The organism is Rhizobium sp. BK650 (assembly GCF_014195325.1).
In the GTDB taxonomy this organism is placed as follows: domain Bacteria; phylum Pseudomonadota; class Alphaproteobacteria; order Rhizobiales; family Rhizobiaceae; genus Rhizobium.
The window spans coordinates 170,134-226,985 of the sequence record NZ_JACIBK010000008.1 but is presented as its reverse complement, the minus strand read 5'-3'; the positions used below and the strand labels follow the sequence as shown (position 1 = coordinate 226,985).

Annotated in this window: 53 protein-coding genes, 1 tRNA gene and 1 riboswitch (2 of these 55 only partly in view); of the genes, 23 read left to right on the top strand and 31 right to left on the bottom strand. The window is 59.2% G+C overall.

The features are described 5' to 3' along the window. The 3 genes from FHX15_RS20330 to FHX15_RS20320 form a co-directional block, all read left to right on the top strand. On the top strand, nt 1-413 hold the final stretch of the coding sequence (locus FHX15_RS20330) for an acetyl-CoA carboxylase carboxyltransferase subunit alpha (protein WP_184400158.1). It extends 541 nt beyond the left edge of the window; 413 of the gene's 954 nt are visible here — the last part of the coding sequence; the start codon falls outside the window, past its left edge; its stop codon occupies nt 411-413. Nucleotides 414-605: 192 nt separating this feature from the next. After that, complete coding sequence (locus tag FHX15_RS20325) at nt 606-1,832, top strand: murein L,D-transpeptidase family protein (protein WP_184400157.1); 1,227 nt, start codon at nt 606-608, stop codon at nt 1,830-1,832. A 5-nt stretch (nt 1,833-1,837) separates the two neighbouring features. Next, nucleotides 1,838-2,062: a sulfurtransferase TusA family protein gene (locus tag FHX15_RS20320; RefSeq protein ID WP_184400156.1), complete on the top strand. Its 225-nt coding sequence runs from the start codon at nt 1,838-1,840 to the stop codon at nt 2,060-2,062. Nucleotides 2,063-2,098: 36 nt separating this feature from the next. Here FHX15_RS20320 and FHX15_RS20315 read toward each other — a convergent pair whose 3' ends face one another. Continuing rightward, entirely contained in the window at nt 2,099-3,232 is a 1,134-nt protein-coding gene (locus FHX15_RS20315) for a CobW family GTP-binding protein (RefSeq protein ID WP_184400155.1), read from the bottom strand. A 9-nt stretch (nt 3,233-3,241) separates the two neighbouring features. Then, the gene (locus FHX15_RS20310; RefSeq protein WP_184400154.1) at nt 3,242-4,384 is read right to left on the bottom strand and encodes a D-alanyl-D-alanine carboxypeptidase family protein; all 1,143 of its coding nucleotides are present in this window, start codon (nt 4,382-4,384) and stop codon (nt 3,242-3,244) included. A gap of 155 nt (nt 4,385-4,539) precedes the next feature. On the opposite strand from FHX15_RS20310, the gene FHX15_RS20305 reads away from it, so the two are divergent. The 3 genes from FHX15_RS20305 (at nt 4,540) to FHX15_RS20295 (ending at nt 6,254) form a co-directional block, all read left to right on the top strand. Next, nucleotides 4,540-5,703 carry a M20 aminoacylase family protein gene (locus tag FHX15_RS20305; RefSeq protein ID WP_184400153.1) on the top strand — a complete coding sequence of 388 codons (1,164 nt, stop codon included), beginning with the start codon at nt 4,540-4,542 and terminating at the stop codon, nt 5,701-5,703. 73 nt (nt 5,704-5,776) lie between these two features. Next, nucleotides 5,777-5,853: transfer RNA gene (locus FHX15_RS20300), tRNA-Arg, on the top strand. Between the two features lie 239 nt (nt 5,854-6,092). Next, complete coding sequence (locus FHX15_RS20295) at nt 6,093-6,254, top strand: hypothetical protein (protein WP_184400152.1); 162 nt, start codon at nt 6,093-6,095, stop codon at nt 6,252-6,254. Between the two features lie 14 nt (nt 6,255-6,268). On the opposite strand, the gene FHX15_RS20290 is transcribed toward FHX15_RS20295, so the two are convergent. Continuing rightward, on the bottom strand, nt 6,269-6,559 hold the full coding sequence (locus FHX15_RS20290; protein ID WP_184400248.1) for a BON domain-containing protein: 291 nt from the start codon (nt 6,557-6,559) through the stop codon (nt 6,269-6,271). Nucleotides 6,560-6,616: 57 nt separating this feature from the next. Further along, a complete protein-coding gene (locus FHX15_RS20285; protein WP_184400247.1) occupies nt 6,617-7,264 on the bottom strand; it encodes a hypothetical protein in 648 nt (215 codons plus the stop codon). Between the two features lie 377 nt (nt 7,265-7,641). Between FHX15_RS20285 and dxr the strand changes: the two genes are divergently transcribed. Further along, nucleotides 7,642-8,817, top strand: a complete 1,176-nt coding sequence (dxr, locus tag FHX15_RS20280; protein ID WP_184400151.1) for a 1-deoxy-D-xylulose-5-phosphate reductoisomerase — start codon at nt 7,642-7,644, stop codon at nt 8,815-8,817. 33 nt (nt 8,818-8,850) lie between these two features. Here the strand turns inward: dxr and hemA are convergent, their stop codons facing one another. Beyond that, nucleotides 8,851-10,065, bottom strand: a complete 1,215-nt coding sequence (gene hemA / locus FHX15_RS20275; protein ID WP_184400246.1) for a 5-aminolevulinate synthase — start codon at nt 10,063-10,065, stop codon at nt 8,851-8,853. Between the two features lie 339 nt (nt 10,066-10,404). Between hemA and FHX15_RS20270 the strand changes: the two genes are divergently transcribed. From FHX15_RS20270 to FHX15_RS20260, 3 genes are all read left to right on the top strand, one after another. Then, a complete protein-coding gene (locus FHX15_RS20270) occupies nt 10,405-10,659 on the top strand; it encodes a YMGG-like glycine zipper-containing protein (protein WP_184400150.1) in 255 nt (84 codons plus the stop codon). A 173-nt stretch (nt 10,660-10,832) separates the two neighbouring features. Then, a complete protein-coding gene (locus tag FHX15_RS20265; RefSeq protein WP_184400149.1) occupies nt 10,833-12,758 on the top strand; it encodes an autotransporter assembly complex protein TamA in 1,926 nt (641 codons plus the stop codon). Nucleotides 12,759-12,830: 72 nt separating this feature from the next. Continuing rightward, nucleotides 12,831-18,941, top strand: a complete 6,111-nt coding sequence (locus FHX15_RS20260) for a translocation/assembly module TamB domain-containing protein (protein WP_184400148.1) — start codon at nt 12,831-12,833, stop codon at nt 18,939-18,941. Between the two features lie 21 nt (nt 18,942-18,962). Here FHX15_RS20260 and FHX15_RS20255 read toward each other — a convergent pair whose 3' ends face one another. Beyond that, entirely contained in the window at nt 18,963-19,391 is a 429-nt protein-coding gene (locus FHX15_RS20255) for an Lrp/AsnC family transcriptional regulator (RefSeq protein ID WP_184400147.1), read from the bottom strand. Between the two features lie 131 nt (nt 19,392-19,522). On the opposite strand from FHX15_RS20255, the gene rocF reads away from it, so the two are divergent. The 4 genes from rocF to FHX15_RS20235 all read left to right on the top strand — a co-directional run bounded on the left by rocF (nt 19,523) and on the right by FHX15_RS20235 (nt 24,510). Then, on the top strand, nt 19,523-20,458 hold the full coding sequence (gene rocF / locus FHX15_RS20250) for an arginase (RefSeq protein ID WP_184400146.1): 936 nt from the start codon (nt 19,523-19,525) through the stop codon (nt 20,456-20,458). 13 nt (nt 20,459-20,471) lie between these two features. After that, a complete protein-coding gene (gene rocD, locus FHX15_RS20245; RefSeq protein WP_184400145.1) occupies nt 20,472-21,671 on the top strand; it encodes an ornithine--oxo-acid transaminase in 1,200 nt (399 codons plus the stop codon). 309 nt (nt 21,672-21,980) lie between these two features. Beyond that, a complete protein-coding gene (locus tag FHX15_RS20240; RefSeq protein ID WP_184400144.1) occupies nt 21,981-22,457 on the top strand; it encodes a chemotaxis protein CheW in 477 nt (158 codons plus the stop codon). A 301-nt stretch (nt 22,458-22,758) separates the two neighbouring features. After that, nucleotides 22,759-24,510 carry a PAS domain-containing methyl-accepting chemotaxis protein gene (locus FHX15_RS20235; RefSeq protein WP_184400143.1) on the top strand — a complete coding sequence of 584 codons (1,752 nt, stop codon included), beginning with the start codon at nt 22,759-22,761 and terminating at the stop codon, nt 24,508-24,510. A 130-nt stretch (nt 24,511-24,640) separates the two neighbouring features. Here FHX15_RS20235 and FHX15_RS20230 read toward each other — a convergent pair whose 3' ends face one another. From FHX15_RS20230 to soxR, 9 genes are all read right to left on the bottom strand, one after another. Beyond that, entirely contained in the window at nt 24,641-24,886 is a 246-nt protein-coding gene (locus FHX15_RS20230) for a formate dehydrogenase subunit delta (RefSeq protein WP_184400142.1), read from the bottom strand. Beyond that, nucleotides 24,876-25,646 carry a formate dehydrogenase accessory sulfurtransferase FdhD gene (gene fdhD, locus FHX15_RS20225; protein WP_409527023.1) on the bottom strand — a complete coding sequence of 257 codons (771 nt, stop codon included), beginning with the start codon at nt 25,644-25,646 and terminating at the stop codon, nt 24,876-24,878. Before fdhD ends, FHX15_RS20230 begins: the two co-directional genes overlap by 11 nt. 56 nt (nt 25,647-25,702) lie before the next feature. Continuing rightward, nucleotides 25,703-28,582 (bottom strand): formate dehydrogenase subunit alpha, encoded by a 2,880-nt coding sequence (fdhF, locus tag FHX15_RS20220; RefSeq protein ID WP_184400140.1) that lies wholly within the window; start codon nt 28,580-28,582, stop codon nt 25,703-25,705. A 3-nt stretch (nt 28,583-28,585) separates the two neighbouring features. After that, nucleotides 28,586-30,142: an NADH-quinone oxidoreductase subunit NuoF gene (locus FHX15_RS20215; protein WP_184400139.1), complete on the bottom strand. Its 1,557-nt coding sequence runs from the start codon at nt 30,140-30,142 to the stop codon at nt 28,586-28,588. Next, nucleotides 30,139-30,618 carry a formate dehydrogenase subunit gamma gene (locus tag FHX15_RS20210; protein ID WP_184400138.1) on the bottom strand — a complete coding sequence of 160 codons (480 nt, stop codon included), beginning with the start codon at nt 30,616-30,618 and terminating at the stop codon, nt 30,139-30,141. The genes FHX15_RS20215 and FHX15_RS20210 overlap by 4 nt, the downstream gene beginning before the upstream one ends. A 134-nt stretch (nt 30,619-30,752) precedes the next feature. Then, the gene (locus FHX15_RS20205; RefSeq protein WP_184400137.1) at nt 30,753-31,646 is read right to left on the bottom strand and encodes a LysR family transcriptional regulator; all 894 of its coding nucleotides are present in this window, start codon (nt 31,644-31,646) and stop codon (nt 30,753-30,755) included. A 72-nt stretch (nt 31,647-31,718) separates the two neighbouring features. Beyond that, nucleotides 31,719-32,060 (bottom strand): helix-turn-helix transcriptional regulator, encoded by a 342-nt coding sequence (locus FHX15_RS20200; protein ID WP_184400136.1) that lies wholly within the window; start codon nt 32,058-32,060, stop codon nt 31,719-31,721. 101 nt (nt 32,061-32,161) lie between these two features. After that, nucleotides 32,162-32,932: an SDR family NAD(P)-dependent oxidoreductase gene (locus tag FHX15_RS20195; RefSeq protein ID WP_184400135.1), complete on the bottom strand. Its 771-nt coding sequence runs from the start codon at nt 32,930-32,932 to the stop codon at nt 32,162-32,164. Between the two features lie 88 nt (nt 32,933-33,020). After that, the gene (gene soxR, locus FHX15_RS20190; RefSeq protein WP_184400134.1) at nt 33,021-33,485 is read right to left on the bottom strand and encodes a redox-sensitive transcriptional activator SoxR; all 465 of its coding nucleotides are present in this window, start codon (nt 33,483-33,485) and stop codon (nt 33,021-33,023) included. A gap of 81 nt (nt 33,486-33,566) precedes the next feature. On the opposite strand from soxR, the gene FHX15_RS20185 reads away from it, so the two are divergent. The 7 genes from FHX15_RS20185 (at nt 33,567) to FHX15_RS20155 (ending at nt 39,796) form a co-directional block, all read left to right on the top strand. Then, complete coding sequence (locus FHX15_RS20185; protein WP_184400133.1) at nt 33,567-34,142, top strand: NADPH-dependent FMN reductase; 576 nt, start codon at nt 33,567-33,569, stop codon at nt 34,140-34,142. Nucleotides 34,143-34,331: 189 nt separating this feature from the next. Then, nucleotides 34,332-34,446, top strand: a riboswitch (TPP riboswitch). After that, nucleotides 34,437-35,045 (top strand): YkoF family thiamine/hydroxymethylpyrimidine-binding protein, encoded by a 609-nt coding sequence (locus FHX15_RS20180; protein WP_184400132.1) that lies wholly within the window; start codon nt 34,437-34,439, stop codon nt 35,043-35,045. (Overlaps the previous riboswitch by 10 nt.) A gap of 14 nt (nt 35,046-35,059) precedes the next feature. Continuing rightward, nucleotides 35,060-35,851 carry an ABC transporter permease gene (locus FHX15_RS20175; RefSeq protein ID WP_184400131.1) on the top strand — a complete coding sequence of 264 codons (792 nt, stop codon included), beginning with the start codon at nt 35,060-35,062 and terminating at the stop codon, nt 35,849-35,851. Further along, nucleotides 35,848-36,603, top strand: a complete 756-nt coding sequence (locus tag FHX15_RS20170; RefSeq protein ID WP_246779007.1) for an ABC transporter ATP-binding protein — start codon at nt 35,848-35,850, stop codon at nt 36,601-36,603. Before FHX15_RS20175 ends, FHX15_RS20170 begins: the two co-directional genes overlap by 4 nt. Before the next feature lie 10 nt (nt 36,604-36,613). Beyond that, nucleotides 36,614-37,618: an ABC transporter substrate-binding protein gene (locus FHX15_RS20165; RefSeq protein WP_184400130.1), complete on the top strand. Its 1,005-nt coding sequence runs from the start codon at nt 36,614-36,616 to the stop codon at nt 37,616-37,618. A 65-nt stretch (nt 37,619-37,683) separates the two neighbouring features. Then, nucleotides 37,684-38,895 (top strand): acyltransferase, encoded by a 1,212-nt coding sequence (locus tag FHX15_RS20160; protein ID WP_184400129.1) that lies wholly within the window; start codon nt 37,684-37,686, stop codon nt 38,893-38,895. A gap of 163 nt (nt 38,896-39,058) precedes the next feature. Then, nucleotides 39,059-39,796 carry a sugar transferase gene (locus FHX15_RS20155; RefSeq protein WP_184400128.1) on the top strand — a complete coding sequence of 246 codons (738 nt, stop codon included), beginning with the start codon at nt 39,059-39,061 and terminating at the stop codon, nt 39,794-39,796. A 155-nt stretch (nt 39,797-39,951) separates the two neighbouring features. On the opposite strand, the gene FHX15_RS20150 is transcribed toward FHX15_RS20155, so the two are convergent. From FHX15_RS20150 to FHX15_RS20105, 10 genes are all read right to left on the bottom strand, one after another. Continuing rightward, nucleotides 39,952-40,359 (bottom strand): F0F1 ATP synthase subunit epsilon, encoded by a 408-nt coding sequence (locus tag FHX15_RS20150; protein ID WP_184400127.1) that lies wholly within the window; start codon nt 40,357-40,359, stop codon nt 39,952-39,954. Further along, the gene (locus tag FHX15_RS20145) at nt 40,359-40,598 is read right to left on the bottom strand and encodes a hypothetical protein (RefSeq protein WP_184400126.1); all 240 of its coding nucleotides are present in this window, start codon (nt 40,596-40,598) and stop codon (nt 40,359-40,361) included. The genes FHX15_RS20150 and FHX15_RS20145 overlap by 1 nt, the downstream gene beginning before the upstream one ends. After that, nucleotides 40,598-42,025, bottom strand: coding sequence for a F0F1 ATP synthase subunit beta (gene atpD, locus FHX15_RS20140; protein WP_184400125.1), 1,428 nt, complete (start codon nt 42,023-42,025; stop codon nt 40,598-40,600). Before atpD ends, FHX15_RS20145 begins: the two co-directional genes overlap by 1 nt. A gap of 22 nt (nt 42,026-42,047) precedes the next feature. Continuing rightward, complete coding sequence (locus FHX15_RS20135; RefSeq protein WP_184400124.1) at nt 42,048-42,932, bottom strand: F0F1 ATP synthase subunit gamma; 885 nt, start codon at nt 42,930-42,932, stop codon at nt 42,048-42,050. Nucleotides 42,933-42,960: 28 nt separating this feature from the next. Continuing rightward, a complete protein-coding gene (gene atpA, locus FHX15_RS20130; protein ID WP_184400123.1) occupies nt 42,961-44,490 on the bottom strand; it encodes a F0F1 ATP synthase subunit alpha in 1,530 nt (509 codons plus the stop codon). Then, entirely contained in the window at nt 44,490-45,056 is a 567-nt protein-coding gene (locus FHX15_RS20125) for a F0F1 ATP synthase subunit delta (RefSeq protein WP_184400244.1), read from the bottom strand. The genes atpA and FHX15_RS20125 overlap by 1 nt, the downstream gene beginning before the upstream one ends. Before the next feature lie 254 nt (nt 45,057-45,310). Continuing rightward, nucleotides 45,311-45,700: a DUF4345 domain-containing protein gene (locus FHX15_RS20120; RefSeq protein WP_184400122.1), complete on the bottom strand. Its 390-nt coding sequence runs from the start codon at nt 45,698-45,700 to the stop codon at nt 45,311-45,313. A 78-nt stretch (nt 45,701-45,778) separates the two neighbouring features. After that, nucleotides 45,779-47,995, bottom strand: a complete 2,217-nt coding sequence (locus FHX15_RS20115) for a primosomal protein N' (protein WP_184400121.1) — start codon at nt 47,993-47,995, stop codon at nt 45,779-45,781. A 54-nt stretch (nt 47,996-48,049) separates the two neighbouring features. Continuing rightward, a complete protein-coding gene (locus tag FHX15_RS20110; protein WP_184400120.1) occupies nt 48,050-49,198 on the bottom strand; it encodes an AAA family ATPase in 1,149 nt (382 codons plus the stop codon). Between the two features lie 25 nt (nt 49,199-49,223). Continuing rightward, nucleotides 49,224-50,168 carry a GNAT family N-acetyltransferase gene (locus FHX15_RS20105; protein WP_184400119.1) on the bottom strand — a complete coding sequence of 315 codons (945 nt, stop codon included), beginning with the start codon at nt 50,166-50,168 and terminating at the stop codon, nt 49,224-49,226. A gap of 143 nt (nt 50,169-50,311) precedes the next feature. Here FHX15_RS20105 and FHX15_RS20100 point away from each other — a divergent pair, with 143 nt between their 5' ends. Together FHX15_RS20100 and FHX15_RS20095 are read left to right on the top strand one after the other, a co-directional pair. Continuing rightward, nucleotides 50,312-51,247, top strand: a complete 936-nt coding sequence (locus FHX15_RS20100; protein WP_184400118.1) for a tyrosine recombinase XerC — start codon at nt 50,312-50,314, stop codon at nt 51,245-51,247. Between the two features lie 87 nt (nt 51,248-51,334). Continuing rightward, nucleotides 51,335-52,411, top strand: coding sequence for a TraB/GumN family protein (locus FHX15_RS20095; RefSeq protein ID WP_184400117.1), 1,077 nt, complete (start codon nt 51,335-51,337; stop codon nt 52,409-52,411). A gap of 5 nt (nt 52,412-52,416) precedes the next feature. Here the strand turns inward: FHX15_RS20095 and FHX15_RS20090 are convergent, their stop codons facing one another. The 6 genes from FHX15_RS20090 to odhB all read right to left on the bottom strand — a co-directional run. Continuing rightward, nucleotides 52,417-52,917, bottom strand: coding sequence for a cytochrome b (locus FHX15_RS20090; protein ID WP_184400116.1), 501 nt, complete (start codon nt 52,915-52,917; stop codon nt 52,417-52,419). A gap of 101 nt (nt 52,918-53,018) precedes the next feature. After that, the gene (lpdA, locus tag FHX15_RS20085; protein WP_184400115.1) at nt 53,019-54,422 is read right to left on the bottom strand and encodes a dihydrolipoyl dehydrogenase; all 1,404 of its coding nucleotides are present in this window, start codon (nt 54,420-54,422) and stop codon (nt 53,019-53,021) included. A gap of 24 nt (nt 54,423-54,446) precedes the next feature. Further along, complete coding sequence (locus tag FHX15_RS20080) at nt 54,447-55,199, bottom strand: SDR family oxidoreductase (RefSeq protein WP_184400114.1); 753 nt, start codon at nt 55,197-55,199, stop codon at nt 54,447-54,449. Continuing rightward, on the bottom strand, nt 55,196-55,708 hold the full coding sequence (locus tag FHX15_RS20075; protein WP_246779006.1) for a hypothetical protein: 513 nt from the start codon (nt 55,706-55,708) through the stop codon (nt 55,196-55,198). Before FHX15_RS20075 ends, FHX15_RS20080 begins: the two co-directional genes overlap by 4 nt. 14 nt (nt 55,709-55,722) lie before the next feature. Next, nucleotides 55,723-56,463 carry a DUF4241 domain-containing protein gene (locus FHX15_RS20070; protein WP_184400112.1) on the bottom strand — a complete coding sequence of 247 codons (741 nt, stop codon included), beginning with the start codon at nt 56,461-56,463 and terminating at the stop codon, nt 55,723-55,725. A 15-nt stretch (nt 56,464-56,478) separates the two neighbouring features. Beyond that, nucleotides 56,479-56,852: the end of a 2-oxoglutarate dehydrogenase complex dihydrolipoyllysine-residue succinyltransferase gene (gene odhB / locus FHX15_RS20065; protein ID WP_184400111.1), read on the bottom strand. Its footprint extends 883 nt past the window's final position; only the last 374 of its 1,257 coding nucleotides appear in the window; its start codon lies beyond the right edge, outside the window; the stop codon is at nt 56,479-56,481.

The window sequence follows — 56,852 nt, the reverse complement described above, 5'->3', positions numbered from 1 at the left end:
CGACGGAAATGTGCCTTGGCGTTAAGGTGCCGTTGATCTCGATCGTCATCGGCGAAGGCGGCTCCGGTGGTGCCATTGCGATTGCCACCGGCAACCGCGTCTACATGCTCGAGCATTCGATCTATAGCGTTATCTCGCCGGAAGGTGCCGCCTCGATCCTCTGGCGCGATTCCACCCGCGCCAAGGAAGCCGCGACCAACATGAAAATTACTGCTGAAGACCTGAAAGGGCTCGGCGTCATCGACGGCATCATCCCCGAACCACTCGGCGGCGCGCATCGCGATCCCGACAGCGTCATCGCCGCAACGGGCGACGTCATCGCCAATGCGCTTGCGGAAATGGCCTCGCGCTCTGGCGAGCAGTTGCGCAACGATCGTCGCCAGAAGTTCCTCGCCATGGGCCGTAATCTATAAAATCCACAGGTCGGCTCACCCGATTGAGGCCAAATCTTGGCCACAATATTGTTATCTGTAACATTGCGCTTGCAGGACACGTCCGCGCAAGTCATAGGCTGGTAAGGATTTATCAAGTATAAGCCGCCTATGATTCCGCGCTATGCCCGGTTCCGTAAGCGGGTTGGGTCGCATTGTTGATGGGCTGATTGAATGCGCATACGTCATTTTGCCTATGTTTCGCTCATGGCGCTGGCGCTGACCGGCTGCAATGACGCATTGGAATCGGCTCAAGGCGTCGACCTTTCGACCGTCAAGAACAAGGTGGAGCAGCCGCTTCCCGCCCATATCCTTGCCGACATGTCGGCCAAAGGCATGGACCGCAACTCGCCGATCATGATCCGCATCTTTAAGGAAGAAGGTGCGCTGGAAGTCTGGAAAGCGAAAACGGACAACCGGTTTGAAAAAATCGCCGGCTACAAGATCTGCGCTTGGTCCGGCAAGCTCGGCCCTAAGGTCAAGACCGGGGACCGGCAGGCGCCGGAAGGTTTCTACAACCTGAGCCGCGCCAACCTGAACCCGAATTCCAAATATTATCTGGCGATCAACACCGGTTTTCCGAACCGGTATGATGCCGTCAACGGTCGCACGGGCAGCGACCTGATGATTCACGGCGCCTGCTCGTCATCGGGTTGCTATTCCATGACCGATCAGCAGGTCCTGGAAATCTATGCCTTCGCGCGCGACGCGTTCAAGGGCGGCCAGGAAACGGTACAGCTTCAAGCCTTCCCCTTTCGCATGACGGCCGAGAACATGGTCAAGCACCGCCTCGACCCGAACTATGATTTCTGGAAGATGCTGAAGGTTGGCTACGACAATTTCGAAGTCACCAAACGCCCGCCGGAAGTGAATGTGTGTGAGAAGAAGTATGTCTTCAACCAGCAGGTCAGCGATGGCGGCAGCTTCAATCCGGCTGGCAAGTGCCCGGCCATGTCGACTCCGCCGGCGTTGACGGCAGCGCTTGCCGCCTACGGCAAGACCTATGATGCCGATTACCAGACGGCGCTGAAGAAGTACGATGGCCTTGCCTGGTACGATCCGACGGAAGCCGAGCGCAAGGCCGTCGTCGCCAAGCTCCGCAAGGGCCGTGAACTCGCCTATGCCCCGACAGGCACTTCGCTCGAAGCCGGGCGGATGGTCAAGGTCGCCGAACTCGAAGACATGATGGCAAAGCAGTCCGCCCAAAGCGTTGCCGCAAAGACTGCAAATGGCGCAACGCCTGCGACGCAGGCTCAAGTGACTGCCGTTGCCGCAGCGTTGCCGGCAAATATTCCGGTCCCGATGCAGAACCCTCTTGCCTATGCCGCGCCCGAGCCCGCCCCACAGGAAACTGCTGACGCCACCAAGAAGCCGTTCTGGAAGTTCTGGGCCAGGAACTGATCGGCTTGGATGCCGTTCTCTACGATCTGCGGGGACTGAAATGCCCGCTACCCGTCATCAGGACGCGTAAGAAGCTGATAGCCATGCCGAGCGGCGCGCTGATCCTCGTCGATACGACCGATCCGCTCGCCATCATCGATATCCCGCATTTCTGCAATGAAGATGGCCACGAACTGGTCAGCACGGAAAAGACCGAACGCGGCCACCGTTTTCTGATCCGCAAGGGGTAGAGTCTTCTGCGTCCGAACGGACGCACGGCACTGGGGTCAGATCCGTATGCCTGGAATGGCGAGCGGATTGTCGCTGAGGGCTGCCCGATCAGGCGTATCGATTCGTGGTTTGCCGAGGAAGGCATCGAAGAGATCCTTCACGAAAGCCTCCGGCAGATCCTTGGTGATCAGCACCATGCGCGTGCGCCGGTCCTCGGGATCCGGCCAGGCAGCAAGCCGCACTGGCGGGTGGAAAATGCTCTGGACGCCGTGCAGGACCAGCGGTCGCTCGGGCCGGTCTGATGTGGCGACGATCGCCTTCATGCGCAAAAGCTTTTCGCCATGTGCCGAGCGCAGGAGATCGATGAACATTTCAAGCGCCATCGGATCGATCGCCTTATCCTCGATGATCGAGAAGGAGCGGATCGAGGCATCGTGACGATTGACGTCGTGCGGATCCTGATGATCATGGCCATGATGATGGTGCCCGTGATCATGGTCATGATGATGCGCCTCGTGCTCATCCTCATTATGCAGCCAGCGGCTGACATCGGCGATCTTCGTGCCCGGGTCATAAAGCCCGTTGACGAAAATACGCGCCGAGCCCGCCTCTTCGCTATCCGCATCCACGAGAGGCGCGCGCGGATTAAGGTCACGCAGACGTGTCGTCAGCGCCCCCGTGTCGCTTGTTATGCTCTGCTTTGAAACGATCAAACGATCAGCAACCGCTGCCTGCTTGCGTGCTTCCTCATGATTGTCGAGCGTCTGCAGGCCATTGACGGCATCGACGACAGTGACGACGCCATCAAGCTCAAAATTTTGGGCAATGACCGGATTGCCCATGATCGCCTGCATGACGGGCGCCGGATCGGCAAGACCGGTCGTTTCGATGACTACGCGCCTGACCGGCTTCACGCGTCCCGTCTGTACCGCATCCATCAGGTTGGCCAGCGTATCGACCAGTTCTCCGCGCACGGTGCAGCAGAGGCAGCCATCGGAGAGTTCGATGATGGAATCACCGGAACTTTCAACCAATAGATGATCGATGCCGACATCGCCGAATTCGTTGATGATCACGGCCGCATCCTTCATGTCAGGATCTTTCAGGATGCGGTTCAGAAGCGTCGATTTACCGGCACCGAGAAAGCCGGTCAGGATGGTGACCGGAATCTTGTCGCTAAGCGTGCTCATGATTTTTCCTTAGAAGGATGCCGGCCGCGGAAGCGGTACCGGCACATTTGCGAGCGCTTCAACAGCATCGCCCTTGGCCGACTTGTCGGACTTGTCATTCTGAGCGACTGGCTGCGGATCCTGACCCGGAATGAGGCCGGCGAACACGAATTGCGGCTCGTGATCCATCTCGTGGATATAGGGAGACTGAACTTTCATGCGGCCAACCTCGTCGCGCGTTTCGCTGCGCACCTTGGCACCTTTAGCGCTGCAGATATCGGCCGTTATGTCGCTCACCTGGTCCTGACCTGGGCCGTAAGGCTTCAGCGAGCCGAGCGTATCATTTGCCGCAAATTGTGTCGTAAAACCTTTCTGCAGAAGGTTGGCGGTGGCGTCAGCGCGGGCGGCAAGGCTGTCGGTACCGAGGACGACGGAGACAAGTGTGCGGCCGCTGCGGGTCGCTGAACCGATCTGGTTGAAACCGGAAGCGCAGATGAAGCCGGTTTTCATGCCATCAGCGCCTGCAAAGCGACCGATCAGCATATTGATATTCGGGACGTTCTGCTTGCCGTTCGTAAAACCTTCCAGCGCGAAATAGCCGGCATATTGCGGAAAATCACGACGCAGAGCGACCGTCAGGATCGCAAGGTCACGCGCCGTCGTGTATTGGCCCTTGCCGGGCAGGCCGTTCGGATTGATGAAATGCGAATCCGTCATGCCAAGCTTCGCCGCCTCGGCGTTCATACGCACGACAAAGCCTTCCTGCGTGCCTCCAACTGCCTCGGCAACGGCAACCGCAATATCATTGGCGGACTTCACCATTAGGATCTTGAGCGCACTGTCGAGCGTGAATTTCTGGCCCGGCTTGAAGCCCATCTTCGCCGGGGGTTCGGCCGCCGCCCGCTTGCTCATCACGATAGGCGTATCGAGGCTGATCTGGCCGGAGCGGATCGCATCGAACACGGTATATACAGTCATCAGCTTGGTCAGCGAAGCCGGATACCATTTACGAAAGGCTTCCTCATGCTCGAGCACCCGGCCCGTCTGTACGTCAACGAGTATATGCGGATTGGCGTGAGCAAGTGTAACGGACGAGACAAGAACCGCCATTGCTGTCGCTGCAAAAGAAAAGGGCCGCAAAGCGGCGAACAAACGATCGTGGCGCGTCGACAAGTGCTCGTCCTTCAGGGAATATCTCGAAACCTTCCCCTATTTACCTTATATGGCTATGACATGGCAAAGGTCATTGACTAAGTTATTTCCGGGGCATCACGCCCTTGTGATGCTTTCAGACAGGCCCAACGCATTTCATTCACAGGAAGCCAAGAATGCCGATTCTGAATAGAGCCGCCGAACTTCAGGATGAAGTTGCAGAGTGGCGCCGCCACATCCATGCCCGGCCGGAGCTTCTCTTCGCGGTCGAAAATACGGCTGCCTTCGTTGCCGAAAAGCTCAAAGAATTCGGCGTCGACGAAATTGTCACCGGCATCGGCCGCACCGGCGTCGTCGGCCTCATCAAGGGTAAGGGTGAAGGCAGCCGCACGGTCGGCCTACGCGCCGATATGGACGCTCTGCCGCTCACCGAAATCACGGGCAAACCTTGGGCATCGAAAATACCTGGCAAAATGCACGCCTGCGGTCATGATGGCCACACCGCCATGCTGCTCGGCGCCGCAAAATATCTGGCGGAAACCCGCAACTTCAACGGCAATGTCGCCGTAATCTTCCAGCCGGCCGAAGAAGGCGGCGGCGGCGGCAACCTGATGGTCAAGGACGGCATGATGGAGCGCTTCGGGATCGAAGAAGTCTACGGCATGCACAATCTGCCGGGCCTGCCCGTTGGGCAGTTCGCCACCCGCAAAGGCCCAATTATGGCCGCAACCGACGAGTTCACGGTTACCATCAAGGGCCGCGGTGGCCATGCGGCACAACCGCACCGCACGATCGACCCGATCGCGATCGGCGCGCAGATCGTCACGAACCTGCAGATGATCGCCTCGCGCAATGTCGATCCGCTGCGCTCGGTTGTGGTTTCCGTCACCAAATTCAATGCCGGCTTTGCCCATAACGTCATTCCCAATGACGCGACCTTCGCTGGCACGATCCGCACGCTGGATGATGAGGTGCGCGCCCAGGCTGAGGCGCGCCTTCGCGACGTCGTGGAAGGAATCTGCGCCGCCCATGGTGCGGAAGCCGATATCAATTTCCACCGCAACTATCCCGTCACCTTCAATCATGCGGACGAGACGGAATACGCCGTTGCCATCGCCGGCGATGTTGCCGGTGGAGCCAACGTCAATCCCGAGATCGATCCAATGATGGGCGGCGAGGATTTCTCTTACATGCTGAACGCCCGCCCCGGCGCCTTCATCTTCATCGGCAACGGCGACACCGCCGGCCTGCACAACCCGGCCTACGACTTCAACGACGAAGCGATCGCTCACGGCATTTCTTATTGGGTACGGCTCGCGGAGCAACGCCTCGGCGTCTGAAACGAAACGACATCAGACACACTGAAAAAGGCTTGGCTTCACGCCAAGCCTTTTGTATGCATGGCATCCAAGTGGTCCCGTAGCTCAGCAGGATAGAGCATCAGATTCCTAATCTGAGGGTCACGCGTTCGAATCGCGTCGGGATCACCATTCTCTTCACCGATAACGTCAGTTCCGAGCAGCGCCCCAATATTCACTTTCCGCCGCGCTTCGCAGGACCGCATCATGCGGACATACTTCTGCATAGCCACAGCCATATGCAGATCACGAAGACCTCTGCCGCTGAGATACGAATATCTGGCTGGAGGCCCAGCTTTACGGAGCTGTCCTGAAGCACGAGGAACTTCGAAAGTCTTGCCACGTTTACCGGCAAAACAGGAGTATCCGACATGCGTATTCGAATAACCCTACTTGCAATTGGCTGCGCAATCGCCTGGGGTCTACTGCTGGCCATCAGCTACCAACCCCAAGGCTCTGTCACGACGCCGAAGAGCGATCGGCTTGTCGGCCAAAGGGCCCCTGCCGATTTCCTGACCGCGCGTTTCGGCTGATCAGCTGAGTGATGTTAATGCCGAACGTTAACGGCTGAGTCCGCAAGCAAGATACGGTTTCGCACTGTGTGAACGCCTTCGACTGCTCTTGCGACGACAGTTGCCCGCTCGATTTCATCGACAGTACCGACACTGCCGCTCAGAACGATCTCATCGCCTTCCGCCGTGACCTCGACATCGGCTGCATCGATGCCGCCAGCGATGGCAAGCGCATTGGCAACTGCGGCTTCCAGCGTCGCGCGATTGGTATATTCAGCCTCGGCTTCGGGCTGATGGCCGTGAAATGTAGGTTCCTTGAACACCATCGTTCCGTCCTCCTTGATGCTGGAAAAGAAACGCCGCTGACCAAGCATTGGTTTCGCCTACCAGCGAAGCTGATAGTTCAAATTGACATTTCCCGTCCGCCCCGTTGAAAGCGGATCGGACACGGACGCGCTCAGGCCGAGATTGGGCAGGATATCCTGACTGACGGCAACGGTGCTGGAAAAGTCGCCATTAACATTACCGATGCTGCTGCCCGCGGAAATCGATGTGCCGGTCCACGGATAAATCAGCTTGACCGCCTGCGAAGCTGACACCGTCGCCTGCCGCGCATCTACGGCGTTGTAACCGAGGCTCACCGCGCGTGTCGTCTGCATGTCAAGTGTGTCAGAGAGTATCCAGCTTCGCGAGCGGCTGAGCATAAGCGCGCCGCTGCCGCGCAAAGTATCGACTTGCAGCGTCACATCCTGCTGCGCTCGGCTCGCCGGCGTAACGCTCACCTTCTGCAGCTTGCCCCAAAGCATCGCCTGGCCGGAATCCGGCAGCGGTGCGCCGCTCTTGTCGGAGGCAAGTGCCAGGTCTGCGCCGGCGCTCGTCTCCCATTCCATCGGCAGGCGGAACCCGACCGTTGTTTTGTAGGAACGAGTGGACACCTTCACCGGCGACCAGATCACTAGATCATCCGCAGATACCGGATTGGCCAGCGGAAGAACGGCAAAAACAAAGCATGCAATCTTTATTTTCGTCATAATATCGCATCGTTTTGAACTAGCACGCCGATCGCGCACTCATAGGCGCAAAGCGGACGTGGAGCGCTCGCGTCGAACGCAATGAAGGACGGCGCAGACACGCAATCCCGGTTCAGTCTTCGATTTTGTTTGGCCCGCGGCCAGTGGCATAAATTGCCGGTTGCTCGTCGAACACATCTGTGCCCAGCGGATTTGCCTCTTTGACCGTAACCGGCCGCAGCAAATAATCGTCCCCATGAGGACCGGTATCAGGATCACATCATGGCGGGCCTATGTAAACCCCTGCGGAGTTGAAATTTGCTGCACCGCACACTTGCTGCCTTCCGCGATCCCCTGTAGAGCCGATGCCCAATATGCAAGTTCTTACGAAATCGACGATGATGACGAGCAAAAACGCGCCGCGGCGCCTCAGTATCTTCGGTTCGACGGGCTCGATCGGCCAAAATACGCTCAATGTCGTCGATCATCTGGGCGGCCGGGACAATTTCGAAATTTCCGTCCTGACCGGCAACGATAATGTGGAATTGCTGGCGCAACAGGCGAAATCATCAGGCGCGCGGCTCGCGGTCATCGCCAATGACCAGTACTACGAAACGCTGAAAAGCGAGCTTTCAGGCAGCGGCATCGCGGTCGCCGCCGGCAAATCCGGCCTGATGGAGGCGGCAGATCGCGAGGCGGATTGGGTGATGGCAGCCATCGTCGGCACGGCCGGCCTTGCTCCTACCCTCGCCGCAGCACGCCGCGGCGCCGATATTGCGCTCGCCAACAAGGAATGTCTCGTTTCGGCAGGCGATCTTTTTATTGATTCGGTGAAAAACGGCGGCGGTAAGCTGTTGCCCGTCGACAGTGAACACAATGCGATCTTCCAGGTACTGGAGGAAAACCAGCGCCATGCCGTCGAGCGCATCATCCTGACGGCATCAGGCGGTCCCTTCCGTACATCCTCGCTGGAGGAGATGGCCAACGTGACGGTGGAGACCGCACGCGCCCATCCGAAGTGGTCGATGGGCTTGAAAATTTCCATCGACAGTGCTTCGCTGTTCAACAAGGCATTGGAGATGATCGAGGCGAAGCACCTTTTCGGCCTGCGCCCCGAGCAGGTGGAGGTGATCGTCCATCCGCAATCGGTCATCCACTCCATGGTCGGCTATACGGATGGTTCGGTGCTGGCGCAGCTTGGTGCGCCGGATATGCGCACTGCAATCGGCTACGCCCTTTCCCACCCCCGCCGGGCAAACCTGCCGATCGAGCGGCTGGATTTTGCAAAGCTCGCGCGGCTGGACTTCGAAGCTCCGGATGAAAAACGATTCCCTGCCTTGCGGCTTGCCCGGCTGGCAATGACGCGTGGCGGCGTCCAGGGAGCGGTGCTGAACGGCGCCAAGGAAGTGGCGCTCGAAGCTTTCATCGAGGGCCGCCTACCCTTCCTCGCCATGGCCGAGATCACTGAAAAAGTGATGGACGATCTCATCGATCTGCCGGCGGCAGCAACGATGGACGACGTGTTCGCCGCAGACAAGGAAGCCCGGCAGCGGGCTGCCGGGCTCATCCGATAAGAAAATTTCCCTGAGGAGGCAGGCTCCGTGACGTCAAGCGACGTGGCGGGCGAGCGCGCAGCGCGACCAGAGCGAATGCAAAGCACCGACCAGATGTTCGATGTCGGCATCCGAATGCAGCGGTGTGGGCGTGATGCGCAGGCGCTCGGTCTTCTTCGGCACCGTCGGATAGTTGATCGGCTGCACATAGACGCCGAAATTGTCGAGCAGCAGATCCGAGATCCACTTGCACTTGGCGGCATCGCCGACCATGACCGGCACGATATGGCTCGGGTTCGGCATATGCGGGATACCCTGCTGGTCAAGCAGCATGCGCAGCTTCCGTACGCGATCTTGATGGCGGGCTCGCTCGAACGGGCTCGCCTTCAGATGACGGATAGAAGCAATCGAGCCGGCAGCGAGGGCCGGCGGCAGCGAAGTCGTGAAGATGAACCCCGATGCAAAAGAGCGGATGAAATCGCAGAGCGCCGCAGATGCAGCGATGTAGCCGCCCATGACCCCAAAACCCTTGGCAAGCGTGCCTTCGATGACGGTGACACGATTCATCAGGCCCTCGCGCTCGGCGATGCCGCCGCCGCGCGGACCGTACATACCGACGGCATGAACTTCGTCGAGATAGGTCATCGCGCCATACTTATCGGCGAGATCGCAGATTTCCTTAATCGGAGCGATATCGCCATCCATCGAATAGACGGATTCGAAAGCAATGAGCTTCGGCGCCTTGGGATCGGCAGCGGCCAGCTTGGCCTCAAGATCGGTCACGTCATTATGCTTCCAGATGACCTTCTCGCACTTGGCGTAGCGGATGCCCTCGATCATCGAGGCATGGTTGAAAGCATCCGAAAAAATGACGAGGCCTGGGATCTTGGCGCCGAGCGTGCCGAGCGCCGCCCAGTTGGATACGTAACCTGACGTGAAGGTCAGCGCAGCTTCCTTCCCGTGCAGATCTGCAAGTTCCTGCTCAAGCAGGACGTGGTAGTGGTTGGTGCCAGAGATATTGCGGGTGCCTCCCGCACCCGCGCCACAGTGATCGATGGCTTCTTTCATCGCCTCGATCACCTTGGGGTGCTGGCCCATGCCGAGATAGTCATTGGAGCACCAGACGGTCACTTCCTGTTCGCCATTCGCCGTGTGCCGGGTCGCACGCGGGAAGTCGCCGCGATGGCGCTCCAGATCAGCAAAAACGCGGTAGCGGCCTTCACTATGAAGCCCGTCCAGCTCGCTTTTGAAAAAAGCTTCGAAATCCATCATATGCTCCAGTTCGTACGGCTGTTTCTTGCTGAGACCGCAACCGCACGTCAACCCTTGGTCCCTGCTTTACCATCAACTGCGGCAAAAGGCGCAGATTTTTGAATGATTCCAGATAAAAAATATGCCAGCCGCGGTCAGAGAAATTGATCGACGTCAATTCCAGGAAAGCTTTTCCGAAGCCCCGCTTTTAATCGTGGAAAGGAACCCTCGCCTTACGGAAAAAGGTTCGATGATGGTGGACAAGCCCTTATTGCGACATAGTTTCCGGGCTAGCCTGAGAAAAACAGATTAGTGACGACGTTCGCCCCTGGGCGCCAAAAACCTCGGAGAGAAGAGATGAAAAGAGTTCTCGTATTCGCATTGATCGGCCTTTCGATGGCAAGCTGTACTCCTACACAGCAGGGCGCTGGTATCGGCGCGGCGTCGGGTGCCGTCATCGGCGGTGTCGTCACTGGCGATGTGCGTGGCGCGGCAGTCGGTGCAGCGATCGGCGGTGTTTCGGGCGCGCTTATCGGTAGGGTCGCAGAGCAGCCGGGCCAGTGCTACTACCGGGACCGCTATGGTCGCCGCTACATCGACGATTGCCGCTGAGATCTGCGATCAGCTAGGGAAAAATGGAAATCCCGGATCCCTCGTCCGGGATTTTTTGTACTAAATTAGTGCGCCGTCAATTTAAATTGGTACACGTGGCGCGATTTTGTCGCTAAGCTTCCAGTTGGCTGGGGAACGCAGAGCTTCATATTAATGTAACCAAAAAGCGGCGGATGCGGATTAGAGGGACGGGCCCGAGAACTGGTATCGCGTATCGAGCAGGCGCCATGGTGGTGGTCGCAGCGGCGACGGCATTTTCACCAGTCCTCGTGGCGAACGCTTACGCATTCAAACTTTTCGGCATTACCATATTCGGCAAGGACGAGGACGAGAACCTGCAGGTGCCCGACCCGGTGCACTATGACGTCGACCTCAAGGTCGAAACAGCCGACAGCGACCTCAAGAAGGCGCTGGAGAACAGCTCTCGCCTCGTAGGCGACAAGGGTCGCCCAGTTTCAGGCGATCTGGGTGTCGTCGTCAAAGCCCGCGACGACCGCGACAGGCTGATTGCGACGCTCTACGAAAAGGCCCGCTATGGCGGCGTGGTAACCGTCATCATCGACGGTCGCAACATCAACGACCTGCCGCCAAATCCAACCTTCGATCGCTCCAGGCCGATCCCGGTCAAGGTGGACATCGCGCCCGGCCCGGTCTTCACCGTCAATGAGGTTCAGTTCGGCGGCGATGCCGCTCACCGCAATCCGGCCGACTACGATCTCGCCCCAGGAGAACAGGCAGGTTCGCTCGCCATCATTAAGGCAGGCGATAAGATCGTCGACCAGTTGAAGAGCGAGGGCAGGCCTTTTGCCAAGCTGACCGAGCGCCGCGTGGTGGCCGACCACCGTAGGAATACCGTCGATATCGTTCTCGCTGCAGAAGGCGGACCGGTTGCTCCGATCGGCGACGTCGGCGTCACTGGCGAGGAAAGAGTCAAGCCGACATTCATCCAGCGCTATTCGCGCCTCCAGAAGGGCCAAGCCTATTCGCCCGAAGCCCTGAGGAAAGCAGGCGAGCGCCTGCGTGCGCTTGGAGTCTTCTCAAGTGTGACGATCCACGAGGGCGACGCACTCGCCGCCGACGGCACCTTGCCCATGACCATCGAGGTTTCCGAAGGCAAGCGGCGCTATCTCGGCATCGGCGCGCAATATTCAACGATCGACGGCTTCGGCATCAACGGCTACTGGGGCCATCGCAACCTGTTTGGCGAGGCCGAATCGCTGCGCATCGAAGGCGCCGTCTCGCGCCTCGGCGAAGCATCCGATCTCGGTAATCTCGATTACTCCGCCGGCATCCTCTTTACGAAACCGGGCTTCATCCATCCATCCGCCACTCTGAAGGCCGGCATCGTTGCCAAGACGGAAAATCCCGATGCCTACAACGCTAAGCTCGTGACCGCCTCGCTCGGCCTCTCCTACGAACTGACGGATCGGGACACGATCTCTGCAGCCGGCGAGCTAAGCTTCGAGAATGACGACGACGCCTTCGGCAACAACAACTATCTGACTTTTAGGTTGCCGATCACGTACGATCGCGACGCCCGCGACGATAAATTCAATCCAACCAGCGGCTACCGTGCCACGCTTTCAGCAAAGCCGGGCTACGAATTCTTCAACGGCACGATCTATTCCGCTTTCGAGGGGTCGATATCAGGCTATCTCGGCCTCGGCGCCGAGGACGGTGTCGTCTTGGCCGGAAAGCTTGCAGCCGGCACGCTGATCGGTGGCGGCGGTATCGAAGATATTCCGGCCACCCAGCGTTTCTTTGCCGGCGGCGGCGGTTCGGTGCGCGGTTACGGCTATCAGGAAATCTCGCCTTATAATGAAGACGGTGACGCGACCGGCGGCCGCTCCTACGTGACCGGCTCTTTTGAAGCGCGCATCAAGATCACCGACACGATCGGCGTCGTACCCTTCATCGATGTGGGCACCGTCTCGGATAGCGTTGCGCCCGATTTTTCCGATATCAGGGCCGGCGCGGGCGCCGGTATCCGTTATGCAACGCCTTTCGGGCCCCTTCGGCTTGATTTTGCCGTACCGCTGAACAAGTACGATGGTGGGACGGATTATGGAATTTATGCCGGCATAGGCCAATCGTTCTAGTGGTTTGCAAATGCCGGTTTCACAGTGTTTCTGAGCTGTGAGCTGTCATGAAAACGGGATAGTGTCCGCTCTATGCAAATGTTGGCGAAAATCGTGAACTGGATGGTACGGCTCATCGCCTACGGCCTTGGCGCAGTGATCATTCTTGCCGTTATTGCACTCGCTATCTTCGGCTTCACCTCCTTCGGGGCTCGCATCGTCACCGAAAACGTCGCTTCCGCTCTTTCCAACCGCGATATGACAATATCGGTCCGCGAACCCAAGGGCCTGTTGACCGGCGGGCTGCGCGCAGCCGAAATCACGCTATCAGACACGCGCGGCACATTTGCGGAAATCCGTGGCATTGCCATCGACTGGAATCCCCTGGCGCTACTGACCGGCACCTTTCACGCCAATCAAGTCTCAGTCGCCTCCATCGATGTGCGCCGCAGACCGGTGCGAACCCTGCCTTCCAGGCCGGCAACGCCGGAGGCCGCCAGCACTGGCGGGTTCCGCCTGCCGTTGAAGATCGATGTCGAACATATCGCTTTGCCTGATATTTCTCTCCAGGCACCGCTGACGGGCCGCGCCTTCTCGCTTGCAGCGACAGGCAGGCTCAAGGCCGATGGCGATGGCGGCGAAGCCCTTGTTAACGTCAATCGTCATCAGGTTCCCGATGCAAAACTCTCCGCTGATGTTGCTTTTGTTCCCGCAAACGGTCATTTGCGGCTGAATGCCCAGCTTGCCGAACCGCAGGGCGGCCTGCTCGCAGGCTTTCTCGGCCTGCCTGGCAGCCCAGCGGTCAACATCGCGCTAAGCGGCGAAGGTCCGATTTCGGACTGGAACGGCAAGCTGCAGGCTGCGCTCGACGGCCAACAAAGGGCCTCGCTGGAAGGCAAACACGCGATCACGCCGGACGGGCTGCATCATCTCGATCTCAAGGGCGGCGGCGATGTCAGTTCTCTGCTTCCTATGGCGTTCCGGCCGCTCTTTGCGGGCCAGACGAATATCGATGTATCCGCGACCTTTAATGATCGCGGCAAGATCGATATTCAGACGGGCAATCTCGCAACCGGCAGCGTCGTCATCGCCGCATCCGGTACGCTCGATCCTGCCGGCAACAACAGCCTCAATGCCAATGTGCTCGGCACCTCGGGTCCGGTCGATTTCCGATGGCCGCTAGCGGACGGCGAAGCGCGCTTCATGATTTCGGGCCTCAATCTGGCGATGACCGGGCAGGCGCAAGCCGTGCGCATCAATGCCAGCGGATCGCTGGATTCCGCCACGATGCCGCAAGCCGATGTCGCCAACATCAAGCTGACAGCCAAGAGCGACAATTTCAACCTTGCCAACGGCGCCGGCGATATCCAGTTGCGCGTCGTCGCGGGAGACGCGACATTCACCGAGCCCAACCTCAACCGCGCCGTTCGAGGACCGATTACGCTCGTCGCTCCCCTTCAGATTTCGCGAAACGGCATCGGCTTTAATGGCACGACGATCGAAAGCGCCAATATCGGCGCCGATCTCAATGGCTCTTATGGGTTGGCTGACAATACGCTGACCGGCAATGCGAAATTTACCGCCCAGCCCGCTGCTCTGCCGCCGGCCATCGCTGGAAGATTCGATGCACCGCTCGATCTGGAAACCCAGGTTGCCGGAACAATTCCTTCAAAGGTGACGCTTTCGAATATTACACTCAAATCCCCGGCCATCGAGGCAGCCGGCAATATTGCTCTTAACGAAGGCGTGCTGACGGCCGATCTCGCCGGCAAGCTTCCCGATATCGGCAGATTGCTGACAGGCACCAGCGGCGTAGCCGATTATACCATCAAGGCGAGCGGCACTCTGCCGGCCCTTGCTCTGACCGCAAACGTGAAAGCCGCCAGCCTGCAGATGGCCGATCGCAGGCTTGGCGATCTCAATATCGATCTGACCGGCACCACCGATCCTGCCGCGCCGCAGGGCAAAATTGCCGCGACAGGCACGATCGACGGCCAGCCAGTCGCCGTTAACGGCGACGTGAAGTCTGAAAACGGAACGATTTCGGTCCCGGCACTGACGGCCGATGTCGGCGGCAATCGCCTGCAAGGCAACCTCAAGCTTTCGTCCGGCATGACACCGGCGGGCACACTGACTTTCGACTTCCCGGATATCAGCCCGCTTGCAGCTCTCGGCGGGCAGAAGGCGGAAGGCGACCTCAAGGGTTCCATCGACATTACCGGCAATGACGGCAAGATCGCACTCAAGGTCGTTGCCAATGGCAGCGGTATCCGCAGGGATAGCCTTGATATCGTCAACCCGACCGTGGATCTGACCGTCGGCGACCTGATGGCCTTTGCAGCTAATGGCACCGTCCGTGCCGAAGAGATTAGTGTCGGGACTAACAAGCTCACCGGCATCGGCGTCGATTTCGTACAGGCGCAGACCCGCACAGATTTCAAGCTGGATGCCGGATACGATGGCAACCCTTTGCAGGCCGCCGGCAACGTGCAAACGGCAGGCGGCGTGATCGATCTCAGCCTCGATCACTTCACCGCAAAGCCACGCAACGTCCCGGTCGAACTGGCTTCACCCGCCCAGGTCAATGTTACCAACGGTGTTGCCACTCTGAGCGGACTGACATTAAGGACCGGCGGTGGCTCGGTATCGGTCACAGGTTCGGCTGGTCAAACACTCAAGCTTGATGCCGTCATTACCGATCTCCCGGCAAGTCTTGCTAATAGCTTCGTGCCCAACCTCGCCGCTGACGGCAGGATTTCCGGGACGGTCAATGTCATAGGGACGCCAGCCGCCCCCATCGTCAATTTCAAGCTCGACTGGAAGGATGCGGCCACCAGCCATACAAAAGGCGCCGGCATCGCGCCTCTTGGCATTACGACCACGGGCAGCTTTGCCGACAGCAAGTTAAACTTCGATGGCGGCATTAGCGGCGCTGATGGCCTTTCTCTAAAGGCTGCGGGTGACGTCGGCCTTGCGGATCCGAACGGCCCGACTCTCAATGTTAACGCCGATATCGTCAGTCTGCCGGCAAAGATCGCCAATGGACTTGTCCCGAATCTTGCCGCCGAAGGCGCGGTATCGGGGACAATCAAGGCGACGGGCACGCCCGCTGCCCCTGTGGCTGATTTCAAGCTGAACTGGAAAAATGCTGCAACAAGCCAGACAAGGAGCGCTGGATTAACCGGTCTTTCGCTCAACGCATCCGGGAGGTTTGCGGACAACAAGCTCGATTTCGATACGGCACTCGTCGGCAAGGGCGGAGTATCGCTGAAGGCACTCGGTAGTGTCGCGATCGCCGGAACCACAATCGGCGACATCAAGGTCGATGCCGAACTTGCGAATGTGCCCGCCACTATCGCCAATGGTTTTGTGAAAGATTTCGACGCTGGCGGCACAATTTCTGGCACGGCCTCGGCCTCCGGGACGCCGGCGGCACCGGCCGCGGACTTCAAGCTCATCTGGCAGGATGCCATAACGCGGCATGTCAAAACGGCCGGTCTGATTGGGCTGAATCTCGTGGCAACCGGCCGCTTTGCTGATCAGAAACTCGATTTCAATGCTGACCTCACCGGGCCGAAGGCTTTGTCGCTGAGGGCAACGGGCAATGTCGAACTTGCAGGAACGACGGTTCGCAATCTCAAAGTCGATGCCGATCTTGCCAATCTTCCTGCCGGCCTTGCCAATGGCTTCGTCCCCGATCTCGGCGCCGAGGGCACTATTTCCGGCAAGGCGTCGGCCTCCGGCTCGCTGCCGACGCCGGCAGTCACCTTCGATCTTGCCTGGGCAAATGCGGCAACGCGCCAGACCAAAAGCAACGGCCTCACCGATCTCTCCGCCAAGGCCACGGGTAAATATGAAAACAACCGAGTCGATTTCGACGCCAATCTTGGCAGTGGCAATGGCGCATTGCTGAAGGCAAATGGCGGTGTGACGATCGATGGCACGGCCATTCGGGATCTCGCTGTTAACGCTGATATCGCAGACCTGCCCGCAAACCTCGCCAACGGTTTCGTACCCGACCTCGGCGCTGAAGGCACGATCTCCGGCACCGCCGTCACCTCCGGCACTCCGACGGATCCGGTGATCGATTTCAAGCTCGACTGGACGAAGGCAGCAACACGCCAGACCAAGACCGCCGGCCTTTCCGGCCTGGCACTTGCCGCGTCGGGCAAATATGTCAGCAATCGCCTGGATTTCGATGCCAGTCTCAATGGCAATGGCGGCGTTTCGCTGAAAGCCGCCGGCAATCTCGGGCTGGCCGGCACCACCATCCAGAGCGTTGATGCGAAGGCCGATATCATCAACCTGCCGGCTGCCGTCACCAATGGTTTTGTCCCGGATATCGAAGCCGGAGGCGTCATCACCGCGACCGCAACGGCCTCAGGTTCACTCGCTGCTCCATCAGCCGATTTCAAGATCGACTGGAAAAACGCCGAAACCAAACAAACCAGAATTGCCGGTCTCTCCGGCCTGACGCTTGTCGCCTCCGGCAAGCTCAGCAAAGACCGGCTGGATTTCGATGCCAATCTCAGTGGCAACGGCGGCGTTTCGTTGAAGGCTGCGGGCAATCTCGCAATAGAGGGCACCGCCATCAAGGGCATCAATGCCAAGGCCGACGTCAGCAATCTGCCGGCGGCCGTTGCTAATGGTTTCGTTCCGAACCTTGGTGCCGAAGGCGCCGTTACGGCGACGGCCACTGCCTCGGGATCGCTTCCCCTTCCCTCGGTCGATTTCAAGGTCGACTGGAAGAATGCCGAAACGAGCCACACGAAAAGTGCCGGTCTTGCTCCGCTCACCATCGGGGCGAGCGGAAAACTGGAAGATGACCGGTTGACGGTCGACACTGCCCTTACCGGCGACGGCGGATTGTCGCTGAAGGGTGGAGGCAATCTCGCCATGACGGGAAGCCGCGCCATGTCGATGCGCTTCAACGGCAGCCTTCCCTTCGCCGTTCTCGGCGCGCAGCTCGCCCAGCAGGGTCTCGTCGCCGAAGGTGTCGCCAATGTGAACCTTGAGGTCAGCGGCACCACGGCGGCCCCCGTCATCAACGGCACGGTCACCACGGATGGCGCAAAACTGATCGACGTCCGTCGCAACCTTGCCATCGAGGGTCTCGGCGCGACCATTACCTTCAATGGTCAGCAGGCGGTCATTTCCCGGCTGAACGGTCGGCTGGCAAGCGGCGGCTCCATTTCGGCCAGCGGCTCGGTGGGCATTACCGGCACCTTCCCCGCTGATCTTTCCATCCGTCTCGACCATGCGGTCTACGTCGATGGCACGCTGGTTGTCGCAACGGTTGATGGCACCCTCGGCTTGAGAGGGCCGCTGCTCTCCAATCCTACGCTTGACGGCAGGCTTCATGTCGACAAGGCCTCGATCACCGTGCCGGAAAGGCTGCCGACATCACTTCGTGAAATCGATATTCGCCATATCAACGCGCCGCCTGCCGTGCTCGCACAACTCAAGAACAAAGGGAGACAGGAGCCGCCGCGCGAAAAATCGTCGACCATCATGTTGAATATCCAGCTCGATGCACCCTCGCAGATCTTTGTGCGCGGCCGCGGCATCGATGCGGAGGTCGGCGGTAACATCACGATTCACGGCTCGGCTTCCATGCCCGAAGTTGTCGGCGCGTTCACCATGCGCCGCGGCCGTTTGACGATCCTCAATCGTCGTCTCGATTTCTCCGACCGCAGCCGTATCACCTTTGCCGGTGACCTGACGCCAGCGCTCGACATGGAGGCGACCTCGACCTCGGGCAGCACGACGCTCACGGTAAATGTCGCGGGCCTCGCGACCGATCCTGCCATTACGTTCTCCTCCTCGCCTGCCTTGCCGCAGGACGAGGTGCTGGCGCAGCTCATCTTCGGCCAGTCCATGTCCCGCCTGTCACCGGTGCAGATCGCCCAGCTTGCCGATGCGGTCAGCCAGCTCGCCGGCAATCGTTCCACCTCGCTCTTCGAAGGACTGCGCAACCAGCTCGGTGTTGACGACCTCGACATCAGCACCGACGCGAAGGGCCGGACCAGCGTCAGTGTCGGCCGCTATCTCAACGAACGAACCTATTTTGAGCTGCAGCAGGGTGAAGCATCCGGCGCCAAGGCCATCATCAATCTCGATGTCGGCCGTGGCGTGAAGCTGCGGGGGGCAGCCGGCGCCAATGGCGCAGGCGAAGCCGGCATCGTCTACGAGCATGAATATTGAAACCAACCTGGAAGATTGAGCCTAGAAGCTTGCCTTGCTAGTCTTCAACAGAATGTTGGTCTCGGTCGTGTTGATGCCGTCGATGAGACGTATCCGCCGCAGCGTTTCGTCGAAGGATGCGAGGTCGCGATCTTCGAGTTCGGCAATGAAATCCCATTTGCCGTTGGTGCTGTGCAGCGCGCGCACCTGCGGCAGACCACGAAGCTGGGCGGCAACTTTATCGGCAAGCTTGCCATGTACTTCGATCATGACGATTGCTCGAACGCCGGCCGAACGCGTCTCGTGACCGGTGCGGATGGTGAAGCCGGCGATGGTACCGTTTTCGACCAACCGGTCGATGCGCACGGCAACCGTTGCCCGTGAAGCGCCAGTCATCGCCGCAAGTGAGGAGACGGAGATTCGTGCATTGTGCCGAAGTGCACTCAGAAGCTCATTGTCGAGATCGTCCACAGTTTCACTTTGTCAAATTAGCTTTGTCAATTTGTGCGATCATAATCCATTTCTGACACTTTTCCATCTATTTGCCGCCGCCACTTTATTCCACTATCGGCCCAAACAGGCCTCACAACGGAGCCCTCGGAATGGAAGCACAATCTCAATCTGTCACCCTCATTGGCGTCCCCATTGAGGAAGGTTCAGGCCGTAGAGGCGCAGGCATGGGACCGACAGCATTGCGCATTGCAGGCGTCGACAAGGCGCTGATCGATCTCGGACATGACGTTATTGATGCAGGAGACATCAATGTCGTGCCGGCAAGGGATCTGCCCAACCATTCCAGGGCGCACAATCTTCGCACCGTCGGCGCCTATACCCGCGCGCTCGAAGCAGCCACCTACGATGCTGCGAAATCCGGCCGTTTCCCGCTGATCCTTGGCGGCGACCACAGTCTCTCCATGGGTAGTGTCTCCGGCATGGCGCGTTATGCAGCCGAAGAAGGCCGGCCGCTTTTCGTTCTTTGGCTCGACGCCCACTCGGACTTCAATTCGCCCGAGACCTCGCCGTCGGGCAATATCCACGGCATGCCGGTCGCCTTCTTCTGCGGTCTGGCGGAGCTTGCGGAAATTCTGCCAAAGGACCGGCCGCTGGTCGATCCGAAGAAAGTCTTTCAGCTTGGAATCCGCTCGGTCGATGCTTCGGAGCGGCAGGAAATCCGCAAGCATGGCGTCAACGTCTTCGACATGCGTTGGATCGATGAACAGGGGGTTGCAGGAATCATGCGGCAGATCCTGGAAACGGTCGAGAAGGCCAACGGCCTGCTGCATGTCAGCTTCGATGTCGATTTCCTCGATCCCGATTTTGCGCCCGGCGTCGGCACTACCGTCCCCGGCGGCGCCACCTTCCGCGAAGCACATTTGATCATGGAGATGCTGTCCGACAGCGGCCTCGTCTCCTCGCTCGATCTCGTTGAACTCAATCCTTTCCTTGATGACCGCGGCAAGAGCGCCCGCATCATGGTGGAGATGACGGCAAGCCTCTTCGGCCGCCGCATCTTCGATCGTCCTACACGTGCGGCATAAGGGAGCACCGGCCATGAACACCTCGTCAAACCTCATCGCCACCGAACAGCGTCTTGGAGCCAATAATTACAAGCCGCTTGATGTGGTGCTGACGCGAGGGGAAGGTGTTCATGTCTGGGATACGGACGGCATGCGTTACCTCGATTGCCTCTCGGCCTATTCCGCCGTCAATCAGGGCCACTGCCATCCGAGGATCCTCGCCGCGATGGTAGAACAAGCCGGCCGCCTGACGCTCACCTCCCGTGCCTTCCGCAACGACCAGCTCGCCTACCTTTATGAGGAGCTCGCGGCATTGACCGGCTCCCACAAGATTTTGCCGATGAATTCAGGCGCGGAAGCTGTCGAAACCGCCATCAAGGCAGTTCGCAAATGGGGCTACGAGGTAAAGGGCGTGCCGGAAGGCCAGGCGGAAATCATTGTCTGCGCCAACAATTTCCACGGCCGCACGCTGAGTATCATCAGCTTCTCGACCGACCCCGATGCTCGGGCGGGCTTCGGTCCTTATACACCGGGTTTCCGTACCGTTCCCTTCGGTGATGCCGAAGCCCTCGCAGCAGCCATCAACGCCAATACAGTCGCGGTTTTGATCGAGCCGATCCAGGGTGAAGCCGGCGTCATCATCCCGCCGGCCGGCTACTTCACCCGCGTGCGCGAACTCTGCACCGCAAACAATGTCACGCTTATCCTCGATGAGATCCAGACGGGCCTTGGCCGCACCGGCAGATTGCTTGCCGAGGAGCACGAGGGTATCGAAGCCGACGTTACGCTCATCGGCAAGGCGCTTTCCGGCGGCTTCTATCCGGTCTCCGCAGTGCTTTCGAATTCGGAAGTGCTCGGTGTGCTGAAGCCCGGCCAACACGGCTCGACCTTCGGCGGCAATCCGCTTGCATGTGCGGTCGCCCGCGCGGCGCTGAAAGTACTGGTCGAGGAAGGGATGATCGAGAACGCCGAAAAGATGGGCGACTATTTCCTTGAAGGCCTAAGCTCTATCCGCTCCAACATCGTCAAGGATGTGCGCGGTCGCGGCCTGATGCTGGCCGTCGAACTGGAGCCGGAAGCTGGCGGCGCGCGGCAATATTGCTACGCGCTGAAAGACCTGGGGCTTCTCGCCAAGGACACGCACGACCACACGATTCGCTTCGCGCCGCCGCTCGTCATCACCCGCGACCAGGTGGATTGGGCCGTAGAGCAGATCGAAAAAGCTCTCACTTAAGAATTCTTGGCGCATCAGGAGCGGCGTCCGGCTGCCCCCGGGCACGCCGAGAAGTGGTGAGCCTACACAGCAGTTGGTCGAAGATGCAGAGAGGTACGGCAAACACGGGGTTTTCGCCATAGGCCGAAACCTTTGCAATCTCGTCTCCCAATTTAGATTTGGGCAACACTCTTTCGCTAAGCTCACGAACAACCGTCATAATGCTTTGCTGTATGCGAAACTTACATGACGGCGGGAAGGCAAAGCTCGTCAGCGCCAATGGTGGCGCATCCGCTTCTGCCCTGGCTTACGACAGTTGGGAAGAATTTAATGGCCACGATCAACTCTACTAGCTTCAGCGGCGACACGCTCGAAATCATTGCCTTCCGCCTGCACGATCAGGAATTCTGCGTGAAGACCACGACCATCCGCGAAATCCGCGGCTGGGCGCCGTCGACACCGATCCCGCATTCTCCGGCAGACGTCATCGGTGTCATGAACCTGCGTGGCTCCGTCATTCCGATCATCGACCTCGCCTATAAGCTAGGCATGAAGAGCACTGTCGCCAATGAGCGCAGCGCCATCGTCGTCGCCGAAGTGCACAACATGGTCATCGGCATGCTGGTCGACCGCGTTTCCGACATCCTGACGATCCCTTCCAGCCAGGTGCAGCCGGTTCCCGAAGTGACAGCTTCCTTCGACCGTACCTTCTGCGAAGGCATCATCGCTTCCGAAAACGGCATGATCTGCTTCCTGAACCTCGCAAAAATGTTCAAGGAGAACGAGACGGACGAGTTGGCTGCCTGACGCCCAATAGAGTACATGGATAAAAAGCCGCCCCCCAAGGGCGGCTTTTATTATTCGGCCCACCCAAGGTATGATTTTTCTACCTCGAATTTTTATTTATTAGCATAAGCTTTTATACAAAATATTTACCGTCCCGCACTCATTATCGGTTGCGAAGCATCAGCCGCACACGATTTTTGATATGCGAGAAATTGCAGCCATTGCCCGGCTGGCTTTTTCCGCGCTGCCAGCGCGTGCCCGCTTGATCTTCGGTTTCAAGGGCTGGGCGCATCCATGCGCTCCCCAATCAGAGGGGACGGAAATGTTGGGTCTATCATCCGATTCGAAATACATTCTTGATGCCATTTCCAAATCGCAGGCAATCATCGAGTTCGACCTGACCGGAAATGTGCTGACCGCGAATGAGAATTTCTGCAAAGCGCTTGGTTACAGTCAGAACGAAATTGCCGGCAAGCACCACAGCATGTTCTGCGAACCCGCCTATACATCGACTACAGCCTATCGGGATTTCTGGGCGCGTCTTGGCCGCGGCGAACATGATGCCGGTACTTATAAACGCTTTGCGAAGGGCGGCCACGAAATCTGGATCCAGGCCTCTTACAATCCCGTCTTCAAGCATGGCAAACCTTTCAAGGTGGTGAAATTTGCCTCCGACATTACCGCGGCCAAAAAACGTGCCGTCGAAGATGCCGGCAAACTCGAAGCCATCTCGCGCTCGCAAGCGGTGATCGAGTTCACTCCCACAGGCGAGATCCTTACGGCCAACGAGAATTTCTGCAATGGTCTCGGCTATTCGCTGTCGGAAATCGTCGGCAAGCATCACAGCATGTTCTGCGACCCCGCTTATGCCCGCAGTGACGAATACAAGCAATTTTGGCCACGGTTGGCGAACGGAGAGTTCATCGCCAATGAATTCGTCCGCTACGGAAAAGGCGGCAAGGAAATCTGGATACAAGCCGCCTACAATCCGATTACCGACGCCGACGGCAGGATCTACAAGGTCGTCAAATTCGCCACCGACGTGACGCCGCGCATGAGCGCGATTGCCCTTCTTGGTGCCGCCCTGCGTCAACTTTCCGAAGGCGATCTGAGGCGGACACTCGATACGGGCTTCGTGCCATCGATGGAGCAATTGCGTCACGATTTCAACGCGACGGTCGAGAAGCTTTCCGAGACGCTGAAGACGATCGGCGAGAACGCCATTGCGATCGCCGACAACTCTCGCGAGATCGGCGCTTCGGCCGACTCCTTCTCTAAGCGCACAGAACAACAGGCTGCTTCGATCGAAGAAACCGCAGCAGCGCTCGAGGAGATCACGACCACAGTCAACGATTCCAGTCAGCGCGCAGATGAGGCCGGTCGCCTGGTCGCACAGACAAAGTACAACGCCGAACATTCCGGTACGGTCGTACGCAAGGCGGTTGCGGCGATGGACCAGATCGAGCAGTCCTCCCGCGAAATTACCAATATCATCGGAGTGATCGATGATATTGCCTTCCAGACTAACCTGCTTGCACTGAACGCAGGCGTCGAGGCTGCGCGTGCCGGTGAAGCCGGTAAGGGCTTTGCTGTCGTCGCTCAGGAGGTGCGTGAACTCGCGCAGCGATCGGCAAGCGCTGCGAAGGAGATCAAGGCACTGATCAACACATCGAGCGAACTCGTGAGAAATGGCGTCGAGTTGGTGGGCCAGACTGGTAAGGCGCTGGAAGAGATCGTTGTTCAAGTGGCCAACATCAATTCGAATGTCGCTGCGATCGTCGAAGGCTCGAAAGAACAGGCAACGGGCATCAATGAGATCAATCAGGCAGTCAACTCGATGGATCAGGCGACACAACAGAATGCCGCTATGGTAGAGGAAAGCACGGCAGCCAGTCATAATCTTGCGGCAGAAGCTGATGCGCTCCGGACACTGCTCACGCAATTTCAACTACCTGGTGGAAATGTCGGCGCAAGACGGCACGCAGCAAAATCCGCCGGTTCGCCGAATTTGCACCTCGTTGCTCGCGCCGCGAGGGCAAATGGCACGGCGGCTGAAAGCTGGGAAGAATTCTAAACAGGCCTTTCTAACCGCCCGCGCTTCCCGGAAAGCGTGCGCGGGCTGAACACGATCAAGGCCGCCTGTGGCGGCGGATCATCTCATCACTTGGATTGAGACCCTCTCCCTCTCTCGTGCACCATATTCGTTATCGAAGTGGCAGCTCTGCCGGCTCTGGTTTACGGATCAAGGGCGCGGCCTGCAGCACGAGTGCATCGAGGCCGCTATCTTCCTTGTCCAGAATTTCGAAGAGCTGCCGCCGCATACGCGGTTCCCAGAATTTGTTGATGTGTGTTGCTACTCCCTGTACCGCCTCATCGGCAGGTTGGGACTTGAAGAAGGTCGCAATCTGGTTTGCCATATAGACGAGTTTGGTCTTGGTATCATGCGACATCGGCAATGTTCCCGGGCGACAGACGATGCGGGTGGGTAAAAATCTCGAAATCTTCGTCACGCACGAGGGCAACCAGCGTCATGCCGGCCTCCTCGGCCGTGCGGATGGCGAGTGCCGTCGGCGCAGAAATGGCGATGAGTATCGGCGCGCCAAGGATCGCCGTTTTCTGGACCATTTCGACGGAGAGGCGACTGGTGACCGCCACAGCACCGGAAGCACCTGCCTCTCCCACCCTTATGACGGCACCGCAAAGCTTATCGAGTGCATTGTGCCGGCCGACATCCTCACGCACGGCGATCAATCCTTTGCCGGGAATGTAGAAGCCAGCGCCATGAACGGCCCGTGTCTCGCGATGCAGCGGCTGGGAATCATTCAGCAGCGCGATCGCCTTGATGATATCGACATGCGTCAGCGACAGCTCAATCCCAGAAACATCAGGCACCTTACGGATGGCCTGCTCGATGGACTCGATACCGCAAAGCCCGCAGCCGACAGGCCCCGCCATGCTGCGTCGTCGCGCCCTCAGCGCGTCCTCGACATCGCCGAGAAGCGTCACCTGGACATCGATACCTTTCTCATCCTCAACGATATCGATATTGGCGACTTCGCTGCGGTCGGTAATAATGCCTTCCGTCAAGCTGAAACCGACAGCGAAATCCTGAAGATCGGCTGGCGTGCCCATCATGACCGCATGTGAACTGCCGCCATAGGAGAAGGCGATCGGCACTTCCTCGGGCACGATACGTTCGCCCCGCGTCATGACGCCGCCTTTGCGGACAACCTCCTCCACGGCTGTGCGGCTCGGCCTCTGCGTCATTATTCGGCCGCCTCCATCTTGCCGGCGATGCGGCGGGACTGGCGAGCCTGCTCATCATACTCGATCTGCCAGTCCGAGGGACCGTTAGAAGGCGAGACCTGGACTGCCGTCACCTTGTATTCCGGGCAGTTCGTCGCCCAGTCCGAGAAGTCGGTGGTGATGACGTTTGCCTGCGTATCCGGATGATGGAAAGTCGTATAGACGACGCCGGGTGCCACGCGGTCGGTGATGAGCGCACGAAGCGTCGTATCGCCGGAGCGGCTGCCGAGCTTTACCCAGTCACCATCGCGAATACCGCGCTGCTCGGCATCATGCGGATGAATTTCCAATCTGTCTTCGGCATGCCAGACGACATTATCCGTGCGGCGCGTCTGTGCCCCGACATTGTATTGGCTGAGAATGCGGCCGGTGGTCAGAAGCAGCGGGAAGCGCGGACCTGTACGCTCATCGGTCGCCACATATTCCGTGCGGATGAATTTGCCCTTGCCGCGCACGAACCCATCCACATGCATGATCGGCGAGCCGAGCGGGTGCTGCTCATTGCAGGGCCACTGAACGGAGCCGATCCTTTCGAGATAGTCATAAGAGACCGAGGCGAAACTCGGTGTTGTCGCGGCAATCTCGTCCATGATCTCGGACGGATGCGTATAGTGCCAGTCGAGGCCCATGGCCTGAGCGACCTTCTGTGTCACTTCCCAGTCGGCATAACCGTTGCGCGGCGTCATCACCTTGCGCACGCGGTTGATACGGCGCTCGGCATTGGTGAACGTGCCATCCTTTTCCAGGAAGGTCGAGCCCGGCAGGAAGACATGCGCATAGTTCGCGGTTTCATTGAGGAAGAGATCCTGCACGACGACACATTCCATGGCGGCAAGGCCGGCGGCCACATGCTTAGTGTCCGGATCGGACTGCAGGATGTCTTCGCCCTGGATGTAGATGCCCTTGAACGAGCCGTCGACAGCAGCGTCAAGCATGTTTGGGATGCGCAAGCCCGGCTCGTTGTTGATCTTCACGCCCCAGAGCTTTTCAAAGATGTCGCGCGTCGCATCGTCGGAGATGTGACGATAGCCGGGAAGCTCGTGCGGGAAGGAGCCCATGTCGCAGGAGCCCTGCACGTTGTTCTGGCCACGCAGCGGGTTCACGCCGACCCCAGGACGGCCGATATTGCCGGTCGCCATGGCAAGGTTCGCGATCGCCATGACCGTGGTCGAACCCTGGCTGTGTTCCGTCACGCCGAGACCGTAATAGATGGCCCCGTTGCCGCCGGTCGCAAAGAGACGGGCAGCGCCGCGCACATCGTCCGGCTTGACGCCGGTGAATTTCTCGACGGCTTCCGGACTGTGCTGCGGTTCCGCGACGAAAGCTGCCCAGTCCTCGAATTCCGACCAGTCGCAGCGCTCACGGATGAACTTCTCGTCGAAGAGGCCTTCGGTCACAATCACATGCGCCAGCGCCGTCATAACAGCCACATTTGTTCCGGGCTTCAGCGGCAGATGGAAGGACGCCTCGACATGCGGCGAGCGGACGATATCCGTGCGGCGCGGATCGATGACGATGAGCTTGGCGCCCTGCCGCAGCCGCTTCTTGAGGCGCGAGGCGAAGACCGGGTGGCCATCTGTCGGGTTGGCGCCGATGATGATGACCACATCGGACTGCTCGACGCTGTCGAAATCCTGCGTGCCGGCCGAGGTACCGAAGGCTTGACCGAGACCATAACCGGTCGGTGAATGGCAGACACGGGCGCAGGTGTCGACATTGTTATTGCCGAAGCCGGCACGGACCAGCTTCTGGACAAGATAAGTCTCTTCATTGGTGCAGCGAGACGATGTGATACCGCCGATCGCCTCGCGGCCATACTGATACTGGATGCGGCGAAACTCGGAAGCGATATGCGCATAGGCCTCGTGCCACGTCACCTCACGCCAGGGATCCGTCACCTTCTCGCGGATCATCGGATTGAGGATGCGGTCCTTATGGGTCGAATAGCCATAGGCAAAGCGGCCCTTGACACAGGAATGGCCGCGATTGGCCTGACCGTCCTTCCACGGCACCATGCGCACCAGTTCCTCGCCACGCATTTCCGCCTTGAAGGAGCAGCCGACGCCGCAATAGGCGCAGGTCGTCACGGCCGAATGTTCCGGCTGACCGATGCGGATGACCGATTTCTCCGTCAGCGTCGCGGTCGGGCAGGCCTGCACGCAGGCGCCGCACGAGACGCATTCGGACTCAACGAAATGCTCGTGCATGCCGGGCGAAACGCACGATTCAAAACCGCGTCCTTCGATCGTCAGCGCGAAGGTGCCTTGCACTTCTTCGCAGGCGCGTACACAGCGGGAGCAGACGATGCACTTCGACGGATCGAAGGTGAAGTACGGGTTGGATTCGTCCTTCGGCATCCACTTCAGATTAATCTCGCCATTGTTGCGAGCCTTGACATGATTGTCGCCCTCATAGCCGTAACGCACGTCGCGCAGACCAACTGCGCCGGCCATATCCTGTAGCTCGCAATCGCCATTGGCAGCACAGGTCAGACAGTCGAGCGGATGGTCGGAGATGTAGAGTTCCATGACGCCGCGGCGGATATTCTTCAGGCGCTCAGTCTGCGTATGGACGACGATACCGGAGGCCACCGGCGTGGTGCAGGAGGCGGGCGTTCCGTTGCGGCCATCGATTTCGATGAGACAGAGGCGGCAGGAACCGAAGGCATCGATCATATCGGTCGCGCAGAGTTTCGGCACCTCGATGCCGGCCTCCATCGAGGCGCGCATGATCGAGGTTCCTTCGGGAACAGTCACCTGCCGGCCGTCGATGGTCAGCGTCACCATCGTTTCGGATATCGAGGCCGGTGTTCCATAGTCGATTTCGTGAATGAGAGACATGGTCTATTCCGCCGCTTCAATGAGAGGAGTCGGGGCAAAATCTGCGGGAAAGTGCGTCATGGCGCTCATGACAGGATAGGGCGTGAAACCGCCGAGCGCGCAGAGCGAACCAAATTTCATCGTGTTGCAGAGATCGGCCAGCAACTCGCGGTTCTTTTCCGGCTCGATGCCCTGAGCGATCTTGTCAGCCGTTTCGACGCCGCGTGTCGAGCCGATGCGGCAGGGCGTGCATTTGCCGCAGCTTTCCACCGCGCAGAATTCCATCGCAAAACGCGCCTGCTTCAGCATATCGGCCGTATCATCGAAGATGACGAGACCGGCATGGCCAATCAACCCGTCCTTCGCGGCAAAAGCTTCATAGTCGAACGGCGTATCGAAGAGCGCCTTGGGAAAATAGGCACCGAGCGGCCCGCCCACCTGCACCGCCTTCACCGGCCGGCCGGATGCCGTGCCGCCACCGATCTTCTCGACGATATCGCCGAGCGAAAGGCCGAAGGCGGTTTCATAGAGGCCGCCATATTTCACATTGCCGGCGATCTGCAGCGGAATGGTGCCGCGCGACCGGCCCATGCCGAAATCCCGATAGAAGGCCGCCCCCTTCTCCATGATGACAGGCACGGAAGCGAGCGAGATCACGTTGTTGATGACGGTCGGGCAGTCAAATAGGCCCTTATGCGCCGGCAGCGGCGGCTTGGCGCGGACAACGCCCCGCTTGCCTTCGAGGCTGTTCAGCAGAGCCGTTTCCTCGCCGCAGACATAGGCGCCCGCGCCCGTGCGGATCTCCATGTCGAAAACCTTGCCGGAGCCAAGCACCGAGGCGCCGAGAATGCCAGCCTCACGGGCGATCTCCACCGCCTCCGTCATCGTGGCGATTGCATGAGGATATTCCGAACGTATGTAGACAAAGCCTTTCGTGGCGCCGGTCGCAAGCCCGGCAATCGCCATGCCTTCAATGAGCACGAAAGGATCGCCTTCCATGATCATCCGGTCGGCAAAGGTGCCACTGTCGCCTTCATCCGCATTGCAGACGATATATTTGCGCGCGCCGGCCGTATCGAGCACCGTCTTCCATTTGATGCCGGTTGGAAAACCAGCGCCGCCACGGCCGCGAAGGCCAGAATCGGTGACTTCCTTGACGACATCGACAGGCTGCATTGACACCGTGCGACGAAGACCGGCAAGCCCGCCATGGGCCTCGTAATCATCAAGCGAAAGCGGATCGGTAATGCCGCAGCGGGCAAAGGTGAGGCGCGTCTGGCCTCTCAGGAACGGGAGGTCATCGACCTCCCCAAGACAGAGCGCATGCATGCTGCCCTCTACCAATCCTGCGTCGAAGAGACCGGCCACATCCTTCGCCTTGACCGGCCCATAGCCGACCCGCTTGCCGGCAATCTCCACTTCGACCAGCGGCTCCAGCCAGAACATTCCGCGCGAGCCGTTGCGCACGACAGTCGCATCAAGGCCGCGGGCTGCGATCTCCTGGGTAATCGCCTTTGCCACCTTCTCGGCCCCGAGCGAGAGCGCTGCGGCATCGCGCGGAACATAAATCCTCACGGTCATCGGCGTGCCTCCGCGACAAGTTCGGCCGCCAGTTCGTCATCAATCCGCCCATGCACTTCGCCATCGAACATAGCGGTCGGTGCGCAGGCACAGAGGCCAAGACAGTAAACCGGTTCCAGCGTGACGCTGCCGTCGAGCGTCGTCTGATGGAAATCGATGCCGAGCATCTGCTTGATGCGCTCGGCCAGCGCGTCGCCACCCATCGATTGGCAGGCTTCAGCACGACAGAGTTTCAGCACGTGCCGGCCGGCGGGATGATCCCGATAATCATGATAGAAGGTCACGACGCCATGGACTTCGGCGCGGGAAAGATTGAGCTCGTCGGCGATCACCGGAAGGGCCTCCTTCGGCACATAACCGAAAGTGTCCTGAACCTCATGCAGGATAGGAAGCAACGGACCTTCGAGGGGACGAAGATCTGCAATGATCGAGCGGACACGCTCGGCGATATCGCCCTCGGCGATCCGTATGTTCATCAACAGCCCTCCCTACGGCTTGCACGATCAGGGAACCGCAAGCCTCCCCATGTTATTGCGATTTCAAGGGAACTGTTTCAGGGAAGCAGGCTGCAATCAATAAAGCAGTCTCGTTGCTTAATAGCTTTTTTCTATCAAAGTTCCGCATCTTCGACGAGTGTCCTTGCCTCGTGCAACAAAGCAGAGACGAGCGGTGTGAAGGGCTCGCGATAGGGAGCAACGAGACCGACGAGATGATGCGCCTCGGGCTCCATAATAGGAATCATCCGGATTTCCACAGGAAAGCCAAATGATTTCGCGACGTTGTGTGGCATGATGCTAGCCCATCGGCCGGTTCGCACATGCGAAAAGAGCACGATCATCGAATTCGACTCGAGCGTCGGATGGACCGTCGCGCCGGCTTCGGCCAGATGACGGTTGATAATACGCCGGTTCTGCATATCGGCCGTCAATAGACAAAGCCGAAGATCGCCCACTTCACGCCAGGTCACACTCTCGCGATCCGACAGCGGACTGCCGGCGGCGGTGATGAGATTGTATCGTTCCGCGTAGAGCGGCACCGAAGTGACTCGCCCGAGCGGCTCGTTTTCCAGATAGGTGATGCCGGCATCGATCTCGAGATTTTCGAGCATGCTCAGCACCTGCAGCGAATTGCGTGAGACAATGGAGAAGGTGACGTCGGGATGCCGCTCCTGAAAAGGTGTGGTGATTCGCGACAACATGGCGAGTGCGGTCGGGATCGAGGCCAAACGCAGATGGCCGGAGAGGCCTTTGCGCGCGGCGCGCATTTCTTCACGCATGGTACGCGTATCGCCAACGATGCGCCGTGCCCATTCGAGCACGCGCTGCCCTTCCGGCGTCAATCCCTGAAAGCGGGAGCCACGCTGCACGAGCATGACACCAAGCTGGTCCTCAAGCTGGCGAATGGCGGCCGAAAGCGTGGGTTGGGAAATGCCGCATTCCTCTGCCGCACGACCGAAATGTTTCTCGTTGGCAAGTGCGATGAAGAATTCCAGCTTGTCGATCATCCGGCCTCCCTGCCGAATTCGGGATGAGGCCTATTTTCGCGACTTGCCCGGCGCTTCGCAAGAGCCGCCAGCTCAGCCCGTCTCGGCAACAGGAAAGAGACTGAAAAGTGACTCGAGAATAGCCGTAACGCTTTCGTTGCCCATGCTGTAGTAGACGAGTCGCCCATCGCGCCTCGTATTGACGAGGCCTTCGAGCCTCAGCCGTGCGAGTTGCTGGGAAACCATAGCCTGCTGTATACCAAGTATATCCTCAATCTCACCAACCGTCTTTTCCCCCTCCGACAGGATACACAGAATGAGCAGCCGGGTCTGATGGGCTAACGCCTTCAGCAGATCACTCGCCTCATGGGCTTTGTCAGCAAGCTTCTGCAAGTCCTGGCCGGTCATGCCCAGCTTCGGTTTAGGCAATGGCATTTGCTTCTCGGAAGGAGGTAATAAGGTAGATCAGTACAATATCATATTCGCAGAAGCGAATTGGTCAATTGTCACGAAATGCCAAAAAAAGTCCAAGCAAATCAGCAAATAAGCTGGCCACCGTTGATCTCCAGGACTTGACCTGTGATGTAGCCAGAGAGCGATGGAGCCGCCAGGAACAGATAAGCCGGCGCGCAATCCTCCGCTGTTCCCAGCCGTTGCAACGGGATGGACTTGCGGGTCTGCTCCAGTTTTTCACGAGATGAATAGCGTGCATGGAAATCGGTATCGATGGTTCCGGGCGAGACGCAATTGACCCTTATACCTTCGGGCGCAAGCTCCCGGGCAAGCGCCTTGGAATAGGTCGCAACAAATGCCTTCGATGAGGAATAGATCGCAGAACCCGGGCTTCCGCCTGTCAGCGCAGAAATCGAAACCGTATTGACGATGGCAGCACCTTGCGCTGCCCTCAGCGCCGGAAGCAAAGCCCGCGTCAACTCCACCACCGACGTCTGGTTAAGGCGCACGATGGCCTCGTACTCGGTATCAGTGAGTTCTCCCGCAGGAAAGCGCCCGTGCATGGTACCGGCATTGTTGACCAGCACATGCACTGCATCGAAGAATTCAAGCGCCTTCTCCGCAAACTTTGCCGCCCCGCCCGGTTGAAGGAAATCAGCCGGCAAGAGCAGGGCGCGGCGCTCTGATTCGGCCGTCAGAAGAAAATCCGGCAGTTGGCGGTCTCCGTCGCGACCTGTGTGGACGAGTACGCGCGCCCCGCAATCCAGAAACTGGCGGGCGACTTCCAAGCCGATACCGCGACCGGCCCCCGTGACGACGACATTGCAGTTCTCGAATAGTTTGGGATGAAACACGAAGCCCTCCTCCTTGCGGGACCGGCCCGCCGCTTGCGTCATTCGGCCTTAACATATGAGGAGATCGGCCAAAAGAAAGCCCGGCGACTTACGCGTCCGGATCCAGAAGCCGCGCACCGGCTCCTTCTTTGCCAAGCACGTCGAATGGATTGCGCAACGGACAGGCGTCGATGGAGAGACAGCCGCAACCGATACAGCTCGTCAGATGGTCGCGCAGGAGGCTCAGCCGCTTGATTCGGGCATCGAGATCATCCTTCCAGAGGGCCGATAACCTTTGCCAGTCTTCGGCGGTCGGCGTACGGCTCTGAGGCAGGGTTTCGAACGCTGTCTGGATCTCGGCAAGCGGAATGCCGAGGCGCTGCGCCACCTTGATGATACCGAGGCGTCGCAGCACGTCGCGGCCATAGCGGCGCTGGTTGCCGCGGGTGCGGATGCTGGAGATCAGTCCCTTCGCCTCGTAGAAATGCAGGGCAGAAACCGCAAGTCCGCTGCGCTCTGCCGCCTCGCCCACCGTCAGAAGCTTGCCCAAAGAGAATGCCGGATTCTGTTGCATCGGTTATTGACCTCAATATTAGTTGAGGTTTTATAGACTGCGCTCCCGAGACCGTAAAGCCGACATGAGAAGGAGCGATGCATGCAGAAACCCGTGAGGCTTGCCGTTGTCTACGGCAGTACGCGCGAAGGGCGCATCTGCGACAGAGTGGTCAAATGGCTCGAAGGAGAACTCGTCCGCTTTCCGCAATTCGAAATCGACATCATAGACCCCCTGACATTTTCGTTGCCGCGAGAGCACATTCCGCATCATCCAGAGGCTAGGCGGCTTGCAAATAGGCTTCAAGAGGCCGATGGCTTTGTCCTCGTCACGCCAGAATACAACCACAGCTTCACCGCTTCCCTGAAGTTCCTCATCGATCTCTTCGGCGAGCCCTGGCATGGCAAGCCCGTCGCCTTCGTCTGTTATGGCGGCGTATCCAGCGGCTTGCGGGCAGTCGAGCAGCTTCGCCTCGTCTTCGCCGAGCTTCACGCCGTCACGATCTGCGATGTCGTGAGCTTCAATTCCCCTTGGCGTCGTCTCGACAATGAAGGCCGGCTGCGGGATCCGGAGGATGCGCTGCGCCGGCTCTCACGCATGATGGCCCAGTTGCAATGGTGGACCGAGGCGCTGATCGCCGCCCGCAACCACAGCCCTTATGCCGGTGTTGCCGCCTGAGGCAACGACATCCGGTTCCGTCTCTGGCAGGTACGGAACCGGTTGGACACCCGGACCGGGACCTCCGTCCGGGTGTTTCCCTCTCCGGCACCCTGCGGTGTGTCTGAACTACTCGCGCCTCTTGCCGACCGCATAGCCGGGAAGGAATTTTGCGGTTGCGGTATCGCGGGCCTGGTGCTAGCTTCCGCCACAATTTCACGGGGGAGCTCCGTATTGCCGGGGCTGAGATGTGAGGCGTATGCCTCCGGACCCTTCAAAGCTGATCTGGGTAATGCCAGCGGAGCGAGGTCTAGAATGTTTTCCGGTGCACAAGTGTCCCTATATCCGATGTCCGGCAATTTCGTCGGCATCATCCTTGATGCGATCAAGGCTCTCGATCCCTATCGTGATCGTCTTCGTATTGAAACTGACGATATTTCCACACTGATGGTCGGTCCGCACGACGTCCTGTTTGCGGCTATGCGCGACCTCTTTGTCTCGGCTGCAGCAAGCGGCGAGCACTGCGTCTTGTCCGCCGCCATCTCGCGCGGCTGCCCGGGCGAACCCGACGATACGATCTGCGGCGCCGGACTGTCCTCAAGCCGGGCCGAGCCGCTCGCCGAGCGAGTAGAAGCTGCAATTGCAGCAGTCGGAGATACCGTAGAGACGGGCCAGCCGACAGCCGCCCAGTTTTCTCTCTATGTAATGGGAACGGGCACCCATATGGACGAGATCTACGGCTGCATCGATTTCCTAAAGCGTTCGGGCACGTTCGACCGCTCCAAGAATTTCTGCACCAAGCTGCGCGGCGACGCCGGCGCGATCTTCGCGACCATCCATGAAGCTTTCTATCGCTTTGGCGATCCCGAAGGCCATGTGACCTTGGATATCACGGTCTCCGCGAACAGCCCGAGCAAAGCCTGAGACGCCTGACGGCAATGACCTTATCGAAACCGGATTCGACATTTGCACCACTGAGGCGGGCCTTGCCCGCCATTCTTGCCGTGCTTGCCTTCCTGACTGTCTGGCAGCTCTATGTTGATCTCTCCGGAGTCAAACCCTCGATCCTACCCTCGCCTTCGCGCATCCTTTCACAGGGCTGGCTGAACAGGCAGGCGCTGCTCGACAATACCTGGCCGACGCTTGGCGCGACGCTCGGCGGTTTCGCTTTGTCGCTGGTCTTCGCCTTCGTCTCGTCGGTGCTGATGGATTTCGTGCCTTTCATGCGCCGCGCGCTGCTGCCGCTCTTCATCGTCAGCCAGACGTTGCCACTGGTCGCGATTGCGCCTCTGGTCGTGCTCTGGTTCGGTTTCGGGATATTGCCGAAACTTCTGCTCGTCGCCCTGGTCACCTTCTTTCCTCTGCTGGTCGCCCTGCTGCAGGGCTATGAAGCGACGGACCGGGATATTGCCGAGCTTCTGAACTCCATGAAGGCAAGCCGCTGGCGCAGCTTCCGCCTGGCTAGGCTTCCCTCCGCCATGCCCTTCTTCTTCGCCGGCCTGCGCATTTCGATCACCTATGCGGTGGTCGGCGCGATCTTCGCCGAATATGCAGGCGCTGCACGTGGCCTCGGGATCTATATCCTCAACGCCAAGAACAATTTCCGCCCGGACCTCGTCCTTGCCGCCGTCGTCGTTAGCGCCCTCCTGACGCTCTGCCTCTTCGGCCTCACGCTGGCGGTGCAGCGTCTCGTTATGCCCTGGCAATCTGCCGCGGAGAGCCGCCGATGAATACGATGCTCGAGCTGAAGAATGTCTCGAAGTCCTTCGACGGCATGGAAGTGCTGAAGGACATTTCTCTTCATATCGCAGGAGGTGAATTCGTCTCGATCGTCGGCCCTTCCGGCTCCGGCAAGTCGACGATCCTCCGCTTACTGACACAAGCGCTGCAGGCTGATAGAGGCGAGATTCTCTTTGACGGCACACCGCTTTCGCAGGCAGCACACGCATTCGCCTTTATGCCTCAGCGCGATGCGCTGATGCCGTGGCGAAGCGTCATCGACAATGCGATTCTCGGCCTCGAAGTGCACGGCATGCGCCGCGGCCCGGCGCGCGCCGTGGCCGCCCCTCTCTTTGAACGCTTCGGCCTTGCCGGTTTCGAAAATCATTATCCTGCGGCCCTTTCAGGCGGCATGCGCCAGCGCGCGGCTTTGCTGCGTACGGTGATCCAACGGCAGGACATGCTGCTTCTCGATGAGCCCTTCGGCGCACTCGACGCGCTCACCCGCACCCAAATGCAGGAATGGCTGCAGGACATGTGGACCGATCATCGCTGGACGGCGCTGCTGATCACTCATGATGTCCGGGAAGCCGTTTTCCTGTCCGACCGCATCTATGTGCTTTCCGCCCGCCCGGCAGCCGTGATCAGGGAATTCGAAGTGCCGCTGAAAAGGCCGCGCACGCTTGCCGATCTCGGCTCGCCGGCCGCCCAGGCGATCGAAACCGAAATTCTTCAAACATTACTGCATCCGCAAAGAACCTGAGGAGGTCCCGATGCTTCTCACCCGCCGACAAACCCTTTTTGCCGCCATGGCCGCAACCCTCGCCGGTCGTGCTGCCTTCGCCCAATCCGCCACCAAGGTGCGTATCGCGCTCGACTGGACTCCGAACACCAATCACATCGGCATCTACGTCGCCAAGGCGAAAGGCTTCTATGAGGCCGCCGGCCTTGACGTCGAGATCCTGCCCTATGCCGATACCAGCGCCGGCACGCTTGTCGCAAACGGGGTTGCCGATTTCGGCATCTGCGGAGAAATCGAGGCCTTTACCCAGCGGGCCGCTGGCGCCGATGTGAAACTCGTCTATGCCGTCGTCCAGACGGAAACGGGCAGGCTGATCTTCAAGGGCGGCCGTAGCGATATCAAGAGCCCGAAAGATCTTGATGGCAAGACCTATGGCGGCTTCGGCGGCGCATGGGAGGAGGCACTCGTCTCTGCGATGATCCGCAACGACGGCGGTAAGGGCACTTTCCAGAACGTCACGCTCGGCACCTCGGCCTATGAGGCGCTCGATAACGGCGCCGTGGATTTCACACTGGAAATCTACACCTGGGAAGGTATTGCCGCCCAACTGGAAAACCGGCAGGTCCGCCGCTGGCGCTACAGCGACTACGGCATTCCGGACGAGCAGACGACCGCAATCGCGTCCAGCGACGCCTATCTGTCCGCCAATCCGCAGAATGCGCGCACCTTCATCCAGGCAACGCTCAAGGGTTACGCCTATTCGGTTGACAATCCGGACGAGGCCTGCGATCTGCTGATTGCCGGCAGCAACGGCGCCTTGCTCAACACCGAACTGGTCAAGGCGTCGCAAAAGGCACTGATCGAAGGCCATTTCCTTAAAGGCGATAGTGGCGCGATCGGCGCCATCGATCCGACCAAGGCAGAAGCAATCGGCACTTTCCTGTTCGATCATGGCATTCTGCTCGATGCCAATGGTGCGGCTCTGAGGGAAAAGCCCGACTTTTCCAGCTATTACACCAACGATCTGCTTGGCTGAGGTAAGCCTGCCCTTGCCGGCGGCAGCTTTCCGCTGCAAAGTCCGGCAGGGAGCGAGGGAGTGACATGCAGCAGCAGGACCGGGTGGCCGGAGCGGATTTCTTGCGTGCAGCCGCCTGCCTGCTGGTCCTCGTCCACCATCTCATTCTCCGCATCGACCTCAATAAAACCGAGGAATTGCAGTCAGCGCTCACAGCCTTGCGTTTCGGCAATTTCGGCGTCGCCATCTTCTTCATTCTCAGCGGTTTCCTGTTGGCACTGCCGTTCTGGCGTTCCCTTGATGCCGGCTGCGCCGTATTTGACCTGCGCATTTATGCGCTGCGCCGGGCGGCCCGCATCGTGCCCGGTTACTGGGTGGCTTTAACCGGAGGCTTCATCCTCAGTACTACGTTGCTTGGGCACGCAAGGACGCCGGACCTCGTCATTCGCTATATCAGCGGCCTCTTCTTCATGAGCCAATGGCACTGGCGCACGTTCTTTCCTGTCGAAGGCAACGGCCCGCTATGGTCCATATCTTTCGAAGTAACGAGCTATGCGCTGTTGCCGCTGGGTTTTCTTTGCCTTTTCGCTATCCCGAGGAAACGCCGCTCTCCACTCATCACGCGTCTTGCATGGCTTGGCGTCATTGCCGCAACCCTGCTTACCCACGAAGCCTTCCGTACGCTTTTCCCTCCCAATGAAATTGACCGCGGCTGGCAATACGGTATGCCGGGCGGTGCGAAAGAGTGGATGCCGAACTATAATCCTATCGGTTTTTTCGCCATTTTTGCACTCGGGGCGCTCGCAGCCGGCATTCAAGTCATGCTGCCGCGAAAGCCTCGGATCTGGTTCGATATCCTCGCGCTTGCCAGCCTAGCAGCGGCTGGCCTCCGGCTGGCACTTTCGACAGGTGGATCTTGGGAAGCCTACGGATGGCTCGGGATCCCCTACGCCTTTCCGCTGTTTCCGATGATGGTTGCTGTCGCGCTCGTGGCCCTCTCGCGCGCCGTGCTGCTTGCGATATTGCTTGACAATGCCTTCATGCGCTTCACGGCGACCATCTCATTCGGCATCTACATCTGGCAGGACATCGTACTAACTTCGATGCAGACCGTCTCCCCGACCATATTCGGAATCGGTAAAGACAACCCGCTACGGGACTGGTTTATCGGCTGCAGCTTTGCCACGGCGATCACCTTTCTTCTCGCAAGCATCAGCTATTTCGCCCTTGAGCGACACGTAATACGACGAGCCGCACGCATAACGGGCAATAATTCGCACATAACTCAATATAGTTAATTCCGAACTCACCCAAAATATTCAGAGACATATTACGAAATACTCCCAAATTTGGTCCAATTATCGTTACGAAAAGGTTAAAGAAGCGGATGACAAACCGATCTCATCCATGTATTTGTGCCAGCGCGACGCAATATGCGAGTATTTCCACGGACGTTGCTTAATGAACGTGTTTACTTCAAACAAGCTTCTGGACACGGCTTTCTCTGAAAAGACAGTGAAGATGAAGGCTCTCGACGCAGCGAATTCCAACATTCGCCAGCCCGAAAGCTTTGCTGCAATGGGTAGCCTGAACAGGTTTCAGCTCGGCTTGAAGAGAGCTTTCGACATTTTCGGCGCAACAAGTGCGTTGGTCGTCCTGTTTCCGGTTCTTCTCACGATTGCGCTTCTCATTGTGCTCGATGACGGCGGCCCGGTGTTTTTCCGACAGGTTCGCTGGGGTTTGAAGGGCAGCAAGATTACTGTCTATAAGTTTCGCTCCATGCAGGCAGATCTTTGTGATCCCACCGGCGTAGAACAGACCGTCAAGGATGATCGGCGCGTGACGCGGATCGGCGCCTTTCTGCGCAAGACCAACATCGACGAGCTTCCGCAGCTTCTCAATGTCATCAAAGGGGATATGTCGCTCGTCGGCCCTCGCTGCCATGCGATCAACATGCGGGCAGCCGGCATGCTCTACGAGGAACTGGTGCCGGAATATCATTACCGCCATCTGATGCGGCCTGGCATCACCGGCCTCGCCCAGACGCGCGGCTGGCGCGGCCCGACGGAACGCCCGACGGAAGCACGCGCCCGCATAGCCAGTGATATCTACTACATTAGAAATTTCAGCATCTGGCTGGATATGAAAATTCTGTTCAACACGCTGCTCTCCGAACTGCGCGGCGGCACCGGCTTCTGATACGTAATTTTCGGAGACTAGACAGGTCAGGCAGGCGGAGAGATACCGCCTGTTTTGCTTTGCAGCATTCGTCAGGATAAATGCAACTTGTTTACATAGAGAAGCGGCCTTGAGGGCCGCTTTCATGTTCAATCTGCGATGTCTGCCTGAAGCGATTAGTCTTGACCGACCATGCCCTGCAGCCGGGTCATTTCCATGATGAAGTGCTCGAGTTTGGACTTGTGCTCATGATGCACGACATCCTCAAGTTCCTGCTTCGCAGCTTCGATGCGGCGGGTCAGTTCGTCCTTATTGAGTTCTTCCACCGGAACAGCAGATTCAGCAAGCAGCGTGCAGCCGGTCGGCAGGATGTCAGCGAAACCGCCGAACACGACGTAATCCTGCTTCGAACCGGAAGAAGAGCGAACACTTACGATGCCCGGCTTGATGGTCGTCATCGCCGGTGCATGATTAGCCATGACCGTCATCTCACCTTCGGTGGCGGGAATGACGACCTCAGTCACCATTTCCGACAGCAGCAGGCGCTCCGGCGAAACGAGCTCAAAGTTGAAATTGTCAGCCATCAGTGACTTACCTTCTCGGCTATGGCTTTTGCATCTTGCAATTTGGTCCCGCAGAACGGGCAGTGCATCATCGCGTAATCGAGATAACCGAGACCCTCCTCGGTCTGAGCCAACCCGACGACCATCATCATCACGCCATTGTCGGCCCGGTAGATGGTCGGCGCCGCCGGATCAGGAAGCTCTGCCACGACACTTTTGAGAGTGTCGCAGCAGAATATCTCGTCGTGAGCGTCGCTCATCAAGCAGCAGCGAGCTTCTTGGCCTTCTCGACGGCTTCGTCGATCGATCCAACCATGTAGAAGGCTGCTTCCGGCAAGTGGTCGTACTCGCCGTTGACGAGACCCTTGAAGCCCTTAATCGTGTCTTCGAGAGCAACCAGCTTGCCCGGCGAGCCGGTGAAGACTTCAGCAACGAAGAACGGCTGCGACAGGAAGCGCTCGATCTTACGGGCGCGGGCAACCGCCAGCTTGTCTTCTTCAGACAATTCGTCCATGCCCAGGATGGCGATGATGTCCTGCAGAGCCTTGTAGCGCTGCAGCGTCGACTGAACCTTACGAGCGATCTCGTAGTGCTCTTCGCCAACAACAAGCGGGTCGAGCATGCGCGACGTAGAGTCGAGCGGGTCAACGGCCGGGTAGATGCCCTTTTCAGCGATCGAACGCGACAGAACGGTTGTTGCGTCAAGGTGGGCGAACGAGGTTGCCGGTGCCGGGTCGGTCAAGTCGTCGGCAGGAACGTAAATGGCCTGAACCGAGGTGATCGAACCCGTCGTCGTCGTGGTGATGCGTTCCTGCATCTGGCCCATATCGGTGGCGAGCGTCGGCTGATAACCAACGGCCGAAGGAATACGACCGAGCAGAGCAGACACTTCCGAGCCAGCCTGCGTGAAGCGGAAGATGTTGTCGACGAAGAACAGAACGTCCTGGCCCTGGTCGCGGAAATGTTCAGCAACCGTCAGACCGGTCAGAGCGACACGAGCACGAGCGCCCGGTGGTTCGTTCATCTGGCCGTAAACGAGCGCAGCCTTGGAGCCTTCACCGCCGCCATGCTTGTTGACGCCCGACTCGATCATTTCATGGTAAAGGTCGTTGCCTTCGCGGGTACGCTCACCAACGCCTGCGAAGACCGAGTAACCACCGTGCGCCTTGGCGACGTTGTTGATCAGTTCCATGATGAGAACGGTCTTGCCAACGCCTGCACCGCCGAACAAACCGATCTTGCCACCCTTTGCGTAGGGAGCGAGAAGGTCGACGACCTTGATGCCGGTGACGAGGATCTGCGCTTCCGTGGACTGTTCGACATAAGCCGGAGCATCCTGGTGGATCGCGCGCTTGTGAGCGGTATTCAGCGGACCTGCTTCGTCGACCGGCTCGCCGATGACGTTCATGATACGGCCGAGCGTTTCGTCGCCAACCGGAACCGAGATCGGCGCGCCGGTATCGGTAACCTGCTGGCCGCGAACGAGACCTTCGGTCGAGTCCATGGCGATGGTGCGGACTTCGTTTTCGCCCAGATGCTGAGCGACTTCGAGAACCAGGCGGTTGCCATTATTGTCAGTTTCGAGCGCGTTCAAAATCGCCGGCAGTTCGCCTTCGAAAGCAACGTCGACGACGGCGCCGATAACCTGGGTGACTTTGCCGACAGAGCGGGTAGCTGCCTCAGCCATTTTCTTACCCTCTTTTCCTAACTCAGAGCGCTTCCGCGCCCGAAATGATTTCAATCAGTTCCTTGGTGATCTGAGCCTGACGCTGACGGTTGTAGCTCAGCGTCAGCTTGTTGATCATCTCACCAGCATTGCGCGTCGCATTGTCCATCGCGCTCATCTTGGCGCCCATTTCACCAGCAACGTTCTCAAGGAGAGCGCGGAAGATCTGGACAGAGATATTGCGCGGGATCAGATCATCGAGGATCGACGACGGATCCGGCTCGTATTCGTAGACGGCGCCGGCATGGCCAGCATCCTCGGCGACGGCTTCGGGAGCCTTCGCCGGAATGAGCTGCTGCGCGGTCGGAACCTGGCTGATCACCGACTTGAACTCGGAGTAGAACAGCGTGCAGACGTCAAAGTCACCGGCATCGAACATCTCGATGATACGCTTGCCGATCTGGTCGGCATTCTCGAAACCGATCTTCTTGACGTCGCGCAGCTCCTTCCGCTCGACGATCATCGACGCGAATTCGCGACGCAGGATGTCATAGCCCTTCTTGCCGACGGTGAAGATCTTCACCGTCTTGCCTTCAGCGACGAGCCTGCGAACATGATCGCGCGCGAAGCGGGCGATCTGCGAGTTGAAGCCGCCGCACAGGCCGCGCTCGGCCGTGCAGACGACGAGCAGGTGAACCTGGTCCTTGCCCGTGCCGGTCATCAGGACCGGCGCGCCGTCCGCATCGGTGACAGCTTTGGCGATGTTCGCCAGAACCGCGTTCATACGCTGCGAATAAGGCCGGGCGGCCTCGGCCGCCTCCTGCGCGCGCCGAAGCTTCGCCGCGGCGACCATTTTCATCGCCTTGGTGATCTTCTGCGTCGCCTTGACGGAGGCGATCCGGTTTTTCAGATCCTTAAGTGAAGGCATCCGTTATCCGTCCTAACCTAGGGCCCGATTACTGGAAAGACTTGGCGAAGCTGTCGAGAGCAGCGGTCAGTGCGCCCCTCGTTGCATCGCTGATAGCCTTTTCCGTGCGGATCGTGTCCAGGATGGCAGCGCCTTCCGAACGCAGGTAGGACAGCAGGCCCTGTTCGAACTTGCCGACCTGAGCAACAGGCAGCTTGTCGAGGTAGCCGTTGACGCCCGCGAAGATCACGGCAACCTGCTCTTCCGTCTTCAGCGGCGAGAACTGCGGCTGCTTCAGGAGTTCGGTCAGACGTGCGCCACGGTTCAGCAGGCGCTGCGTTGCAGCGTCGAGGTCCGAACCGAACTGGGCGAAGGCAGCCATTTCGCGATACTGGGCGAGTTCACCCTTGATCGAGCCGGCAACCTGCTTCATCGCCTTGATCTGGGCCGAAGAACCGACGCGGGAAACCGACAGACCGACGTTAACGGCCGGACGAATACCCTGGTAGAACAGGTCGGTTTCGAGGAAGATCTGGCCGTCGGTGATCGAGATGACGTTGGTCGGAATAAAGGCCGAAACGTCGTTACCCTGCGTTTCGATGACCGGCAGCGCGGTGAGCGAACCAGCGCCCTTGTCGTCGTTCATCTTCGCAGCGCGCTCAAGAAGACGCGAGTGCAGGTAGAAAACGTCGCCCGGATATGCTTCGCGGCCCGGCGGGCGGCGCAGCAGCAGCGACATCTGGCGGTAGGCAACAGCCTGCTTGGACAGGTCGTCATAGCCGATCAGCGCGTGCTGGGCGTTGTCACGGAAGTATTCGCCCATTGCGCAACCCGCGAATGGAGCAAGATACTGCATCGGAGCCGGATCGGAAGCCGTAGCGGCAACAACGATCGAGTACTTCAGCGCGCCGCGCTCTTCCAGAACCTTGACGAACTGGGCAACAGTGGAACGCTTCTGGCCGATGGCAACGTAGACGCAGAAAAGCTTGTCCTGGTCCGGGCCGTTATCATGGATCGGCTTCTGGTTCAGGAACGTATCGAGAATGATGGCGGTCTTGCCGGTCTGGCGGTCGCCGATGACGAGCTCGCGCTGGCCGCGGCCAACCGGGATCAGAGCGTCGATAGCCTTGAGGCCGGTCGACATCGGCTCATGAACCGACTTGCGCGGAATGATGCCCGGAGCCTTGACGTCGACGCGCGCACGGCGGGTCGCGTTGATCGGGCCCTTGCCGTCGATCGGGTTGCCGAGAGCGTCGACAACACGGCCGAGCAGTTCCGGACCAACCGGAACGTCAACGATCGCGCCGGTACGCTTGACGGTGTCGCCTTCCTTGATGTCGCGGTCGGAGCCGAAAATAACGACACCGACGTTGTCGGATTCAAGGTTGAGCGCCATGCCGCGGATGCCGCCGGGGAACTCGACCATTTCACCAGCCTGAACATTGTCCAGACCGTAAACGCGAGCGATACCGTCACCAACGGAGAGAACCTGGCCGACTTCCGAGACTTCTGCCTCTTTGCCGAAGTTCTTGATCTGGTCTTTAAGAATTGCGGAAATTTCCGCAGCGCGGATATCCATCAGCCGACCTCTTTCAATGCAAGCTTAAGGGTAGAGAGTTTGGTACGAAGAGACGTATCAATCTGACGGGACCCGACCTTGACGATCAGACCACCAAGAATTGACGGATCAACCGTGACAGCAATTGCCACGTCTTTGCCGGTGACGCCCTTCAGCGCCGCCTTCAATTCGTTTTCCTGCTCTGCAGTCAGAGCGTGGGCCGAAGTGACTTCGGCAGAAATTTCGCCGCGCTGGCTGGCAGCAATGATGCGGAAGGCCTTGATCATGCCCGGCAGGGCAAAGAGGCGGCGGTTACGCGCCACGACCTTCAGGAAATTGGCAAAGAAGCCGGAGATGCCAGCCTTTTCGCTGATAGCGATGATGCCCTTGAGCTGATCTTCTGCGGAGAAAACCGGGCTGAGAACGAAGCGCTTCAGGTCGTCGCTTTCGTCCAGAATGGCCTGGAACCTGTCGATATCGGCGGTCACGCTGTCGACGGCGCCTTCTTCGAGCGCTAGCTCGAAAAGCGACGAGGCATAGCGCTCTGCAACACCAGAAGTAAGCTGGGACGTGTCTGCCACGGGCACAAATTTCCCTGATTTCAATTCAAAATCCGACTTCCGGCGGGCGCCGAACCTATGACTTTGAATTCGTTTTGATTTCCCCCAGAAATCGCAAGAGAAGCCTCTTGCTTCTTCCGAAATTCGGGGTCCGTCTAACATAGGATGTTCGGACTCGCAACACGCGTAACGCCCGAATACGTGTTTCGCTTGATTTTCTGCCTGCAAAATAACGGAAACGTCCGAAAGCGGCTCGCAGAATGCTCCATTTCGGCCTTCAATCAGCGTTGCAGGAAGCCGAATACATGGAGCAGTGGCAATCCCGCTATAGCCGCCTGCACAACCAAAAGTAAATAGTTAAGGAGAGTGCTCCCCTTATCTGACAGGATGGAAATAATGCGTGCAAAAGCCGCCATCGCAAAGGCTGCTCCGAGCGCCAGATAGGTCCAGTCCTGCGCAAGCATGATTGCGGCAACGCCGAGACCAAGGTAGAGGCCGCCCATTGACCGGATTTCGCTGAAGCCTTCGCGCCGCTCACCGCGCGGTGCCAGGCCAAAGGCACGCATGGCAAGGCCTGGTGCGAACATAATGACGAAGCCGGCAAGTGCAGTGAAGGCGGCCGCGCCGAAGGCAAGCTGCTCGCCAAATTCCGTCGGAAAGTAGAATTCCATGCCTCGCCCCAAATCACCTCGCTGATTCTGCATTTATGCCATGATCGGCAACATCCCGAAACGCTGTGCGGAAATGATCTACAGGAAGCTCTGCGGATCGATGTCGATCTGCACCTGAACCGAGCCTCGCTCTTTCGGCGATTGAGATAGCATCGCCCGCAGATAGGCTTGCATGTCGGAATTCCGGCGTCCATGAACCAGCAGGCGGAAACGATGGCGGCCGCGCACCAGCGCCAAAGGTGCCTCCGCCGGCCCGAGGACGGTAATGCCCGACACCTGCGGCGCGGCGTTGCGCATGCCGCGCGCATGGTTTTCCGCATCGTGCCGCGTGTCGGCCGACACGATGATCGAGGCAAGCCTGCCGAACGGCGGCAGGACCGCGCGCTCGCGTTCGCTGATTTCGCGGTCGTAAAAGGCTTGGGCATCGCCGGAAACGATCGCCTGCATAACAGGGTGCTGCGGCTGATAGGTCTGCAGCAAGCCGTGGCTTTTAAGACCCGTTCGGCCTGCACGGCCCGTAACCTGCGACAGAAGCTGGTAGGTTCGCTCGGCCGCACGCGGATCACCGTTTGCAAGTCCGAGATCGGAATCGATGATGCCGACCAGCGTCATCAGCGGAAAGTTGTGTCCCTTGGCAACGAGCTGGGTGCCAATAACGATATCCGCCTCGCCCTCGGCGATGGCGTCGAGCTCCAGCCGCAGACGCTTCACGCCGCCCATGATGTCGGACGAGAGCACGATGGTTCGCGCATTTGGAAAATGCCGCTCCACCTCTTCGGCGATACGCTCCACGCCAGGTCCGCAGGCAACCAGATGGTCGAGCGTTCCGCATTCCGGGCAAGCCTCCGGGGTGGACTCGGAATGGCCGCATTGATGGCATTGGAGCTGCCGGCGGAAGCGATGCTCCACCAGCCAACTTGAACATTGCGGGCATTGGAAGCGATGGCCGCAGACGCGGCAGAGCGTGAGCGGCGCGTAACCACGGCGATTGAGGAAAAGCAGGGCCTGCTCGCCCCTTTCTACCGTCTTGCCGATCGCCCTGATCAGCACCGGCGACAGAAAGCCGCCGCGTTCAGGAGCATGGCGCCGCATGTCGATCAGGTGCAGATCAGGCAACGCCGCATCGCCGAAACGCGTCGGCAGGTGGATCGTGCTGTAGCGCCCGCTCTGGCCGTTGACCTGGCTTTCGACCGACGGTGTCGCCGACACAAGCACGACGGGAAAATCGCCGATCCGCGCCCGCACGACGGCCATATCGCGCGCATTGTAATAGACGCGATCTTCCTGCTTGTAGGCCGGATCGTGCTCTTCATCGACGATGATGAGGCCGAGATCCTCAAAGGGCAAGAAGAGCGCCGAGCGCGCACCGGCAACCACTCGCACCTCACCTGTTACCGCCTGCCGCCAAACCTTCTCACGCATGCGCGGCGCAAGATCGGAATGCCACTCGGCAGGCTTCGCGCCGAAGCGATCCTGGAAGCGCTCAAGAAAACTCGCCGTGAGCGCGATTTCCGGCAGCAGGATCAGCACCTGCTTGCCGCGCCTCAGCGTTTCGGCGATCGCCTCGAAATAGACTTCGGTCTTGCCGGAACCGGTCACGCCGTCGATTAACGAAACCGTAAATTCGCCCTTGCGTACTTCGTCGAGGATTTCTTCCGCAGCGTCCTTTTGCGGGCCGCCGAGGCGTGAGCCGGCAAAGTCCGGGTCGGGCTTGGCAACGACAGGTGGCGGCGGCAGGAAGATCGTCTCGAAAATTCCCTGCGCGATCAGCCCGTCGACGACACTAGTGGACACACCCGCGGCATGTGCAAGGCCGATGCGTGTCCAGGACAGCCCATCCGCTGCGGTATCGAGCACGCGGGCACGCGCCGGTGTCATCCGTTCCGGCTCGCCGCCGACGAAGCGCAATCCTTCCACCATTGGCTCCGGCTCTAAAGCATTCGGCGCCCTCAGCGCCATGCGCGCCACGAGCCCCGGCGGCGATAGCGTGTAAGCTGCCACCCAGTCGATGAAATCCCGCATTTCCTTGTTGAGCGGCGGGCAATCGAAGACATGGGTAATGGGCCTCAGCTTCTTCGGGTCGACCCCGTCTTCGCCGCCATCCCACACGACCCCGATCACCTGGCGCGGCCCAAGCGGCACCTGCACGACCGAGCCCGGCTCGACCCCCATACCTTCGGGCACCGAATAGGAATAGGGTTTTGGCGCCGGCATCGGCACCAGCACCGGAACCGTACGGTTCACGAGCGGGGCTTCGAATAGTACTCCAAAGAGATCGGACGAATCTGTACTCATCGCGGCAGACCATGCCCGCAACGGTCTAAAAATGGAACCCGCCGACAGCAAGGGTTACAAGTCATCGTCGTCTTCATCGGCGATGGCTCCCGTCAGCCGCATGCCTTCGATCCAGGTGGCGCCATTCTCGCGGATAACCTTTCGAGGCCGGACGCCACAGCGGTCACGCACGGCGTCAGCCAAGGGTACTGAATGGGTAACGATCCAGACCTGACTGCTCTTTGAAGCTTCCGCGATCATATCGGCGAGCGGCACCAGCATATCGGGATGCAGGCTCGCCTCCGGCTCGTTCAGGGCGATGAGCGCCGGCAGCCGATAGGAGAGCAATGCGGCCGCAAGACCAAGAAAGCGGATCTGCCCGTCGGACAACTCGCGCGGGTGAAAGACGCGCTGCGGGAAATCTGGAAGCATCAGTCCAAATTCCGCCGTCTCGCCCGGTTCCGGCACGACGAGCCGCGCTCCGCCGAGTGCCGATGCGACAATACGATCAAGCTCCACCGTATCCTGCCGCGTGTGCGCAAGCGTCGCAAAGACGGCGGCGAGATTGGCACCATCCTCGTCCAGCATGGGACTGGTGACGGCAAGGCAGGGATGACGAAGTGGGGAGGCCCTGTCCGTGCGAAAACCATGAAAGAAGCGCCAGTTGTTGACGATGCGGCGGAAGGCGGCAATCTCAGGAAAATGGCCGGCGTCCCCAAGGAGCGCGATCGCGGTCTCCGATGTTAGCGCCTCTTCCCGATAATCCTGCATCCGACCGGCACCATCTCGAACGGAGATGCCGGGACCCGCGCGCTTCATCATCACCACCGCGCGGCGGCCCGTTTCGACGGAAAGCTCCTCGGTCTTGATTTGCGGCTCCAGCGCGAAGCCAGCCGCCGCCTTGGGCGGGCGCAGCCCCGCCTCGACATAGTATCGGAACGTGACTGCGCGCTCCTCGTCGACCACCTCCACTTCCAGCCCGATTCGAGCAGGCCCATCGGATGTGCGGCGCGGTCCGGACCAGAGGGCGGAGAGCATGCCGCCTTCAGCAGCAAGCTCATAGGCAAGCTGCCCGCGAACAGCCGCCTGCACAAGCTGCAGGGCGCGATAGAGATTGGACTTGCCGGCACCGTTCTCGCCGAGAAAAAGCGTAGTATCCGCCAGATCCATGCGGATCGAGCGCAGCGAGCGGTAATTCCTGGCAAACATGGAGCGGAGACGCATGCCTTCGCTTTAACCCAAACCAGCGCTAAAAAGAATGGGCAGCAAGCGGTTCCAGCGCCGGCTCGCGGGCGACCGGAACGAACTGCGCGTTGCCGTCAAAGGCAAGTGCTGCGACAGTATGTTGCTCCAGAGCCTTGGTCACTTCATTGATGTCGCCATCCAGATGCTCGACCGGGATGAGGTCCCCGACCATGAAATCGAATCGATCGCCGCGCTTGTTCAGGAGCTCATGGAAAACCGTCATGTCGCGCAATTCCGTCGACCACTTTGCGAACCAGTAAAACAGGCCGGAATTGCGCGCCGTCATGTGAACCGGAAGGATCGGCAGGCCGTATTTGCGGGCAAGACCAACGGCAGATGTTTTCCACGGCCGCTCGTTCAACCGCCCGTTCGCCCAATAAGCGATGCGGCCGGACGGAAAAAGCACGGTTGCCTTGCCTTCTTTCACCGCATGATTGGTCAGCTGCAGCGTCTCGCGCGTCTTCAGCTTGCTCTTGAACTCATCGCGCCATTCGACCGGGATGATGATTTCTGCAAAGCGCGGATTGACGCGCACCGCATCGCGGTTGGCAAAGAACATCATGTCCGGGCGGCGCGTCTTCAGAAGATCAAAGACAGCAACTCCGTCAGCAATACCGGTCGGATGATTGCTGACGAGAATGAAGCCACCGGATGCAGGGATGCGGTCGGCGTTTTTAACAGTGATATCGAGCGTCAGCAGATCGCTCATATATTCGAACGACTGGAAGCCAGGCATGTTGGCGACGTCATTGGCGAATTCGATCGCCCTATTATAGCGCAACAGCGTGTAGAGAAACGGACGCATGACGGGCCAGAGCGGATGACGGACGATCTTCTGTCCGCGCTCAGCGATCAGCGTATCGACAATATGGCCGGGTTTTCCGTGCGAGACCAGGGCAATCGCTTCCGCAAGCTGTCCGAAAGCCGTCATGGAGTCGCGCCGTGCCATAAAAATTCCTGTCTTAACGGAGCTACAAGCTATCTCAGTGAATTATGATCGATACATGACAAGAGCTTGGCCAGCATTAGCAATTCCATAACACCACTGTTTCAGAATTGGGGGCATGGAAATCAAATTCAAGAGCCGTGGCAGTGAATGAACTTCTGATCATCGCCGATCCACACCTGATGACGGAGCGCAGCGCCTGGCTTGAAAATCTTGCGCGCGAACGCCGCCTTTCCGAGCATACGCTCGATGCCTATGAGCGCGACACACGCCAATTCCTGACCTTCCTCACCGGGCATCTCGGCGGCCCGACGACGCTGCCAGACATCGAGACGCTGCGCCCGGCCGACTTTCGTGCCTTTCTGGCCGCCCGCCGCCGGAATGGAACTGGTGCCCGCTCGCTCGGCCGCAATCTCGCCGGCCTTCGCTCCTTTCTGCGCTACTTGGAACGCAAAGGCCTCGTCAACGCAGCAGGCGCGGGCGCGATCCGTTCGCCAAAGCAGCCAAAGTCCCTTCCAAAGCCTTTGTCGGACAGGCAAGCGGTCACCGTCGTCGGAAGCGATGCGCAGCTTCACGATGAGCCGTGGATCGCCGCCCGCGACGCGGCTGTCATGACGCTTCTCTATGGCTGTGGTTTGCGTATTTCCGAAGCTCTCGACCTGACGCCCGCCGATATCAAGGCGGGCACGACGACGCTGCGCATCACCGGCAAAGGCAACAAGACGCGCCTCGTACCCTTGCTGCCGGTCGTCCTCGAAGCCGTCGAAAAATACCGCAAGCTCTGCCTCTTTCATCTCGATGAAAGCGAGCCGCTTTTTCGCGGTGCCCGCGGCGGCAAGCTACAGCCTGCCATCATACAGCGCACCATGCAGAAGCTGCGAAGCGCCTTCGGCCTGCCGGAGAACGCAACTCCGCATGCGCTGCGCCACTCCTTTGCGACGCACCTACTTGCCGGCGGCGGCGACCTGCGCACGATTCAGGAATTGCTCGGCCACGCCAGCCTTTCCACCACCCAAGTCTATACCGGCGTCGATGCATCAAGGCTTCTGGAAGTGTACGATCGCGCACATCCGCGCGCGTAATCCTTCGTTAACACTGTCTCTTAAAGGAATATGCGCAAGCGCGGCGTAGAGCATGAGGCTCGAAGCACATGTGACCGGATTACCATCATGACGATCTCCATCGGGCACCGCATTTCCCATATGGCACGGCCAGGCAGTATCCTGCTCTGGCTGATTGCCGCCTTTCACATGCTGCTGGCCGTGGCATTGCTCGCGGTGATCTTCTCCGTGACACACGCCGACGCTGCTGAAGATAGCTGCGCGGGAAAGAACCTGCTCACCGAACTGCAGCAGAATGAACCGGCCCGTTATGCCGAAGCGGTGAGGGAAGCGGATGGCACCCCCAACGGCAAGGGCATCTTCTGGAAGATTGAAAAGCCCGGCCTTAAACCCTCTTGGCTGCTTGGCACCATGCACGTCACCGATCCGCGCGTCCTGAATCTGCCCTTGCGCGCCCAGACCGCCCATGACGGCGCCGATACGATCATCATCGAGTCAGACGAAATTCTTGATGAAAAGAAGGCGACAGCGTCACTGCTGATGCGGCCGGACCTGATGATGTTCACGGACGACACCACGATCGAAAAGCTTCTTTCAGCGGAAAATTATACCCGTCTCGAAGCTGGGCTGAAGCAGCGAGGCATTCCGCTCTCCGCCGTTTCCCGCATGCGCCCATGGATGATCGCAAGTGCCGTCGCTCTTCCCGCCTGCGAGATGGCCCGCAAGGCCAAGGGCGCGCAGTTCCTCGACCAGAAGATCGCTGCCGATGCGGCTGCCGAAGGCAAGCAGGTCAAGGGACTGGAGACTCTGGCCGAACAGCTGCAGGCCATGGCTGAGCTACCCGTCGAATTTCATCTGAAGTCGCTGATCGAAACCCTCGAACTCGGAGCCAAGATGAACGACGTGGTCGAGACCATGACCGAAATCTATCTCTCTGGCGATATCGGCCTCACAATGCCGATGCTGAAGACCGTCACGCCCGAAGGCAGCGACGAGGATAACGACTACGCCGCCTTTGAGCAGCGCGTCATCCTCGACCGCAATAAGGTGATGGCCGAACGTGCCGCACCGATCCTTGCCAGCGGCAACGTCTTCATGGCCGTCGGCGCCCTGCACCTTCCGGGCAAGGAAGGTGTCATCGAACTGCTGCGTCGGCAGGGTTTCACGATCACGGCGGTCAATTGACGGCCTTAACCGACGGTCATGCGCCGCAAGACGTCGGTCTTCCAGTAAAACTGGTGAACCAGCGCGCCAAGGACATGCGCAGAAATGACAATCCAGAGGATGACCTTCAGGATATCGGCATGCAGCGCGCTCAATGCTTCCATCCCAAGATAATAAACTGCGATGCCTGAAGCTGGTAAGGCGAGCAATAGCAGATAGAGACTTGCATGTGCCAGCCGCGCAGCGAGCCGAAAGACCGCCGGCTCGCCTGCTGTTTCAGGCGGCACGCCCTGCACAAAGCGCAGACAGAGCCTGAGGATCGTCACCAGCAGGATTCCTATACCGACATAGGCGTGTATATTGGCCGAAGCGATCTGTTCCGGCGAAGGCGTGCCACCATGGCGGACAAGCCGCTGCCAGGTGTTCATGCCATCAGGCAAAAGAAGATTGAAAAGGACCAGGAATACGGTCGCCCAATGAAGGAACCGTTGGGAGAGGCTGTAGCTGATAACGACGCGATCACCCATTTTCTTGTCTTTCGTCAAATAGTTAACACATCATGCCTACAAATAAAAATGCCGCCGGCCCGAAGGCAAGCGGCATTATAAATGATTGCTGATATTTAATCTTACATATGGATCGGCTTGAAGAAGGCGGCAAGTGCAGCTTCCTTCACGGCTTCCGACATGGTCGGATGCGCATGGCAGGTGCGACCAAGATCTTCCGCCGATCCGCCGAATTCCATCAGCACGGCGATCTCGTGAATCATCTCGCCGGCGCCGAAGCCGACGATATGGCCGCCGAGCACACGATCCGTTTCCTTATCGGAGAGGATTTTGACGAAACCATCCGTCGCCAGCATGGCGCGGGCGCGGCCGTTTGCCGAAAACGGGAACTTGCCGATCTTGTAGGCGATGCCTGCGGCCTTCAGCTCCTCCTCTGTCTTGCCGACGGACGCGACCTCCGGCTGCGTGTAGACGACGCTCGGGATGACGTCATAGTTCACATGGCCGTGCTGGCCGGCGAGGATTTCGGCGAGCGCGACGCCCTCGTCTTCGGCCTTATGCGCCAGCATCGGCCCCTTTACAACGTCGCCGATCGCGTAGATGCCCTCGACATTGGTCTTGAAGTGACTGTCGATCTCGACGCGGCCACGATTGTCGAGTTTGACGCCGGCTTCCTCCAGACCGAGGCCGGCCGTGTAGGGGATACGGCCGGTGGAGATCAGAACGACATCGGCTTCGAGCGTCTGGGCAGCACCGCCAGCCACCGGTTCGAAAGTCACCTTCGCGCCCTTGTCGCCCTTTTCGACGCCGGTCACCTTGGAACTCAGTTTGATGTCGACGCCTTGCTTGCCGAGCATGCGCTGGAACTGCTTGGACACATCGGCATCCATCGCGCCAAGAATCTTGTCGAGGAATTCGATGACGGTAACCTTGGCGCCGAGACGCGACCAAACCGAGCCGAGCTCGAGGCCGATGACACCGCCGCCGACGACGATCATCGTTTCCGGCACCTTTTCCAGCGCAATGGCGCCGGTGGAAGACACGATGATCTTCTCATCGATATCAACCTTCACGCCGGGAATGCCGGCGACGTCGGAACCCGTGGCGATGACGATGTTCTTGCCTTCGATTTCCTGAACCGTGCCGTCTTCGGCGGTCACAGAAACCTTGCCGGCAGAGACGATCTTGCCAGTACCATGGAAAGCTTCAATCTTGTTCTTCTTGAACAGGAATGCAACGCCGTCGACGTTGGACTTTACCGTCGCATCCTTATGCGCCAGCATCTTTTCAAGATTGAGCTTGGGAGCGGCTATTTCGATGCCAAGCTCTTCCATGTGATGCGTTGCGTGGAACATTTCGGAAGCATGCAGCAGCGCCTTGGAAGGAATGCAACCGACATTCAGGCAGGTGCCGCCATAAGTGGCGCGCTTCTCGACAACCGCGACCTTCAGGCCAAGCTGGGCAGCCTTGATTGCCGCGACATAGCCGCCAGGGCCGGTTCCAATAACAATCACATCATAGGACATTGCTTTTTCCCTTTACGTTATTGACTAGCGCCCGCCGCTCACATTGAGGATCGCGCCTGTTATGTAAGATGCCGAAGGCGAAAGCAGATAGACGATCGCATCGGCTACTTCTTCCGCCTGCCCGGCTCGCTTCATCGGGATCGATGACGCCATTTCTTTCGGCCTGTCCGGTTGTCCGCCGGAGGCATGAATATCCGTTTCGATGATGCCGGGCCGGATCGCATTCACCCTGATGCCTTCAGCCGCGACTTCTTTGGAAAGTCCAACGGTTAAAGCATCGATGGCTGCCTTGGAGGCGGCATAGTCGACATATTGCGCGGGCCCGCCGAGCACTGCGGCCATGGAGGAGATGTTGACGATCGCGCCGCCCTGCCCACCATGCGCGGTCGACATGCGCCGCACCGCCTCGCCGGCGCAAAGGATGGAACCGGTCACGTTGATCCGCATCATCCGCTCAAGGCGCTCAGCCGACATTTCATCAACACGCGCGGTGTAATCGACGATACCGGCATTGTTCACCAGCCCGTCCAGCCGCCCGAAATGTTTGTCGACCGCCTCGAAAATCGAGACGATATCGGCGGCATTGCCGACGTCGCCCTTGATGGCGATCGCGTCGCCGCCGGCCTTCTTGATCTCCGAAACGACGACATTTGCCGCAGCCTCATTAGAGGCGTAGTTCACGGCGACACGCCAGCCATGGCGGGCGGCAACCAAGCACGCGGCAGCACCAATGCCGCGGCTGCCGCCGGTCACGAGCAGAACGGGACCATCAGTCATTGTGCGCATCCTTTGAAATCGAGGACATCCCACGGCGCGACCTTTGCCTTGCCGTCACCCCAAGCTGAAGACTGGCGTATCGCCGGGCCGAGGCCGGGAAAGACGATCTTTTCCGCCGCCGGGCTGTCCCCGGACTGAAGATTGTCGAGCCCTCCACCAGCGCTTGCGCGATAGACGAAACCCTGCCAGACCATGCAGGCATCGAGATCGGCGCCGGTGACATCGCCATCCGGGCAGTTGAACATCACCATACCCATAGTTCGCTCCGGATCGTCAGAGGACATGACATAACCATTCATGACGACAGGGCTCTTCAACGCGCTGAGCTTGAACTGATGGGTCGAGGCCATGGCCTCGGAGGTAATCGGCGAGAAGCGCAGTTCATAGGCACCGTCACGATCTCTATAGATCGCGCTGGCCTGCTTGCACTCGGCAGCGATGGCGGAAACCGGCACCCAGGACAGTGCGGCCATCACGATCGCTGCCAGACCTTTCCGTTTTATCGCCATATGTTCCCCACCCATTATAGGCTCGGCTTTCTGCGCCCGTCAGCGTTCTTGATGACCTGGAAATCCGTCAGCAGCACCAGTGGATGCTCGTCTTTGTCCATACCCCAGAAGACTGGATAGAAGCCGTCGCCCGAGCCGCTCCAGAAGATCGCGACATTGCCCTTCTTGCCGGCCACCGGCCGGTGCAAGGCATAGACACCCTTGTTGCCATCGAGCTCCGGGGCGAGCACGTCGTCATAATAATTCGCGTCGGAATCGGGCTTCTGAACCTGTACCTGCTGCTCGCGCTCCCCGATCAGATCGAGCGTGTCGGCATCCATGTAGCTGCCGAGGCCTGCATCGACGGGGTAGCCGAAAATCTCGTCATCCCTCAGCGTAGCTACGTCCTGACCGGGAACGGTCGCAAGCTCCCAATGATCGGGCTTGCCCTCGGCAAAGCGCATGCTTGCAGCCGCAACCCGTCCGAACGCCTCATAGAGCCGCACCGGATACTCGCCGGCAGGAACCGTTTTTGCCAATGCCGGCCGGTCCGGCTGTGCCAGGGGATCGGCGGCAACGATACGGCCCGAGGTGAGCTCGACATTGCCCATGTCGACGGTCTTGATGGAGCGTGCCGAAAGCTCCGCATCGCTGAGCGACACGAGGTCGAAATTGCTGCTCGCCTTGTTCACATCAAAGGCAAAAGCCGAGACCGGGATGAAGGCAGTCGTGGCGCAGAATACTGCGCCCGCCGCTCGCATGATCCGGTCTCGCATGGCAGATCGCTCCGCTTAGAGGTCCAGAACCAGACGTTCCGGATCTTCCAGGCTTTCCTTGACGCGCACGAGGAAGGTCACGGCTTCCTTGCCGTCCACGATGCGGTGATCGTAGGAAAGCGCCAGATACATCATCGGCCGGATGACGACCTGGCCCCCGATCGCAACCGGACGCTCCTGGATCTTGTGCATGCCAAGGATGCCCGACTGCGGGGCGTTGAGGATCGGCGAGGACATCAACGAACCGTAGACGCCGCCATTGGTGATGGTGAAAGTGCCGCCCTGCATCTCGGCCATTGAGAGCGAACCGTCGCGGGCTGCCTTCGCAAGGCGGCCGAGTTCCTTCTCGATTTCGGCGATCGACATCTGGTCGGCGTCACGGATGACCG

What these genes read in the sequence shown, in the direction of transcription:
- FHX15_RS20325 (WP_184400157.1), top strand. Translation starts at nt 606, where the DNA reads ATGCGCATACGTCATTTTGCCTATGTTTCGCTCATGGCGCTGGCGCTG.
- FHX15_RS20315 (WP_184400155.1), bottom strand. Translation starts at nt 3,232, where the DNA reads ATGAGCACGCTTAGCGACAAGATTCCGGTCACCATCCTGACCGGCTTT.
- FHX15_RS20305 (WP_184400153.1), top strand. Translation starts at nt 4,540, where the DNA reads ATGCCGATTCTGAATAGAGCCGCCGAACTTCAGGATGAAGTTGCAGAG.
- FHX15_RS20295 (WP_184400152.1), top strand. Translation starts at nt 6,093, where the DNA reads ATGCGTATTCGAATAACCCTACTTGCAATTGGCTGCGCAATCGCCTGG.
- FHX15_RS20290 (WP_184400248.1), bottom strand. Translation starts at nt 6,559, where the DNA reads ATGGTGTTCAAGGAACCTACATTTCACGGCCATCAGCCCGAAGCCGAG.
- FHX15_RS20285 (WP_184400247.1), bottom strand. Translation starts at nt 7,264, where the DNA reads ATGACGAAAATAAAGATTGCATGCTTTGTTTTTGCCGTTCTTCCGCTG.
- dxr (WP_184400151.1), top strand. Translation starts at nt 7,642, where the DNA reads ATGATGACGAGCAAAAACGCGCCGCGGCGCCTCAGTATCTTCGGTTCG.
- hemA (WP_184400246.1), bottom strand. Translation starts at nt 10,065, where the DNA reads ATGGATTTCGAAGCTTTTTTCAAAAGCGAGCTGGACGGGCTTCATAGT.
- FHX15_RS20270 (WP_184400150.1), top strand. Translation starts at nt 10,405, where the DNA reads ATGAAAAGAGTTCTCGTATTCGCATTGATCGGCCTTTCGATGGCAAGC.
- FHX15_RS20265 (WP_184400149.1), top strand. Translation starts at nt 10,833, where the DNA reads ATGCGGATTAGAGGGACGGGCCCGAGAACTGGTATCGCGTATCGAGCA.
- FHX15_RS20260 (WP_184400148.1), top strand. Translation starts at nt 12,831, where the DNA reads ATGCAAATGTTGGCGAAAATCGTGAACTGGATGGTACGGCTCATCGCC.
- rocF (WP_184400146.1), top strand. Translation starts at nt 19,523, where the DNA reads ATGGAAGCACAATCTCAATCTGTCACCCTCATTGGCGTCCCCATTGAG.
- rocD (WP_184400145.1), top strand. Translation starts at nt 20,472, where the DNA reads ATGAACACCTCGTCAAACCTCATCGCCACCGAACAGCGTCTTGGAGCC.
- FHX15_RS20240 (WP_184400144.1), top strand. Translation starts at nt 21,981, where the DNA reads ATGGCCACGATCAACTCTACTAGCTTCAGCGGCGACACGCTCGAAATC.
- FHX15_RS20235 (WP_184400143.1), top strand. Translation starts at nt 22,759, where the DNA reads ATGTTGGGTCTATCATCCGATTCGAAATACATTCTTGATGCCATTTCC.
- FHX15_RS20230 (WP_184400142.1), bottom strand. Translation starts at nt 24,886, where the DNA reads ATGTCGCATGATACCAAGACCAAACTCGTCTATATGGCAAACCAGATT.
- fdhD (WP_409527023.1), bottom strand. Translation starts at nt 25,646, where the DNA reads ATGACGCGGGGCGAACGTATCGTGCCCGAGGAAGTGCCGATCGCCTTC.
- fdhF (WP_184400140.1), bottom strand. Translation starts at nt 28,582, where the DNA reads ATGTCTCTCATTCACGAAATCGACTATGGAACACCGGCCTCGATATCC.
- FHX15_RS20215 (WP_184400139.1), bottom strand. Translation starts at nt 30,142, where the DNA reads ATGACCGTGAGGATTTATGTTCCGCGCGATGCCGCAGCGCTCTCGCTC.
- FHX15_RS20210 (WP_184400138.1), bottom strand. Translation starts at nt 30,618, where the DNA reads ATGAACATACGGATCGCCGAGGGCGATATCGCCGAGCGTGTCCGCTCG.
- FHX15_RS20205 (WP_184400137.1), bottom strand. Translation starts at nt 31,646, where the DNA reads ATGATCGACAAGCTGGAATTCTTCATCGCACTTGCCAACGAGAAACAT.
- FHX15_RS20200 (WP_184400136.1), bottom strand. Translation starts at nt 32,060, where the DNA reads ATGCCATTGCCTAAACCGAAGCTGGGCATGACCGGCCAGGACTTGCAG.
- soxR (WP_184400134.1), bottom strand. Translation starts at nt 33,485, where the DNA reads ATGCAACAGAATCCGGCATTCTCTTTGGGCAAGCTTCTGACGGTGGGC.
- FHX15_RS20185 (WP_184400133.1), top strand. Translation starts at nt 33,567, where the DNA reads ATGCAGAAACCCGTGAGGCTTGCCGTTGTCTACGGCAGTACGCGCGAA.
- FHX15_RS20180 (WP_184400132.1), top strand. Translation starts at nt 34,437, where the DNA reads ATGTTTTCCGGTGCACAAGTGTCCCTATATCCGATGTCCGGCAATTTC.
- FHX15_RS20175 (WP_184400131.1), top strand. Translation starts at nt 35,060, where the DNA reads ATGACCTTATCGAAACCGGATTCGACATTTGCACCACTGAGGCGGGCC.
- FHX15_RS20170 (WP_246779007.1), top strand. Translation starts at nt 35,848, where the DNA reads ATGAATACGATGCTCGAGCTGAAGAATGTCTCGAAGTCCTTCGACGGC.
- FHX15_RS20165 (WP_184400130.1), top strand. Translation starts at nt 36,614, where the DNA reads ATGCTTCTCACCCGCCGACAAACCCTTTTTGCCGCCATGGCCGCAACC.
- FHX15_RS20160 (WP_184400129.1), top strand. Translation starts at nt 37,684, where the DNA reads ATGCAGCAGCAGGACCGGGTGGCCGGAGCGGATTTCTTGCGTGCAGCC.
- FHX15_RS20155 (WP_184400128.1), top strand. Translation starts at nt 39,059, where the DNA reads ATGAACGTGTTTACTTCAAACAAGCTTCTGGACACGGCTTTCTCTGAA.
- FHX15_RS20150 (WP_184400127.1), bottom strand. Translation starts at nt 40,359, where the DNA reads ATGGCTGACAATTTCAACTTTGAGCTCGTTTCGCCGGAGCGCCTGCTG.
- FHX15_RS20145 (WP_184400126.1), bottom strand. Translation starts at nt 40,598, where the DNA reads ATGAGCGACGCTCACGACGAGATATTCTGCTGCGACACTCTCAAAAGT.
- atpD (WP_184400125.1), bottom strand. Translation starts at nt 42,025, where the DNA reads ATGGCTGAGGCAGCTACCCGCTCTGTCGGCAAAGTCACCCAGGTTATC.
- FHX15_RS20135 (WP_184400124.1), bottom strand. Translation starts at nt 42,932, where the DNA reads ATGCCTTCACTTAAGGATCTGAAAAACCGGATCGCCTCCGTCAAGGCG.
- atpA (WP_184400123.1), bottom strand. Translation starts at nt 44,490, where the DNA reads ATGGATATCCGCGCTGCGGAAATTTCCGCAATTCTTAAAGACCAGATC.
- FHX15_RS20120 (WP_184400122.1), bottom strand. Translation starts at nt 45,700, where the DNA reads ATGGAATTCTACTTTCCGACGGAATTTGGCGAGCAGCTTGCCTTCGGC.
- FHX15_RS20115 (WP_184400121.1), bottom strand. Translation starts at nt 47,995, where the DNA reads ATGAGTACAGATTCGTCCGATCTCTTTGGAGTACTATTCGAAGCCCCG.
- FHX15_RS20110 (WP_184400120.1), bottom strand. Translation starts at nt 49,198, where the DNA reads ATGCGTCTCCGCTCCATGTTTGCCAGGAATTACCGCTCGCTGCGCTCG.
- FHX15_RS20105 (WP_184400119.1), bottom strand. Translation starts at nt 50,168, where the DNA reads ATGGCACGGCGCGACTCCATGACGGCTTTCGGACAGCTTGCGGAAGCG.
- FHX15_RS20095 (WP_184400117.1), top strand. Translation starts at nt 51,335, where the DNA reads ATGACGATCTCCATCGGGCACCGCATTTCCCATATGGCACGGCCAGGC.
- FHX15_RS20090 (WP_184400116.1), bottom strand. Translation starts at nt 52,917, where the DNA reads ATGGGTGATCGCGTCGTTATCAGCTACAGCCTCTCCCAACGGTTCCTT.
- lpdA (WP_184400115.1), bottom strand. Translation starts at nt 54,422, where the DNA reads ATGTCCTATGATGTGATTGTTATTGGAACCGGCCCTGGCGGCTATGTC.
- FHX15_RS20080 (WP_184400114.1), bottom strand. Translation starts at nt 55,199, where the DNA reads ATGACTGATGGTCCCGTTCTGCTCGTGACCGGCGGCAGCCGCGGCATT.
- FHX15_RS20075 (WP_246779006.1), bottom strand. Translation starts at nt 55,708, where the DNA reads ATGGCGATAAAACGGAAAGGTCTGGCAGCGATCGTGATGGCCGCACTG.
- FHX15_RS20070 (WP_184400112.1), bottom strand. Translation starts at nt 56,463, where the DNA reads ATGCGAGACCGGATCATGCGAGCGGCGGGCGCAGTATTCTGCGCCACG.